Origin of the sequence: Maribacter cobaltidurans (assembly GCF_002269385.1) — a bacterium.
Lineage (GTDB): Bacteria > Bacteroidota > Bacteroidia > Flavobacteriales > Flavobacteriaceae > Maribacter > Maribacter cobaltidurans.
The window spans coordinates 3,770,072-3,827,742 of sequence record NZ_CP022957.1 but is presented as its reverse complement, the minus strand read 5'-3'; the positions used below and the strand labels follow the sequence as shown (position 1 = coordinate 3,827,742).

Sequence of the window (57,671 nt, the reverse complement as noted above, 5' to 3'; positions counted from 1 at the left end):
TCAGACAAAGATTAGATCATACTGTGGAGATACTTATGTAAAAACCGGAAATAGTTACTTTCCGCGGCTACCAAAGGAATGTAATATACAACTGGACCACAATTACGCCAAATCGGTTGTTGAAGCATTGCTTAAAGATGAAAGTTTAAAAAATGATTTGCGCTATTTAATTGGCAATGAATCAGGTAAAACAAATGATCTTATGGCCACCATGTTACGACTTGAGAACCTAAATCTGTTATTAGAACGCATAAACCATGATTAAATTCTTCCGTAAAATTCGTCAAAACCTTCTAGATGAAGGCAAAACATTAAAATATTTCAAATATGCTGTTGGCGAGATTGTGCTGGTTGTCATTGGTATCCTGATTGCCTTACAGATCAACAACTGGAATGAAAACAGGAAAGTTGATGGTGAAATCGTGAAAATTCTTACCGAAATACGTAGTAATCTCATTAACGATAGCCTTAGCATTGAGGAAACCTACAGCAAAAGGTTAGAAGATATCAATATACAATACACCGTAATCAATAAACTTGAAGCAGGTGATATTCCTTATGATTCCATTAATTATCACCTAGGACGTGTTATGTTGGCCAGGCGTATCGTGTTAGTGGATAATGGCTATCAATTGATAAAGAAATTAGGAATAGAACTCCTACAAGATCAAGAACTTCGTAACAAGTTGACAAGTTATTATACCACTGCCGTAAAAAAAATCAATGATGATACCAATGACGACGATTTTGAGTTCCGCACCGTGTTCCTCCCCTATGCCCGCAACCATTTTAGAGATTATACTTGGGGTATAGAGGCTATTCCCACAGATTATGAACAACTCAAATCGGATCTTTATTTTCTCACGTCCCTAAATGTAAATATTAAAAACGAGGAAGGTACCCTTCTTGCCTTAAAGGAAGGAAATCAGGCTATCCAGGAACTGCTACCCAGACTTGACAAAACCCTGTCCTCCTATCAAAAAGGGAACTAATACTATCGCATCATGATTAAAATCTTTAGAAAAATTCGGCAGAATCTCATCATGGAAAACAAAACCTCCAAATATTTTAGATATGCCATTGGCGAGATCGTACTCGTGGTCATCGGTATTTTGATTGCACTCCAAATAAATAACTGGAACGAGGAACGACTTGAGAATAACCGGGAAAAAATCACCGTGCAAAATCTAAACACTGAATTCCAAGAAAATTTAAGGGACTTGGATTCCATAAATACCATTTTGAAACGCACCATTTTGGCTACGGAAACCATTTTTGCAAAGTTCAAGGAAGAGGATTTTCAAGAAACCGACCCAATCGACAGCCTTTTGCATTATGTCATAGAAAGTCCTTCTTGGAAGCCCAGTGAATTTGTTTTGAACGACCTGCAAAACTCTGGCGGACTCTCAAAATTGAACAATCCAGAGCTTAAAATTCTTTTGTTCAATTGGTCCCGATTTTTTAAGGAATTACAGGAAACGATGGATCAAACCGAAAAAACGAATATCAATTTAATCGAATATATACGGGAACATGGTTCGCTTAGAAACATAGATACCAAATCCAAAACATTTCCATACAGGCCCTCCCAACTAAAAATGAACAATGCGTCGTTGCTTCAAAATATTCAATTTGAAAACTATATCGATGACAAACTCTATGTCCTTAAAGAGTCTGATATGGCCTATACACAAGCCAAAATATTAATACAGAAAATCTTGAAGGAAACAACTATAGAGTAAAACGCCCCGTGAAATAAACGAAAACCAACCAAACCAACTATGAAAAACTTTCCAAATGCCTTTGTCATCATCATCGGGGTCGTCCTATTTGCTTGGGTGCTCACCTTTATCATACCCCAAGGTAGCTACCAAAGAATTACGGATGAAGATACGGGAATCACAACAGTAGTCAGCAATTCATACCAAGAAACGGATGGAGATCATTTATCCGCCTTTGACATGATGCTAACCATTCCCAACGGAGTTGCGGAAAGAGCGGACACCATTGTCCTAATATTATTGTTAGGGGGTTGCTTTTTCGTTATTGAGAAAACCGGGGCGTTATCCGAAGGATTGCATAAGATTGTCAACGTTCTCAAAGGAAGGGAAGGTCTGTCATTATTCATCGTCTCTCTACTGTTTACGGCGGCGGGGGTAAGTATAGGCATGCAAGAGGAAGTGATTGCCATGATGCCCGTACTGCTCATTTTTGGAAAAAGTTTGGGCTTCAACACCTATACTACTATTTATATGAGCTACGGATCTACGGTGTTGGGCAGTTCCTTTAGTCCTTCAAACCCATTTGGTGTAATTATAGCACAACAGGAAGCCGGTGTCCCTTTGCTTTCGGGAAGCGGGTTCCGATTAGTAGTTCTCGGGATTGCCTTTTTGGTTTGGGTCATTTACCTGATCCGCTATGCTGCCAAAAACAGGATGGAAAAAGTTGAAGCGTCCACTCCCCACGAAAAAATGTCCCTTAATTCCAAGATCATTCTCACCCTATTAGGTTTAACGTTTATCATTGTCATGTATGGGCTTCTACAGTTGGATTGGGGCTTTATGGAAATGTCCGCCTCCTTTTTTGCCTTGGGAGTGGTCTCCGGTCTTTTGGGAAAATTGGGTGTGAACGGTACGGGAGAAGCCTATGTCAACGGATTTAAGGAAATGATTTTTGCAGCCATGATCATTGGCTTGGCAAACAGTATTTCCATGGTCTTAAAGGAGGGCATGATCATTGATTCCATTGTTTACGGACTTTTTGGTCCCCTACAATACCTATCAGCCTCTGTCTCCGGAGTGTTGATGATGGTCTCCCATGCTATTTTACATTTTCCCATACCCAGTTACTCCGGTCAGGCTATTTTGACCATGCCCATTTTAGTACCGCTTTCGGATTTAATCGGTATTTCCAGACAGACGTGTGTACTGGCCTACCAATATGGGGCCATCATGGGGGATTTGATCGTGCCCACGAACGGCGCATTGATGGCCATTTTGGCTGTTTGCGGTATTCCCTATAACAAATGGTTCCGATTTGCTTGGAAACCTTTGCTACTTATGCTGGCATTGGGAGCCCTAAGTATTGTAGTAGCCATTTATACGGGATATAATTAAAGGCTCTACTTAACCTAAGGCCTTATACGCCTTCAATATATTTTCAATCTTAGCCTCTTTTTCCTTATCAATATTTTGTCGTTCCGGTTTTTCTTGTAGCCATTTTAAGGTACGCTTTATTCCTTCGGAATACGGAATCGTCGCTTTAAAACCGGGTAAAAAGGTTTTAATTTTGCTATTATCGAACAGCACACTTTCAGCCTTGTCCGCCAACAGACTTCCCGTAAAGGAAGGTTCTATCTTACAAATAAAATCGGATGCAATGTGTACGATATTTGCCTCCTTGCCCAATGCCTCTGCCGTAATCTTATAGATCATATTCCAACTTAACACCTCATCGGAGGTAATATGAAAGGCATGACCGATGGCGGTGGTCAATCCTAAAAGTCCCACGAATCCTTTAGCAAAATCATCGGCATGGGTCACCGTCCATAAGGAAGTACCATCGCCATGAACGATAATTTCTTTCCCTTTTAGAATGCGGTCGATGACATTATATTTATCAAAACCCCCAATGGCCAACGGGGTTACCGTATCATAGGTATGGGAAGGCCGTACAATGGTGATAGGAAAACCCGTTTCCCGATAGGACTTCATTAACCGTTCTTCGCACAATATTTTATTATGGGAATAATCCCATAGATTATTACGGAGCGGAGTAGATTCGGTAATGACCGGATAGGTCAATGGGGTTTGGTAGCAAGAGGCCGAACTGATGAAAATATATTGCTTCGTTTTTCCCTGGAACAGTTCCAGATCACGCTCAATATCCTCGGGGGTGAAGGCAATCCAATTGACAACCACGTCCCATTCATGTTTCTTTAATTCGGACAATGTTTCCGGCTTATGGATGTCCCCGATGATGGAATGGGCACCTTCTATGTCTACTTTGGCCTTGCCTCTGTTCAGCAGGTATAAATCCATTCCTTTGACGACCGCCAACCGACTACTCGGAGTACTGATGTTTCCCGTTCCTCCTATAAATAATACTTTCATTTTTTCTTTAAGATTTATAACATTTAATGTTACATTAATTATTCTACATGAATGTTCACAATCAATTATCACTTCGTGTCACCTCTAGCCTTTCGACAGCGCTCAAGATAAACTAAAGTCGAGAGGTTTTTAATTTATTTTATTTAGTCTTAGGTCTCGCATCTCGACTGCGCTCGATATGACCGCTCGACCTGACACTTAATTTGCTTTTATGATAGATTGTGGCGATTCGATTTTCTTTATTTCAAATCATCGGAAAAATGCCCTTTATGCTTTCCTAATGAAAATTTCCTATCGTTAAAATCATTTGATGTTCCTTTCGGGATGGTTAAACTTTGCCATTCCTTTCCTTTGACCATTTTACCTATGTAAACAATTTGTCCGATATGGTAGGTATAATGGGCCAATTGCCGATTTATAGCTTCCAAAATGGAGTGTTCCTGATTTCTGATATAAACCTTTGTGTCAAAGTTCCTTTCATTTATGGAATCCAAGGCATCGAATAAACATTGCCATCCTTCATTCCACTTTTCCAGCAGCTCCTTTTTGGTTTTGATAACCGCTTCAAATTCCATATCCCTATTCCGCCAATCCTTTTCTCCGTCGGAATGCAAGAAATCCGTCCAGCGCGATTTCATATTGCCGGAAAGATGGTTAACGATGACCGCGATGGAATTCGATTCTTCGTTGAAGGCCCTAAAAAGGCTTGCCTCATCCAATTGGGAGAAGGTCTTTTCCCCTACCGACTTATAATATTCAAATTGCTTTTTTATGCTGTTCAAGTACCCCCTTTCCATCCGGTGTTCGCTCCTTATAAAATATCTATTTCAAAATCTCAAGATCAAGCCATTTAAATTAATTCGGAATAAATCAATTACGATGTAAATAATTAAATATCAAATAATTAAAACACTTCGCTAAACTAAATACTCGAAATATCCCGATAAAAAGTCAGGCCGTTCTTAAAAGGGTCATAAAAGGCGAATTCCTTCGTTCCCCAAGCCGTTTCCCGTAATAAGGTATGGGAGTGGAACACATCCTTTTCAGCATATTCATCGTACAGCCCTTCAATGTTTTGGGTCACGATCCGCAACATCGGGCGGTCGATATCAAAATCCCATTCCTTTCGGTCGTGCCATTGTAAATGGATCTCTACATCGTCCCGAATGACGCCTGCATATTTGGGATTTTTGGAATCGTCCGCAAAGGCAATCCGGAATCCCAATCGGTTTACATAAAAGTCCAGCGCATCCAAAACATCCCACACGGGAAGCACTGGATGTATCTGATGTAAATGAATTTTCTCCTTCATAGGGTCAAGTTATAAAATAAATGGTTGTTCGTTGTTCGTTTTTCGTTGTTGGCTTATTAAAGTGACCCAGTGACAAAGCGGGATTGTGAAATAGTGATTTGATTTATTTACGTATTCCCTACTACCATTTGTCCAGTGGTAAATGCTAATTTGATTATTGTTTATTGTCCAGAACAATCAAAGCCAAAAGCTAACAGCAAATAGCCAACAGCTAATTGCCAATAACTTAAAACTTATAACTATCAACTTAAAACTTTTAACCGTTAAATCCGTAAATTGATGCTTCAAACTAAACAAGCACCACTATATGAAGCATTGTATCAGCATCATCGCCTTTCTCCTCTGTGTAACCACGGTATCGGCACAGACCAAAACCAACCTGGAACTTACGGATATTTTCGAATACGAGTTTGTATCGGATCCCCAGATATCGCCGGATGGCAGTAAGGTGATCTACGTACGTAATTTTAAGGATATTATGACGGACAAAAACCTGTCCAACCTCTGGATCGTGAATTTTGATGGTTCAAAAAATAGACCTTTAACAACAGGGAACCATAACGACTACTACCCCCGATGGTCGCACGATGGCAAAAAAATCATCTTTAAATCGAATATGGCCGATGACAAGATGAAACTGTACCTCATGTGGTTGGATACCAAGGAAACGGCCCCGTTGACCAATACGCCGAAAGCACCCGGAGCGGTAAGCTGGTCGCACGATGACCGCTATGTGGCCTTCAATATGTTCGTGCCCGCCAAGGACGAATCGCTTATTAAAATGCCCGGAAAACCCGAAGGTGCCAAATGGAACACCCCGCCCACCTATATTGACAAGCTCAACTACCGTGGCGATGGGCAAGGGTACCTCAAGGGCGGCAACGACCAACTGTTCACGCTATCCATCAACGGGGGAACCCCAAAACAGTTGACCACCGCGGAATTTGATCATGGTGCCCCGGTATGGTCCAACGATGGCAAAAGTCTGTACTTCTCGGCAAATTTCCACCCCGATACAGATTTTGAACCGGCCAACAGTGAGGTCTATAAATTAGACCTTAGCGATAATAGCGTCCATGCGATCACGGATCGTTTTGGCCCCGATGGCTCGCCCCAATTGTCCCCCGATGGTACACAAATTGCCTACACGGGTAACGATGATACCTTTCAAGGTTATGAGTTGACCCAATTATATGTAATGGATACCGATGGCAACAATTCCCGATTGCTTTCGGGCGATTTTGACCGGGACATTGGCAATGTGCAATGGGCCAGTGACGGAAAGGGACTCTATTTTCAGTACGATGAGGAAGGGGATTCCAAAATAGGGCACATTACGTTGGATGGTAAAGTGACCACCATCACCGAAGGTCTTGGCGGACTCTCCCTGGGAAGACCCTACAATGCGGCCGACTTTACCGTGTCCAACAACGGCAAGTTCGCCTATACCTTGGGCGGTACGCAACATCCGTCCGATTTGGCCGTAGCCGATAAAAAGGGAACTAAGCGACTTACCTATTTAAACGACGACCTCTTTTCCTTCCGGAATTTGGGCGAGGTAGAAGAAATCTGGTGGAACTCCTCCTTCGATGACCGAAAAATACAAGGATGGATCGTAACCCCACCCAACTTCGACCCCAACAAAAAATATCCCTTTATCCTGGAAATCCACGGCGGACCGTTTTCTAGCTATGGTTCCGTTTACAGTGCCGAGATTCAGGCCTATGCCGCGGCAGGCTACGTGGTGTTGTATTCCAATCCTCGCGGTAGTACCAGTTACGGGGCGGAATTCGGGAACCTCATCCACCACGATTATCCCAACCACGATTACGAGGATCTGATGAGCGGTGTGGATGCCGTGATTGCCAAAGGCTATGTGGATACTAATAACCTGTTCGTGACCGGTGGTAGCGGTGGCGGTGTGTTGACCGCGTGGATCGTGGGCAAAACGGACCGCTTTAAGGCCGCCGTAGTGGCCAAGCCCGTTATCAACTGGACCAGCTTTGTACTCTATGCCGATGGGGCCGCCTTCTTCTCCAAATACTGGTTCGGGAAGAAACCTTGGGAAGACCCGGAAAACTATTTTAGACGCTCTCCCCTCTCCTATGTGGGCAATGTGACCACCCCAACGATGTTGTTGACCGGGGAGGAAGACTATAGAACCCCCATTGCGGAATCGGAGCAATTCTATACCGCATTAAAGCTGGAAGGGGTGGAAACCGCCATGGTGCGTATTCCCGGTTCCGGTCACGGTATCGCCAACCGGCCCAGTAATCTGGTCGCCAAGATCGCCTCGGTATTGGCCTGGTTTAACAAATACAAAACGGACTAACTCGGCATACAAGATGAAAAAAGGATTTTTTGCAATGTTGATGGTTTTTATGACCGCCCTAGGATATTCCCAAGCGTTTAAGGTCATGTCCTACAACATTAAATACGATAATGTAAACGATACCGTAAACAACTGGAATTTTAGAAAGGAGGCCATGGTACAATTGATCCTGCACTATGGCCCCCAATTTGTGGGCATGCAGGAAGTGGTACACAACCAATTGGAATATTTGGACGAGCACTTGCCGGACTTCGCCTATATTGGTGTGGGCCGGGACGATGGCAAACAAAAGGGCGAGTACTCCCCTATTCTCTATAATACAAATGCCTTTGAGCTGATCCAAGCCAATACCTTTTGGCTCTCTCCCACCCCGGAAAAAGTTTCCAAGGGTTGGGATGCGGCCTTGGAGCGTATCTGTACTTACGGACGTTTCAAGGACATCCAAAGCGGGAAGGAACTGTATGTGCTCAACACCCATTTTGACCATGTGGGAGAAACGGCCCGGGCCAACTCCGTACGCCTGATTTTACATAAGATACAGGAAATAAATACCGAAAACCTACCTGTAGTGGTCACTGGGGATTTTAACCTGGAGCCGGACTCCGAACCCATACAGTTGATGCAACGGGAGCTAACGGACGGGCAAACCGCCACCCAAACCCCTTTTTATGGCCCTACCGGCACTTTCAATGGCTTTGACCAGGATATGGTTTTAGACCGACGTATTGACTATATTTTTGTGGAAAATTTAATGGTAAGAAGCTATCTCCATATTGATGATCGTATGGAAAATAACAAACATATTTCGGATCATTTACCGGTGTTGGCGGAGTTGGAAATAGAATGAATGTGGATATAAAATTAAGGATTTTCAATACAATGTTTTAGGTGCCAGTATAGGTTAGAAATTAAATCCAACCCCTAAATTTATGTAACTATATTCAGGTTCAACAAAGTTAAATCCTCCTCCTGTATCCAAAGCAAAATTTCCAAAAACAAAGGTTACCCCAGTTTCCACACTTGCCTCATCCCAAAGAGGATTATAACCTGATCCAAGATAACCACGTAGTTTATTAGTAATAGATTTAACGACACCAGCATTTAGAAATGCATCACCATCCACTGTCTCAAAATCATATGTTGCACTTATATAAAATCCCCAAGATTTACAATAAGAATACTTAATACCATATGGGCTATATGGAATATGGGAATAATACATCACAGTATTTTTAAATCCTGTATCCGCCGTCGTTTTGATTGGATTATTGCTCGATTTTCCATTATCAATTAATTGAGCGGACAGAAGTGTTGGTATGGACACAAATAGCAATACAAAAACAATCTTTTTCATGATTTCGATGTTAAAAGATTATTAATTACTGTAAACCCATTTTTTGTCCTGTAGATCATGTGATGTAGGTTCTTACAAAGCTAACGTAACGTTGATTTATAAGATTGGTTGCGTTGGTTTGGTACTAAATTTAGCAAATAATTCACAGATAGAAAGTCCGCGAGCATTATCGTAAATAGGCTAGAACTAGCAATTAATTTTATACGGTGTAGCCACTGGCATTTTCTCCGAATATATCATCAAAGTTTAAATTCGGCTTTATGTCAAATGGTTTTTCTTTTAAAGAAACTATATCGTCCAATAGCATTATTGTCCTCAATAAACATCTTCTTGTTTCGGCTCGAAATACTTCGCTATGTACTCCTTTGTTAGCTAAACTATTCAGTTTATCCCATTGTTCAAATAGGGTTTTGGTTGTAGCGACAATCAAGTCAATATTTGTGCTGCTCTTTCTTGAAGTATCAGCGTATGCAAAAAGGCGATTCTTATATTTATCAGCTTTTAAAGAATGACCGTCCATTTTTTCATCCGTTGGAGGAAATATACAGTCAACGACATATTCAAAAATTCTTCGGCACGAAGCAGTTACTTGGGCGAGCTGTTCATTTGTTTCAGAATCTTCAAATGTTTTAAGTGCAGACCATAGTTTATTCCCAATATCTGGCGCAATATCAGAAAGTTTTGAGACTATTTCATCCGCAATAAAAGCTAAAAGTCCACCCGAATTTCTTTTCCATTCCGCAATTCTCCTTGCCTCCTCAAAATTCGAATAAGTATCAAATATTGTATAGCGTCCATTTAATGATTCCGGATTTACTTTCTTAAAACCAAAAGTTTCATAATCGTTAATTAATAAGTCTTCTGTGTCATCTTCTGGTTGATGAAATAAGTTAAATTCATCACCGTGAATTCTACCTAATGCTATTAATGATTGACTATAAAGAATCCAATGAATTTCGGATGAATCATCTACTTCGAGTGCTCCGAGATAAGCTAGGTTACTCTCTAATTCGTCATTGAGATATTCAGCAGTTTTTAAGTCGATACTTTCAAAGCAAATAACGTAAATATCCTTACCGAAAGAATGCTCAATATTTTCCTCAGAGTATCTTTTCCAAGTAACATTTTGAGGATTTGCCCACTGATAGAAAACATTCAAATATTTTTCTTCATTAAATGAATATGAAAATTGAGTTTCGCTGATTACTGTTTTATCTCTTGCTATCATCATCATTAGCAAGTCTCCAACAAAAACTTTGGAATTGGCAGATAAGTTTCTGTGATTTAAAATTAGACTAAAAATTTTTTCTTGTAAATCAAGTCCGTAGAAAGTAGCCAACGATTCGTGTTGTGCGTCAAAATGGAATGCTATTTTCATAAGGTCTTGGTTTGCTTGTGGCTAACAATTGTATAAACGTACCTAAGTACGTTTATTTCTATTTTAGGGGAAGTGCCTTAAAAATCCTACAAAAAATTGGTTTGGGCAAGGAAAAGGGGAAATATGTGCCTTCGCTTTCCAGAGATGTGGTTTCGACTACGCTCAACCACCTATTAGGGAAAGCTGCTCAGTGACCGCGCTTAGGCATCAATGCGGTGAGCTTCTAGGTACGTACTTGCCAAACTTAAATTTCACAAGTCTTGGAAAACTGCGCCATTAGTTACAGTTCCTATTGTGCTTTAGTTATTTTTTTAATTTTTCAAGTTCTTCTTCAATTCCATGAATCACGCTATCCACTGCCCTAACAGTTTCTATTTCTTCATCAATTATTTGACCTCTATTGTAGAGTGCTAACTGCAAGGCCTTCATAAGCTCATTATCATCCAAAAACTTATCGTAATTAGCTATTCTTAATTTGTAAATAGCTATAGAGTCAGAATGTACAAACCCATATTTTGTGGGTTGACTATAATCCGCAATCAAATATTTGAATAGAAAAGGCTGAATAAGCTTTGTCATATTAATTTCAGCTTGTCTCATCCCAAGTTCATCATCCAATCGCTTTAAATTCAATTGAAATAAATTGGTTATGGCAATACGTAAGCTGTCATTGGATAAGGTGTTTAATCCAATGTTCTTTAAATTTTCAAAAGCACTTGTTTTAGGAATAATTTGAAACTCAAGACTGGAATTTGTCAGTGCCTCATAAATTTTTTGAGAATTTGATTTCTTATCATAGATATCAGTTATAAGCTGCTGACTTGATTTAAATATTTCTCTATGTTTAGAAATTGTTTCGTTTATATCACTTCTGGTTTGTAGTAAATCGCTTTTTAGTTCTGTGTAAATCTGTGCTTCTAGTTTTCGTACTTTTCGATCTTCATTCCAATTATTAATCTGAAGGGCAATAAGAATACCAATAACTACAAGTATAATTTCTCCAATCGCGTATTTTAGATACTTTTCTGTTTTACCCTCGGAAAGTAGGTTTTGTCTAATTTGTCTGAAGAACTTAATCATATTTCAGGTCTCTTTTTCTTCCGCAAGCGGCTATCTCAACCAAATTTCCACCGGACATTTGATTTTGCTTTGCAAAATTTAGTTTCGATAATCTAAAGAATTTTATCATTGGTTAGTAGTTGGTCCCGATAGTTATCGGGAATGAAGCACAACGGTCTCATATAACCGTCAGTTACGGGTTAATATGTGTTAATTTTCGGTTTGGCACGGACCTTAGCAATTCCGAGTGGATTCGGACGTAGTCGAATCCGCCGTAATTGCGGTTATACATTGTTGAACTAAACCTAAAGGTAGCTTCAGGAGTTATCTAAATCTCCATTCACTACCTTTAAGATGTATAAAACTAATATTTAGCAAATTATGAAAAAAAAGTAGTACCCTGATCGAACGAGCCTGTGAACGTGTTCCAGAATTCCAGGAATTGTATCTCAAACTAAAACGTTCTGTTGAACTATCGGGCAAAAGCCAAAGCACCCTGACCAACTATGCCCGCTGTCTTTCACACATAGCCCTGCATTTTAAGTGCAGTCCACTCGATCTGGATGAAGAACAGGTGCTGGATTATCTACATGTTTTAAAGTCCCGGCACAAGACCCCGTCGAGCAGCTTCTTCAAGCATACCGTTTATGGTCTGAGGTATGCCTACCGGATATCAAATCGTAAAGAGATGCAGGTAATGCTCCCCGCTATTGAGCGTCCCAAAAAACTCCCTGTAGTTTTAAGTTGTAGGGAAGTAAAGCAACTCTTAAAAGCCCCAAAACTACTGAAGCACCGTCTGGTATTGGCGCTGCTTTATGGCTGCGGACTGCGCTGTTTTGAACTGTGCAACCTACAGTTAAAAGATCTGGATTTTGATCGTATGATGCTTCACGTCCGCCAAGGCAAAGGCAGGAAAGATCGGTATGTACCCTTGTCGAGGATGCAGATCCGCGGACTTAAAACATATCTTGCGGCAGAAAATCCTTGCACCTGGTGCTTCACTGGGAACAATACCGAAGGGCGTCCAGTCCCGCTTTCTACCCAAGGGGTTCGCTGGATTGTACGGGAAGCCCGTAAACATAGTGGTATTCAAAAGGAAGTGACCACCCACAGCCTGCGCCACAGTTATGCTACCCACCTTCTGGAAATGGGCTTGGATATTATGAGTGTAAAGGACCTTTTGGGGCACGCAGATATACAGACCACACTGACCTACCTTCACGTGGCACAACTGGGCAGGCAAAAGCCTTTCAGTCCACTGGATCGGCTCTACAAAGAGTAATGGCATCCGCTGCTCACGAAGTGGCCCAGGTATTAAATCGCAACAGGGAGTCTTTAGCAGACTGTTGTGCCACCAGCTGGCAACTAAGGACCCTGCACGCCCTGCGCAAATGTCGTACGGCTGCCCTGGGCGGTCACATTGACCACTGCACGAATCCATCCTGTAATACCTTGCACCTGAGCTACAACAGTTGCCGCAACCGGCATTGCCCAAAGTGTCAGGGGCACAAAAGGGAACAATGGATCAGGGCACGGGAAGAAGAGCTCTTGAACGTTCCTTACTTCCACGTGGTATTTACCCTGCCTTCAGAACTCAACCGCCTGTGCCTGTACGAACCCAAACTGCTGTATGGCCTGCTGTTCAAAACTTCATGGGAAGTCATAGCGGGGTTTGCTTCCAATCCTAAGTTTTTAGGTGCCGGTCCCGGGATGATCGCCATCCTGCATACCTGGGGACAGAACCTGTCCCTGCATCCGCACTTGCATTGTATCGTGCCCGGTGGTGGGGCAACCAAAAGTGGTAAGTGGAAACCTGCCCGGAACAAGGGGAAATACCTGTTCCCGGTCAAGGCCATGAGCAAGGTATTCCGTGCCCGCTTTGTTGCAGGGTTACGTAAAAAAATTAAAACAGAACAACCAGAGGCCCTTTACCAAAGCCTGTTCAAAAAAGAGTGGGTCGTCTATTGCAAGCGTCCGTTTTTAGGGCCACCTCAGGTAGTGGAATACCTTGGTCGCTATACCCATAAAATTGCGATCAGCAACCACCGAATCAAAAACCTGGATGACAGCGGCGTGGTGTTTTCGGTAAAAGATTACCGCCACGGGGGAAACAAATCCCTGATGTACCTGAGCGATACTGAATTCATCAGGCGCTTTGCCCTGCACATACTCCCTAAGGGGTTTGTGCGCATCCGCCATTATGGGATATTAAGTGCTTACCATAAACGCAAAAGTCTTGACCACTTGGGTAAAACCCTGGGGAAGGTACAGCTCCAAGAAAAACCGCCCCTGCAACACCGAATCTGCCCATCTTGTAAAAAGGGAGAACTGGTGACCCTGCATACGTTTACCGCACGGGGACCACCGGCACACTGGATCACAAAACTTAAAAAATACACTAAAGCACAGTAAGAAAATAAACGCCCTTTGAACGGGATAGGGAAGCCTATGTCCGAAACCAAGCAAAAGCGGCCAAAATACCCCAAAAACAGGAGGTTCAATAGAATTTAAGAAGTGATGGACATACTCGGGAGAAAAACAAGACCTCCAAATCACTATACGGTTCAAGTGCAGACCTTAAATAACCCATCCTAAAACAGACCAATACCCATAGAAGGCTGACCGACAGAGAACCGGTTCAGTCAACACGACGTTCATGCTGGGTCGTACCGACCACACGAACGCTAGTTATTAGCAAAAGTTTTTTATCGATTCTTCATAAATTCAGTAACTACGGAACTTTTTTCAGTTTCCATTTCACAAGTCCAACTGTCAATAAACCATCTTCCATTTTCGTAATGAAGTTGAATGCTATTCAGTCCTCTAATATTAGATTCCGTATTTGGGTCAGTTCGTATTTCAAATGCACTCCAAACTTGGGCAATATTTCCATATTTGTTTACTATTCTTTTTAGTTCCTTTTCGTAAAAATCCTCTTTCGGTGATAATCCGATTGGTATATATTCCGCCTCAAGAGTATGTGATTCCGCTTTTCCATTTTCGTTCAGTCTTGTGATTACAGCAGTTTCTGAATGAATAAATTTATCTCTTTCGAATTCCCAAGGGTCACTACTCGAACCTGAAACAACATCATAATATGCATTAATTATTGCATCTATTGATTGCACATCTTTCGCATATTTTTCTTCGTTCGTTTGTCCGAAAATTGAATTACAAGTAAAAATTATGCTTAGTGATATTAGAATTATTTTGTTCATTTCGGTTGGTTTTAAATTTTTGCTAACAAGTGTATAAACTTACCTAGGTACGTTTATTTCTATTTTAGGGGAAGTGCCTTAAAAGTCCTATAAAAATTTGGTTTGTACAATTAAAAGGGGGGAATATGTGCGTTCGACTCCCTTTCGACTTTAGATTACCTTGAGCTTAGCCGAAAGGCTCAGTGCAGGCTACTTCGTCAACGGAGTAAAAAGGTATGGGCTTTTGTTATTTTTAATTTAGTCGTGTTCCTTTATACGTTCCAATAATCGATTTAAAATCGACTTTCTAGTTTCTATGATACCAATTGCTCCATACGACCTCCCCATATCCCCGATCAAATAATTTTCAAAGCTTGACGTTTTTAAAATCCTATCATAATCATAGGTAATGTCTCGATTGTCCTTTATTGACGAGACCTTCTGATAGAACTTCTGTACATCCTCTTCACTAACTACCAATGTCCCCGTAGTCTCCGTAATATAACCTTCTGGTAATGTATACATTAAAGGTTCAAATTGATTTTCAACTATTCTTGTTATTGCGCTAAAAGAATTCTCTACTAAAACAAAGTCGGCATAGTACTGAGAGAGCTCTTTTACGATATCTTTTTCACGAAAATTATTGAAAATGCCCATCGATTTAGCCGATTCGAATGTCGTTGCGTAATTGGTAGCATTTGTTGAATAAAACAAAGGTTCTACATACATACCAAATTTTTCAATACCCATGGTCCGATTCGGATTTCTAACATACGTTAAAAGTGTATCTAAATATTGAATTCTCTTTTGGTGAAACCTATGGTAATAATTAAGCTTTTCATCATCCTTTTCCAAGTCGAGTAGGACATTGGCAAAGAAGTTGTTTTCCACGATTTTTGCCTTGCGATTGTCATTCCAAGAGTTAATTTGTAAAGCAATTAAAATACCGATAACCACCAGAATTATCTCTCCAATTGCATATTTAAGATACTTTGCTGTTTTACCCTCGGAAAGTAGGTTTTGTCTTATTTGTCTGAAGAACTTAATCATATTTCAGGTTTCTTTTTCTTCCGCAAGCGGCTATCTCAACCAAATGTCCACCGGACATTTGATTTTGCTTTGCAAAATTTAGTTTCGATAATCTAAAGAATTTTATCATTGGTTATTAGTTGGTTCCGATAGTTATTGGGAATGAAGCGGAACGGTCTCGTATAACCGTCAGTTACGGGTTAATATGCGTTAATTTTCGGTTTAGAACTGACGTAAGCAATTCCGAATGGATTCGGACGTAGTCGAATCTGCCGTAATTGCGGTTATACATTGTTGTGCTTTCGTTATTTTTTTAATCAATTTCTTTATCAATCAATTCGATTATTTGCTTAATTCTTATTATTAATGCTTCAGATTGAGCATTAGCAGAATGATTGTATATTATTGCAAATGAAGCCATACCTTCCAATTCTTTATTATCAATTATATTCATTTTAGAAACTGTGTTCTGTGAATTACCGCTTGGAATTTCTAACTTTTTTTTATTATCGTCTAATAACCAAATATGTTCAGTATTATTTACAAAGTTGTTAGCAATTTCTCTCGAAATACCTAATTCTCTGATAAACGGTTCTAGCTGTTGGTACATTTGATTAGTCCAAATTGATTCAAGTTCTTGAAGTGTAACTATGTCAGATGACCAATTTGATAATAACTGTTTTAAATTTTGATTTGTTATCAAACGAAGATTTTCAGAATTGGTCAAATCACTTTGTACTGGATTAAATGTTGGGTCAATATCTATTTCAGCTATTGACTTTACCAAACTAGCTCGAGAAATTTGGTTGGGATTATCTATAGCCTTATAAATATTTAGAGCAGATTTGACGATATTCTCTCTCATTAGCATTTTCTGTTCTAATTGGATTAGATTGGCTTGATAAACTTCTTTTAATTGAGTTAAAATGATTTGTTCCTTTTTGACATCTTTTTTTGTTTCATTGAAGTTGTTTACTTGCAATGCAATGAGAATCCCTATCACAACCAAAAATATTTCTCCAATGGCATAAATAAGATACCTGCTGAATTTGTTTTCAGAGAGTAGTTTCTGTCTAATTTTTCTAAAGAATTTTATCATTGGTTAGCGGTTTCGGATAATGAAGCACAACAATTGTATAAACTTACCTAGGTACGTATATCTCTATTTTAGAGGGAAGTACTTTAAAAGTCCTATAAAAAATTGGTTTGGGCAAGGAAAAGGGGAAATACGTGGGTTTGGCTTTGCCAAAGGTGGTTTCGACTCCCCTTAGACTCCACTTCGGTTCCGCTCAATGACCGCGCTAAAGCACTAATCAGGTGAGGTTGTTGGCTTTTTAATTTTCCATTTTTGACATATCCGCAAACATCAGTTCCCATTGATGCCCGTCTAAATCAGCAAATGTGTCATAATACATCCATCCGTGGTCAGCAGGTTCCTTATAACTAGTCCCACCATTATCTTTTGCTAGCTTAACAAGTTCAAGCACTTTGTCCTTGCTCTCAACTTGAATAGCAATCAATACTTGAGTGGTCGATTTATCTGCTATCGGTCTGTCCGTGAATGTCGAAAATTTGTCCTTTTTTAAGAGCATAGCGTAAATTGTCCCTTCGTTTAATTCCAACGCCAATGTGTTTTCATCGCAAAAGTCTTCATTAAACTTAAACCCAAGGTTTGTCCAAAAAGCTCTTGTTACTTCTATGTCAGTCACAGGTAAGTTGACATAAATGGTTTGTACTTTCATAATTGTTCGCGTTTTTTTATTGATTTCGTTTTTAGCTTCTGTACAACAAGTGTTTAAACTTACCTAAGGTACGTTTATTTCTATTTTAGGGGAAGTACTTTAAAAGTCCTATAAAATTTGGTTTGGACAAAGAAATTGAGAAATATGTGCCTTCGACTCCGCTCAGTGACCGCGCTCAGGCACCAAATCTTTTAACGCAGCTCAGGGCAGGCTGCTCAATCACCTACTTTTAATCATCTTTTTAAGCAACGAAATTTGACCAAGATGATAATAGCTATGCTCTATAACGCCTTCAATATTCCGCACATAGGTACCATATTTTTCATCCACAAATGTGGAGTTTAGTGTGTTTTCAGTAAGGCGGGAAACTTCATTGACAAATATCTCCGCATTCTTAATAAAATCACTTTTCAGGCTTTCCCAATCCCTTTCAGATTCAATTTTTGGGTGGTCAAAACTATAGGCGTCCCGTATCTCAAGATTCCCGCCCTTGAATACATTTATAATACCGGCTAGATAATAATTCACATGAAAGGTCAGCGCGGCAATCGAATTCAATCCAGCTATCTTTTGCATGGCCTGTTCCCAGGTTACATCCTCCAATAGCTCCTTGTAATTGGTATTTGCAATCCAGCGTCCGCTTAACAGTACTTCCGTTAGTCTACCCGCCAATTCTTTATTCCGTGCCATGCTATGATTAATATTTTTCCCAATAGGCTAGTATTCATATTTTATATAACCTGCTTTAACTACCCATATAGCGACTAAAATTCCTATAAATTATCTATTTCGGCAAGGAAAAGGGGGAAATATGTGCCTTAGACTCCTCTTCAACGGCGCTCACAGTGCAATATGATGCAACTTTAACTAAACCTACTGCTTGATTATTTAATCTACTTTGATCTTTGCTCCGTAGAAGGCGTTTATCAAGTAAAGGATATTAATAAGAGGACCGATCATCAAGGCTTGTTGCCAATCTATGATATCCACATAGGTAATAAAAAAGGTTAAAAATGTTATTCCTGAGAGCACGATTGCCGTCCATTTCAACCATTTTTTCAAATACGTATCGCTTATATACAATTTTAGTAAACCACCTAGAAATATGAGGTTACCAAAAACAAACACCACCGTCGCCATTTGATTTGCCATCTCCGACATTTCAAAAGTGGTGTTTTGATAGCCACCAAGCATAATGGGGTATGTGGTAAGTAGTATCAGCTGCCCCACCGAAATAATTGCCCAACTAACTTCTTTCAACTTAAAGGCAAAATACAAGGCACCGATAGCGATCATGGTCATAAATAGAAATTCTGCCTTCCAATGCATTCCATATATCTGCCAGTTATCATTGACGTATTCGTGCCTTTCCACTGGATCTAGCGGAGCTTTGCTAGACAAATAGATATAAATCCCTACCGTGATATTAATCATAACGGAACCAATAATCCAAAGTAGTTTTCCAAGTTTCATAAAGTATGTTTTTATTGAAGGTTGTTATTTTTTTAATTCGGCCTCCACTAGAGCTATAAGTTCCTGGTTTCGGCTTTGTGTATCCAATATCAACTCATTTTGAACACCGATCATCATTTTTGTCGCGAATAGGTCGGATAATAATTTTTTATCCGTGGCGATGTCCAATTCCTGTAAAGATGGCATCTTTGAGGAAATCCCAATAACAACAAGAATGATTTCTCCAACGGCATATTTTAAGTACTTTCCAGTTTTTCCTTCGGAAAGTAAATTCAGTCTAATTTTTCTAAAGAATTTTGCCATGGGTCAGTGGTTGGTCAAATAAGTCGTGTTACTAATAGCAACATGGTGTAAAACACGAATTTAAATACTGGGGAAGTACCTTAAAAATCGTACAAATATTTGATTTGGGCAAGGAAAATGGGAAATATATGGTCTTGGCTCAACTCCTCCTTTCAAGTCCATAATCGTAAGGTTTATCTACCAATCTTTTGATAGTTGCCATTTGTCCGCAATGCCACATAGTATGTTTTATGTTCCAATCAATGGCCTCAAACTTGGTTTTAGCCACGGGGTGCGGCACTTTGGTGGGTTCCACGGGTTGCCACAAGTCGGATTCCGACAACGAGTTGATGACCTCCAAGGATTTGTCTTGCATCCGTTGTAAATCGGACGTAAGCTCGGCTGGGGTCCAAGTTCCCTTCATTTCTTGGGCAAAGGTGTCGTAACCACATAATTTGGTATACGACCTTAGGTCCATTTTTTCCAAAAGTTCCGGTAAATGCCCTACCGTGGTCATTATGGAATGGTAGTAGATACTCACCACTAAATGACCTATTTGCCAACTAAAATTTGAACCTAAAGCTTCGGGGATGATTTCCCATTTCTCAGCGGGAACGGAGTCCATCAGCCTATGCGTCCAGTCATAGGCGGTTTCCGTTTGTTTATTGAGGATTTCTATTTCTGTCATGATTATACTATTCCGACTTTACATCCGTAGGGAAATAAATTATATCCACTCTTTTAAATATGCGTATGCACATTAAAAATCCTATAAAAAATTAATATCGGCAAATTGCATGTGTAATTTGTGGCTTCATATTATTGGAAAATTACTGTAAAACAGTATGGCAAAAGCTTCGCCACCAATCGGCCTCACCAAAATAATCCCATAGCAAGAGTACTATTAAGGAGGTAATGGCAACCAAAACATAGGGCGAATAAATTCTCTTTTCCTTTCTAAAATCGGCATAAATCAAAATACAGAGCACAAGAATAATCAGCCCACTGGCAAGATACACGCATTGGTTAAACGAAATGGGGGTTGGATAACCATATGCGACCAGCATGGGGAAATATAGAAGCCTTGCCAAAGCGGGAAGCATGACCCAAAAGGTGCTCGAAAATAAGTATCGGGCGTGCAGGTCTACATCTTTCTTTTTTAAAATCGCCATAACCACGGAATAGGAGAATCCAAACACAAAAACAAAATCGGCAAATACAAAGCTATATCGGAGGTTTTCCGAAATATTCTCCAACTTTAGATTGTTGGGAATAATCTGCAGGGCTGAAAAAACCACACCTCCTGCCAAAAATAATCCGATAGTTCCCAAAATACGGTGCAGGTTCATATTGGACCTTTGGTATAAGTAAGGCTGAACGATTAACAAAACATACCAGGCCGTAGCGGATAGTCCGTGCAGGTGCTGTTGAAAACTGGCCTCTTTGAAGGTGCTCCAATAGGAAAAGTAAAAACCTAAAAAGGCAATTAAAAAGGGAATGGTTAACCAAAGATGTGCCTTTTGAAACTTTTTCATTACAACTTCTTTTGCAACAGCAAGATAGAAGTTAGTCTGGCCTATTTTTTATTGATAAAAGACCGATGTATATTGGTAGAAGACACTTTTTATTTGGTTGCCGATGGCAATTCCCCAAAATATTTTTTATAGGTAGCGGAGAAGTTGGAAGGATGTGAATATCCCAGTTCCCGACTTATTTCCGAGGCAGTGCGATGATTGGTCAATAGTTCTTCCCGGGCATATTCCATACGTATTTTGGTCTTATACTGTTGTGGGGCACTTCCAAAAAGTTGTTTGAACAAGGTCTTGAATTTTGTATTGCTCATATTCGCAATGGCCGCAAGTTCATTTATAGAGGGGTAGGATTCGGCCAATGGGTCCCTAAGATATATGGAAGCAGCAAATAAATTTTTCACATCATCCGTATGTAACTCATTATGTGTTCTGGATTGGGCATGCAAACTAAGTTTTCTAATAAAAAGATGCATAAAATGTAGCACATGGGAATGACAGGCCATTTTATCATCAATACTGCCCAAAGCCTTGTACAGTGCTGTTTCCAGGGTAGTATCTAAGTCCTCGTAAATGATGTTCTTGGATAAATCTATAATAGATTTCCAATCATCAAAATACGTATCGAGGAAGGAACGATGAAAATGGACCGAAGCAAGCTCCATTTCTATATTGGGAGGTAGGAGCGTTTCAATTTCCAAACCAGCACCATAGAGCAATATACCGATGGGGAGGTGTTTTTGAAAGGCAATGTTCTCGTCATTGGCCTTTTTGTTCTGTTGTGTATTGGATAAATTGATATGAATAAGTAACCATTCAGAACCCTGGGGATTAACGGATTTCATTTGTATGGGAGTTTTGAAAAAGGACTTTTTAAAATGATAAAATTCCATTTGGCCGGGAAACTCCAGAAACCGCATGCCCCTACCCCCACCGATGGAAGGGTGAAGCATGTACTCCCCTTCCCGAAACTCCAGCTTAAAATAATGTTCAAACTGGCTTTTTAAATTCTGGGTGATATTTAGTTCTACGAGCAAGAAGTTTAAATATTAAGTGTTTTTACCATATTTACCTCCAATATACCATAAATCCTAATCATTAAATTACACTATATAATTGCTATGTTTAAATTTTCCATGTAGTAGGGTCCTGCCTCTATAAGTCATTGTAACACCAAAAAACTACAAAGGTTTTAAAAGGCTTCTATGGATATAGGCCCGTTGGCCGTTTTGCAAACGAACATGCCCCCAATTTTGGGTGTGCCCCAATATGTTTAAAGTATCGTTTCGCTGCACTGAACCAATTTTTAACCCTTTGGAGGTAGGCGATTGTCGAAGATTTGCCACCGATCCGGACACTACCGCTCGTGCATCCTTGGGCTGGGTAATGGAATTAATGGAAATGGAATCCGTCCGTTTTATGAAAGGTAGCGGATTCACGGCGCCTCTTCCACTGGCATACACACCAAAATGAAGATGTGGAGCGGTTGTCCGCGCGTTACCGGAATTTCCTACCAGCCCCAAAGTGTCCCCCCTTTTAACCCGACTTCCTCCTTGTACCAATATGCTATCCAAGTGCGCATAATAAACCGATTTGCCAAACAAACTTTCCCGAAGCCAAACCTGCTTTCCTCCCAATCCACGGTTTCCAGTAAAGGTAATCCTACCTTCTTTTACGGCCACCACGGGAGTTCCTCTAGGCGCAAAGATGTCCACGCCTTCATGGCTTCTCGCCCCGCCATCGCGCTCCGCACCCCAAAAACTGCGAATGGCGCTATAATCTTTGCCAGCCACCGGAAAGCCAAAGGATGGTGAAGTATATAGTATTAAATCTATACTTCCAGTAAACCCTATGGTAGGTTGTACCACAAGAAGATATTTGCCAGTAGTCCCGACTTGATATTCAAGGTTCTTGGTTGCTGGGTCATTGCTTTTGATAACATCGCTCGTAGTCAAGCTATCCGAATGGATTTTTAAAAGATCCAGAAAAACGGGTTGCGAAATGGTATCCGTTTCCGCTTGCACATACAACAAACTTCCTTCCTCCAGAAGGAAGCGGTACCCCACCGTACGATTTTGCCAAGAATCCCTAATTCCCCTTTCCGCATACGGTAATTCAATGGTTAAACTGTCAAGTAAGGCTTGTTCAAAGGCACGTTGCCAGTTCTTGAAACCTTGGGAATCTTCCTCGAAATTGCGCCTATACAATTCCCTGGCAGTAGGATCTGTAACCACATCGGTAATTCTCCGTACCTGTTTACAGGTCACCAATGCGATTCCTATCAAAAGGAAGAGAAAAATACGGCCAAATTTCATGCTATAAATGGATTTAAAACAAAAATCGAACCCTTTTTAGGGTCCGATTTATGAAAATATATACGGATCTTTATTTCTTCAGAAAAGAAATCAAGATATCGTTCAATTCCTTAGAATGCGTAACGTTGAGACCATGGGGTGCTCCTTTGATTACCTCATAGGTACTGTCTGAAATTCCCTTGGCCGCCTGTTCCGCAGAGGTCTCAATGGGTACGGTTTCATCCGCATCGCCATGAACCACCAAGGTAGGAACGTTTACATTTTTGAGTTCGGGTCTAAAGTCGGTGTGCATCCATGCCAAGGCTGTTTGTATGGTAGCTCGTGGTGATGCGTGGGAAGCAATGATGAAATCATATTCCAACTGTCCTTCGCTTACCTTGTTCTTATTATCATCGTAATTGTAAAAGCCTTTATGGAAGTTCTTTAAGAAGCCTACACGGTCCTTTTGCAGACCTTCCTTAATATTGTCCAATACGTTTTCGGGTACCCCCGCCGGATTATCATCCTTTTTCTTGACCAACGGAATTATAGAACTGATCAAGGCCGCTTTCGCTATTTTCTTGCTTCCATAATCCGTTAAATATCGGACCACTTCGCCGCCTCCCATGGAGAATCCGACAATTACAACATTATCCAATTCCAAGCCTTCAATAAGGGTATCCAAATCGCTCGCCAATGCGGAATAGTCATAATCTCCCCAAGGGGCCGAGGAAATTCCAAAACCTCTACGGTCATAGGAAATACAACGGTATCCTTCTTCAACGATTTTCCAAACCTGGTGCTCCCAGGATTTTCGACTCAGGGGCCATCCGTGAATTAGAATCACCGGTTGTCCTTCTCCATAGTCCTCATAGAATATATCAACAGCTTCTTTTGCTTTTTTATTTGTTATAAATGGCATCTTAATTTTTTTTTAGTTCCCTTGAATATACCTTTCCATTCTAAAACACCTTGACGCTTTTAATTTGATTGTTACCTGAATCCATGTTTTGCTAACTTTACATTATGTATACTCCCAACCATTATAAAAATGAGGACATTTCCCAGGTGCGGGATTTCATAGAAAACAACGGTTTTGGAATCTTGATCAATCAGGTCGATGGAAAACACTGGGCCACCCATATTCCTATGGAATTGGTTACCGATACACATGGAACCGATTTTTTGGTTAGCCATATTTCCAAAGCCAATCCGCAATGGAAAAGTTTTAATGACAGTGATGAAGTGCTTTGCATTTTTAATGGACCACATAGTTATGTTTCCTCCTCCTGGTATACCGATGAGGAAGTACCCACCTGGAATTATATTGCCGTACATGTATATGGACTCATTACGATTTTAACCGAAGAAGAAGTTCTGGCCTCCATGCACAAGCTAGTGGACAAATACGAAAGTGATTCCAAACATCCCATTTCATTGCACGATATGTCCGATAAAACCATGGCGCAGATTAGGGGCGTTGTGGGATTTAAGATAAGGATAACGGATATCCAGGCTACTTATAAGCTTTCCCAGGGAAGGGAAAAGGACCATGCCAAGATTATATCTGAGCTTAAAGAACGTGATGCGGGTGCAAAGGCCATAGCCACTAAGATGGAAGAAAAATAAAGGAGAATGAAAAAGAGGGTCAAACATCTTTTGTTTCTTTACCTAGTGTTATGGGTAGTAACCTTGGTATACTTCCTTATCCGATTTTCCAGACGTAATGGTAGCTTTTCAGAATATGTTTCCTTTTTCCTAGATCTGGCCTCACGAAAGTTTATCCTTATTGGCTTTCATATTCTTTTTATACTTTTTGGCCTACTCTATTTTGTAATCGTCCATTTTATAAAGGTGGGGCAAAAAAAGGGAAGCGCTACGGCATGGCGGCAGTTCTCACTATGTTTTATAATGCCTTTGGTATTTCTAATCGTTGGATTTAAGACCGTGGTCTATATTAACGCCTACGAGGGACACAATTTTCAGTGGGACCATACTGCCATAAACAAAACGGGCAGGGCAAACCATTTTTATGAAACGGACGGCAAGCAACGAGGCGCAAGTGTTTTTGGTTGGTCCGAGGATAATACCGAGGCTATTGACCAATTGATACGGGCGAACGTGGAGTGGGTGGCGATCATTCCATTTTTACATCAGGAAAATGAAACCGTCTCACAAATGGAAATCCCCGATGCTTCGGAAACCTATAGCAGAAGGGATTCAAGTTTTATAAAGGCCATCAACGATCTGCACAAAAACGGCTTGCATGTACATCTTAAGCCCCATTTATGGATGAGCGAAGGTTGGCGTGCCAACATTAAATTAAAGAACAAAACCGAATGGGACCAATGGTTTGAATCATACCGATCAAATATGCTAAGGTACGCCAGAATTGCACAGGAAACCAATACGGAGCTTTTTTGCATTGGGACGGAATTGAGGACTTCCATAAAAAATCAGCCTGAAAAATGGGAGCAGCTGATCAAAGAGATTCGCGCCATTTACGACGGTGAATTAACGTATGCCGCCAATTGGCACGATGAATACGAACATATAGATTTCTGGGACCAGTTGGACTATATTGGTATCCAAGCCTATTTTCCGCTGACCAAGGAAAAACTACCAAACTTGGAAAGCATAGAGAAAGGTTGGGACAAGCACCTAAAGGTTTTGGAAGCGGTACACAAAAAATACAATAAGCCCATTCTTTTTACGGAAGTGGGCTATAAAAGCACCCCGGATGCCACCATAAAACCGTGGGAATGGGGTTCGTATTTTAGCACGCTGACCGAAAAGAAGTCGGATATGACGCAGCAGTTGGCCTATGAAGCCATGTTCAGAAAAAATTGGAATCAACCTTGGTTTGCCGGACTTTATATCTGGCAATGGCAAAACAGGAGTACTGCTGAGGAGGCCCAAACCGATATTGATTTTTCACCCCGCTACAAGCCCGCCGAAAACGTCATCGCGAAGTGGTTTGGCACACCTCCCAATAATTGAAAGTGATTTTATAATCTAAAAAGCACAGCATTGCAGCGGCAATTTGATTGCTTCCAAAAAAATATCAACTGTCCTTGAGCGATTTCATATCGATTACAAATCGGTATTTAACATCGGACTTCTGAAGTCGGTCATACGCGTCATTGATATCCTGGATGTTGATCATTTCTATATCGCAAACCACATTGTGCTTCCCACAAAATTCGAGCATTTCCTGGGTTTCCTTAATACCCCCTATCAAAGATCCGGCAATACTTTTTCTGCCCATTATCAATCCGCCACCATGAAGTGGGTCCAAAGGTTCCGCCGCTCCTACGATAACCATATTTGCATCACGTTTTAGCAAGTTGACATAAGGGTTCATATCATGTCCTACCGGAATGGTATTCAATAAGAAATCAAAACTGCCTATAGGTTTATTTATTTCATAACCGTTATTGGAAATTAGCACCCAATCAGCTTTTTGTGGAAAACTTCAAGCTTCCCACAAAATATCTCACTCATCCCGATAATTGAAATATTTTTTGAAAATTTGGTTTTTCTTTAAGAAAATTCCAATCTTTAAACGGGTAGAAAGGTTTTGATTATGGTTCACCTTTTAAGTTTTTTTAAATACTTACTTAGGCCATTTAAGGCAGATGGATTCTTGCCCAATCTTTTTCTGCTATTGCCTAGAATTATAACAGGTGCCCTATTGGCTTTTGTATATGCCCCTGACAAGTTTGGAACTCCTTGGACACCGGAATATATGCAATTATCCCTATTTGAGGTATCCAGTACATTTGTTGATTATATAGCATTTCACGGATATCCTTTTGATGTTTTGCCCAAGTTTTTTGCTTGGTCCATTGGCTTTATGGAAGCCTTTGGAGGTCTTTTGTTAATTGTAGGTTTAAACACGCGCATGACCTCATTTTTTGTTTTCCTAACCATGTTTATGGGTATATTTTTTAGGATTTGGGACGGCTCATGGGATGTCCTTCCCGTTTTCTTTTTCTTCTGCATAGGGCTCTTTTTTATGGGCTTTGGAGGTGGAAAATATAGCTTGGACCATTATATATCCAAGCGATACTTCTAGTTAAAGATTATCCAATTGGTTGCTTTTTTTATCCTGGCTGATGGTCCAAAAGAATCCCACAAAGAAGAATGTATCCGCGTTGGGTCGTATGGTCCTTCGCTCATAAGTCCCCATGTCATTTGGCGTATTGGCGTATTGATATCCATTCACATTATTAAATCCGGCTACATTACTTATGGAAAAGTATAAGATTTTTTGTTGTGATAATAGATAGGCCCAGTTTACACTAAGATTATTATAAGCCTTTGCCTTTTGGCTCTGGAACTCCATTTTATTAGGGTCGTTGTACATTCTCCCAGACCCATAATTGTAAGAAATGCCTACCTGAGAGCGCAAATCCTCTATCCAGTACTTTGTGACCAAGGACAAACTATGCTTAGGAGCAAAATTAGGAGTTGCCTTTTCCTTAAAATTCCTGTAGTTCCTTTGTGTATCCAAAAAGGAATAGGATACCCAATAATCAAGGTTGCCAATGCTTTTATTATCTCTCCAAAAGATATCCAAACCAGAAGCATATCCCCCACCGCTATTGTTGAAAATTGAATTGAACTGTGGCATTTCGGTATCGAACTTTACCAATTGGTCATAATTCTTGTAGTATGCCTCTGCCCTAAAAGTTTTCCCATTATCCAAAAACTGATAATTTAATATATAGTGAGAGGTCTTTTCGGTTTCCAAGTTTTGGTCAAATTTTAAGTATTCAGTCCACGGATTCTGGTAAAAATCTCCATAGGCCAACGAAAATTGCCCTTTCTCACTACTCTTATAGGCCAAGGCCATTCTTGGTGAAAAGGTAATCTGATCAAGAAGATTGCTTTTCTCTAAACGGCCACCGAGTTTCATCGCAAATTGATTGCTTAAGTAAATATCCGTTTCGGCAAATCCGCTAAAAAGATGATCCTTAAAACCATAGGAAAAAACATCGGCATTGGAATCCGTATACTGTTCGTCAAATTGCTGATTGAAATATTCCGCTCCAAACATTAATTGAAATCTATTGCTGAATTTTTTGCCCAACTTGGTCTTTAAGTGTGCGGCCACTTCTTTGGAATCAATGGAATTTTCTAGGATATCCACATTGTTTTTATCTATAGAAATACTAGCTCCGGAAGTAAGGGTCCACTCATTTTCAAAATAGTTTTTATATGAACTGTTCAAATAGAAATTGTTGTTTTTTAAACCATAGGGTACGTATTCCTCAAAATTGATATCCTGTTGTTCCACCTCTACATTGGAATGGTTGAAACCGGTATAAAATTTAAACATACTACTTTCGCCCTGACTGCGAAATACCGCTTCTCCTGCAACGGATTCGTAAGGTTTGTTCCAACGCATATCCTGGTCGGATAGTACCAAGAATTGATATGGGCCCAAATTCGTATAACTTGTGTTTATGGAAAGGGACTTCTTCCCCCAAATTTCGGTATGACCAAGACCCGCACCTACAGACATTATGGAAATATCCGTTTTTTCCTGATCAGGAATATCCGTAGTATTCAAAAGCAGCACACTGGATAACGCTTGTCCGTATTCGGCTGAATATCCCCCCGTGCTAAAGGTAATTCCCTTAAAAAGAAATGGGGAGAACCTGCCTCGGGTGGGCATATTGTTCGTAGTAGCGTTAAAAGGTTGAAACACACGTAATCCATCTATAAAAACCTGGGTCTCTCCCGCAGCACCTCCCCTAACGAACAATCGCCCATCTTCATTTACGGTGCTTGTCCCTGGTAACGTCCTTAAAGCAGCGACAAAATCACCTGCTGTGCCTGCGGTGGTAACAATATCCAAAGGTTTTAGAACAGATGCCTTGGAGTTATCGCCCGCCTTAAAACTTCCTGCCGTCAAGGTGACACCGGTCAACTCATTAAGTGCTTCATACAGTGTGATTTCAAGGTTATTTAAATAAGTTACATCCCCGGCTTGTGAAAACGGTTCAAAGGAAAGCATGGAAACCAATAAGTTTTGTGTGCCCGTCTCAGTGGTCTCAAAGCTAAAATATCCTTGGGCATCCGTGGAGGCCCCATCATAGGTGCCTTCCAAATAGACATTTGCGCCTTCTATTGGTTTTTTTGCGGCATCCGTTACGATTCCCGAAACAACGGTTTGGGCAAATGTTCCCGTGGCGATTAAAAGAATGATAAATAGATTAATTTTTTTCATGTTGTTTTCCTTGATTGATTACACCACAAAACTCTTTGAATGACACACGGTATAAAATTCCTTGTAACCGAATTGTAGAATTTATAACCTGAATTGATACGATTTTTGAACATTACATTTCACTCCATACATTCCACAGTTCGGTATTTTCATTTTTAAAAAAAGACAGTGTTCATTGAAATTTGAAGCAACAAATAACTTTAAAACCTTACACATGAAAAGATTAGGAATTATTTTAGGATTAGTATTTACTAGCATGATCATGCAAGCGCAAGATCAAGAAGGAGTCACCGTTACTGTAACCATTGAAAATGTATTATCTGATGAGGGACAAATTATTGGTTCACTGCATACAGCGGACACCTTTATGAAGGCACCAGGTGTCCAAAATAAAAGCAAGGATGCATCTATAGGGAAAGTAACCCTTACCTTCCCCAATGTTAAGCCGGGTACTTTTGCATTGATGTTGATGCATGATAAAAACGGTAACCAGCGTATGGATTTTGAACCTTCTGGGATGCCCAAAGAAAGCTATGCCACTTCCGGGGATATGGCCTTTGGACCTCCAAGTTTTGACGGATCAAAGTTTGAAGTTGCGGATAAGGACCTTGAATTTAGGGTACGTTTCTAAAAGAAGCATCAATAACAAAAGATAACGGCTCCCTTTTTAGGGAGCCGTTATCTTTTTGATTCTAATTTTCTACTTTTATTTCTCAACCAAGATTCTTTTTTATATGTCAAAAATGATAAAAGCAGTCAATTTTGAGGAATATAGTTCCCATTTTCCAGCGGAGATTCAGAAGAAATTACATCTACTAAAAAAGTTGGTAAAAGAAACAGCCCCAGAAGCCGTGGAGGGTATAAGTTATGGGATGCCGGCCTACAAATTAAAGGGGAAGCCATTGGTATATTTTGCGGCACAAAAGAATCATTTCGGGTTCTATGCCACTCCTTCTGTGCATGCCGCGTTTGAGGCGGAATTAGCGGGTTACAAAAGAGGGAAAGGTTCCGTACAGTTTCCCTTTAATGAGGAACTACCATTGGAGGTCATAAAAAAAATGGTCAGTTTCAAAGTGAAGGAACTAAGTAACTGACCATTTTTTTATCTGTAAGTTTTTAGATTTCCTCTGCCAACCAAGCTTTCATCATCCAGACCGTTTTTTCCTGTTCCGTGATAAAATCGCTCATCATTGAATTGGTACCTTCATCATTGGCTTCGTCCGAGGCATTCAAGATTCCCCTTTCAATAGTCAAAAGTTCCTTCAGTGAATCCACGATAAGACGAATGGCATCATCGTCTTTAGTGATATTTTTACCCACGGGAACCGATGCGCTTTCTATATAATCCTCAAAAGTATGTAAAGGCACGCCTCCCAGTGTAAGAATACGTTCGGCAATCATATCTACTTTTAAATTGGCGTCCGTGTAAAGTTCTTCAAACTTTAGGTGCAGGTCAAAAAATCGTTTCCCCTTGATATTCCAATGTATTCCCCTTAAGTTTTGATAATACCTTTGAAAATTGGCCAAAAGTAAATTTAGCTCCTTACTAATAATTTGTGATTTATCGGTTTCTAAACCTATGCTATTTAGTTTCATCTCTTTGTATTTATATGTTCCTAAGTAAATTATAAATTTCATTATAAAGATATCAAATAAACCTGACGTCGATTATAAGATTTATTGATAGTTTTGATAACTTTATAGTTAAAATCATTCACATGACCATTACACAGTTGCGCTATGTTCTTGCTGTAGCAGAATATAAGAATTTTACACTTGCAGCCGAGAAAAGTTTCGTTACCCAACCAACTTTAAGTATGCAGGTTCAAAAACTTGAGGATGAATTGGATATCCAAATATTTGATCGAGGAAAAAAACCTATTTCCGTTACCGATGTAGGCGAAAAAATTGTAGCCCAAGCCAAAAATATTGTCAACGAAGCTAATAGGATAAAGGACATCGTAGATCAGGAAAAAGGATTTATAGGTGGAGACTTTACCTTGGGCATAATACCTACGATTATGCCTACACTCTTACCCATGTTTCTTAAAACTTTCATCACCAAATACCCTAAGGTCAACCTCATCATAAAGGAGCAAAATACAGAGAACCTTATTGAAAATTTAAAGGACGGACATTTGGATGCAGCTATCGCGGCTACACCTTTGGAAGAAGATGATATCATTGAACGTCCACTTTATTACGAACCCTTTGTAGGCTACGTACCCAAAAATCATAGATTGGGAACTTATGATACTCTTGAAGTGGAAGACTTGGATGTCACCGATATTCTTTTGTTGCAGGATGGGCACTGTTTTCGGGAAGGCGTTTTGAATCTCTGTAAGGCTCCTAAAAAATTAGGTGGTGATCATTTCCAATTACAGAGCGGTAGTTTTGAGACTTTGATCAATCTGTCCAATGAAGGACTTGGAATGACCCTTCTCCCATTTTTGAATACTTTGGAATTGGAAGACGAAAAAAAGGAAAACTTAAAATATTTTAAAGAACCATCCCCAGCCAGGGAGGTAAGTCTTATTTATCATAAAAGTGAACTAAAAATACAGATTACGGAGGCTCTTAGGGATGTTATCTCCTCCGTTGTAAGAGGTGCGATTGCATTTCAGGATGTAAAGATTATCAGTCCCTTAGGGAAGTAAGGTGTCACTTTCCTTTTAAACAATAAATCATACCAACAATTGGAATTGGTAAATTAAAAAAGCCACTTTGCAGTGGCTTTTAACTTATGATTTTAAGTACATTAAACTTTGTTGAAGTTCCGGTTTGTCCACTATAAAAGTTTCTAACCAAGCTTTTAATTCCTCTACCTCTTCAGGTAGTAATCGTACAAGTGCCTTTTTGAGTTCCTTGTAGAATAATTTTGCATCAAAACTAACCTTTTGTAGTACAGTTTTACTGTACTCCAACATTGTTCTTTTCATGTAAACACGTTTTTAAATTAGTTGTTGTGTAAATTTAAACCCTAAATAGGATATAATATTGTAGCCAAAAAGTTAAAATCAATTAAATAATGTTAAACCGATTCTTAAGTCTACAGGCCTTAATATAACAAAATCAATTATAATATCATAACGTTTTGATTTACAAGTAAGAACAATTTATTTACATGAAAAAAACAATCATCCCTCTCTTGTTGATATTTCTATTGTTTAGCTGTGCCAGTTTAAAAAGAAAGACAATAAAAAAAATAGATGTTACCCTTAATTCGTCTTTCTACAGAAATCAATTCACTGGATTTTTGGTGATTGATCCAATTTCCAGAGATACCCTATATAATTATCATAGTGATAAGTATTTTACACCGGCGAGTAACACTAAAATCTTCACTTTATATACTGCTCTAAAAACCCTTCCAGACCATATTCCCACCCTTAGATACACTGAACAAAATGACACATTGTACTTTGAGGGCACGGGAGATCCTTCCTTTTTACACCATTATTTAAAGGATAGTACAGGATTCAATTTTTTGAAAAACAGAGATAATCTCGCCTTTTACAATGGGAATTTTATGGATACCGAATGGGGTCCGGGATGGTCATGGGACGATTTCCAATGGTATTATTCCCCTGAACGAAATGCCTTCCCAGTTTATGGGAATACTGTCATGATTTATGATACTCCGGAATGGAACATATCCCCAAGTTACTTTATGGATAGTGTAAATACCATTCGAAATGAGTGGAACAGGGAACGGAACAAAAACCTATTCTATTTTGATAAAGGAACAAAAGACACCTTGGAAATTCCTTTTAAATCAAATAGAAATACCATAAAGAACATTTTGGAAACTTCACTCAACAAACCGATAACACTGGCAAAAAAGATGCCTGAGGGTCCCAAAAAAACACTTTACGGAATTCATGCAGATTCCCTTTACGTTCGACTAATGCATGAAAGCGATAATTTCATCGCGGAACAGTTATTGATCCTGGCCTCCGGAGAACTAACGGATACCCTGAATACTTCGAATGCCCAAAGGTATATATTGGAAAATGATTTGAAAAACCTACCCCAAGAACCAAGATGGGTAGATGGCTCGGGACTCTCAAGATACAATCTGTTCACGCCGCAATCCATGGTATACGTATTAAACCAGCTTTATAAAGAAGTGCCTCAAGAACGGCTTTTTAGTATTTTTCCTGCAGGAGGTGTTTCGGGAACAGTTGAATCTTGGTACGGTGGAATAGAGGAACCCTATATCTTTGCGAAATCGGGAAGTCTAAGTAACAATTATTGTCTAAGCGGATATTTAAGGACCAGAAAAGGAAAGTTGCTAATCTTCAGTTTTATGAACAATCACTTTAGGCATTCCTCATCGGAAGTAAAGGAACGAATGCAGACTATTTTTGAAGCGATACGGGAGGGATATTAGGTGTTGGTTGTTGGTTGTTGGTTGTTGGTTGTTGGTTGTTGGTTGTTGGTTGTTGGTTGTTGGTAATAAAATTAACTATTAAATCCTATCAACTTATTAATTTGCGCATATTGCAGCAGCATGACGGTCTTGGCATCACGGATTTCACCTGTAGCCATCATTTGTAACGCCTTTTCAAAGCGCATTTCCAAAACTTCGATATTTTCGGTTTCATCGTCCGCACCCCCTCCTGCATCAACCTTCATGGCGTCTTGATACTCCCCAATGAACAAATAGAGCTTCTGGGTTACGGACCCCGGACACATATAGGTGACCAATACCTGTTCTACTTCGGTAAGTTGATACCCAGTTTCTTCCAATATTTCCTTTAAAATACATTCCTTGGGCGTGAGTCCGTCCAATACACCCGCACAGACCTCCACCATCATTCCATCCGTATTGTCATTTACATACGTGGGCATCCTAAATTGACGGGTAAGCACCACGGTTCCTTTCTGGGTATTGTACAAAAGTACGGCCGCCCCATCGCCACAATCATAGGATTCCCGTTTTTGGACCTCCCAGCTACCATCAAACTTTTGATATTCAAAAGTGTATTTGTTCAGGGTATACCAATTATCGGAAAGAATTTCGTGTTTTATATTTTTTATTCTGCTGTTTTCCATGTGCTAAATTTAACGAACATAATCCGCATAAATTGCTATCTTTCTCAACTAGACCAAACCTGTTTTTTAGGCTATGAAGACCCATTTTGGCCATTGGCTGCTTTTTTTCTTGTTAACCTTCTCCTCCTCGGCCCAAGACTTGGGCGAACAATATATTTCAGCTTGGAAGGCATTTTACCCTTCCGAAGCATTGGAAGCGGGTATGCTGCCTTCTGTATTTCATTATGAAGACCTATCAGAAAATACGATTGCCCAATGGCTGGAATTCAACGAACAAATCCTGACTTCACTTACCCAACCCAATGCCCCAATTGACCCTGTTGACGGAAGATTACTAAGGGTTCAGGCCCAGTCTGAAGTTGATACGTGGAAGAACCTAAGCAAGCATACCAATTCTCTCGATCTGTACGCAGAACTTATTTCGGATGCAATCCCTACGGTTATAAAAGCCGATTATCTTCTGGACCATGAGAAAGATGACCTAATTTGCAATCGGTTTGTATCCATGGAAAAATTGGCATCGGCTGCTCAAAAAAATCTAAAAAACGTTTCAAAAGACGATTTGGAACAAGGCCTTGAGAATTTATCAAAATCCCTTACCTATCTGACTCAGCATGACTTCAAAAATAGAGGTCCGAATTTAATTTCAAGGGAATGCCCAGCGATGGATTCCGCTATACAAAGTATGGAATCCTTAAAGGCATTTGCGCTGGAAAAATTTGAGGACAACACGTTACCTGAGACATCCATTCTAGGAAAACAAGAATATGACCGAAGGTTAAAATTGTATACGGACAGCAATCTAACTTCAACCGAGTTGGCAGAAATGGCCTTGAACGAAATTGGGACGGTTCGTGATTTAATGGCTCAAGTATCAAAACAATACCTTCTAGAAAAGTATCCAACTAAAAACCTTCCAAAAAATGACCGGGAAATAATTGATTTGGCCTTGGCCGATATGGAAAAGGACGCCCCCTTGAACAGTGCCGACTACCTTCAATTTTGGCAACAACTAGCCGATAGTGCCGTCGCTTTCATTCAAAAAAACAATATCGCCACCTTACCCAAAAATCAGACCTTACGCATTCAAACGGCCCCTGAGAGTGCTGGTCCCGCAGCACGTATCGGCTGGGTGGCGAGTGCGCCGCCATTCGACCCCAATCCCATGACTACGCTCAACTTACCTTCAATTCCGGATACGCTTCCAAAACAGGAACAAGTTGATTTTTGGGCTTCTTTCAACAAGCCCTTTAACCGCATGATCGTTATCCATGAACTTTTCCCAGGGCATTACATGCAATTGAAAATCAGTCGGGAAACACCGCATAGACTAAGGTTGCTTTTCCCATATGGCATTTTCATTGAGGGTTGGGCCACGTTTACTGAAAAAGTGCTGTTGGATGCCGGGTGGGAAGCTGAAAATAAACTGACCCTTTTAGCACACTTGCGCAAACGCTTGGAAAATGCAAATCGGGCTTACACGTCCGTACAAGTACATTGTAACGACTGGAACCAGGATCAAGTTTTAGAATTCTCGACCGAAACTTCCTTATTGGCACCACAATTCGCCAAAAGTCTTTGGGGACGTATCATAAACAGCCCCTTGCAGCTTACCTCCTACTATTTGGGAGGTGCCCAATTCACGCAATTATTAAAAACCGAAAAGGAACGCTTAGGCGACAAGTTCGATTTGAAATATTTTATGGATACCATTATGAAGGCCGGACCAATACCTATTGAAGAATTTTATGACATTTTTAAAAATACAAGCCCCAATTAATCCATGAAACGAATAGAATTACAACCCGGATATACCATTTCAAGAGTGATCAAAGGGGGATGGCACTTGGCGGGAGGTCATGGGAATATTTCTGAAGAACAAGCCTTGGTCGATATGCGTCATTTCGTAAAAGCGGGTATAACCACGTTCGATTGTGCCGATATTTATACAGGGGTAGAAGAACTCATCGGCAAGTTCAGAAAAAAATATGAAGATGAATTCCGTTCGGGAGAATTGTCCCCGATTCAAGTACACACCAAATATGTTCCCGACTACAATGCCCTGGCAACGCTCAAGAAAGAGGATACGATCCGGATAATTGATCGTTCGCTCAAACGCCTTGGTGTAGAACAATTGGATTTGGTACAATTCGCTTGGTGGGATTATCAATTCCCGAAATATTTGGAAACTGCTGTCCACCTTTCGGAATTGCAAAAAAGCGGAAAAATACGATTTCTAGGGGTTACTAATTTTGATACGAAGCACATTCAGGAAATGCTGGATGCCGGTGTAACCATATCATCCAATCAAGTGCAATATTCCGTATTGGATCAGCGTGTTGAAAAGAATATGACCGCCCTGGCCAAAGAACACAACATTCCCTATCTCTGCTACGGCACTGTGGCAGGTGGGTTCCTGAGTGACCGTTATCTGAACGCACCCGACCCTGTACCCCCTTATGAAAACCGTTCCCTGACCAAATACAGATTGATCATTGATGAATTTGGAGGTTATGAACTTTTTCAAGAGGCACTTCAGGTGCTTAGAACGATTGCCGACCAATATCAGGTAGGAATCACCGAAGTTGCTTGTAACTATATTTTACAAAAACAAATGGTAGGTGGTATCATCGTTGGTGCAAGAAACCGTAATCATCTAGAGAGTCTACAGAAACTGGACAGTTCTACCTTAAACCAGAATGACCTTGTCAAAATAGAATCAATTGTTTCCCGAAGCAAAGGCCCCAAGGGCCCCTTTTATGAATTGGAACGCGATAAGACCGGAAAACATGGCTCCATCATGAAATATAACCTTAACGAAGACTAAGTTTGAAACTTGACGAAACACAGGAAGCCCTTCCAAAAATTGAATTCTATGGTGGCACCTTAGGGACCTTGTTGCCCTTTTTTGTTTTCGTTTCCGGAGTTATTGGCATTGCCCTCTCCGGTGCTCCGGACGAGCGTGGATTCTGGCCCATTTTAATATTGGCCTTGGGTTTAGGTCTTTTGCTTTGTAAGGACCGAACCGCATTTTCCGAAGTAGTCATTTCTGGAATGTCCCAAAAAATAGTGATGATCATGATCACCGCTTGGATTTTGGCATCTATCATAGGAGTCCTTATGACACTTACGGGTTTTGTGGAAGCATTGATTTGGCTTACCGATCAAGTAAAACTTTCGGGCTCAGGTTTTGTCATCGCTACGTTCATCATTTGTTGTATCGTTTCTTTGTCCACGGGTTCAAGTTTCGCTACCATATTGATTTGTAGTCCACTACTCTACCCTACTGGCGGTGTTTTAGGGGCACATCTACCTTCCTTGGCAGGGGCCATTATAGGCGGAGCCACCTTTGGGGATTTTATCGCTCCTATTTCAGACACGACCATTGCCAGCGCCCTAAGTCAAGATGCCAAAATCGGTACTACCATAAAAAGCCGATTGAAATATGTTTTTCCGGCAGCATTGTTTGCTTTGGTCTCCTATGGCGTGATGGCCTACAACAATGTAGGTTCAAGCATTGCTGATATAGGTGGGTTGGGCAATCCGAAAGGACTCCCTATGTTATTGGTGCCCGCATTCATAATCTATCTTTTCCTGAAAGGAAAACATCTTTTGCACGGACTCTTATTTGGATTACTTTTCGGAACAGTTTTGAGTCTAGTATTTGGACTTTTACCATTCGATAAGGTCATTGTCTTGGATATCGAAAATTTCACCACCAAAAGTTTTATTATCGATGGTATCAACAGGGCCGTTGGACTCAGTTTTTTTACCATACTCTTAATGGCCCTGGTAGCAACGTTAAAGGCCAGTGGACTTATGAACCGTTTGGTGGATTTTGCCGCTGCCAAAGCAAAAACCGAAAAGCATGCCGAAGGTTGGATCGTTACGGTCATGAGTATGGCCGTGTTATTGACTACCCATAGTATTGTCGCTATTATAATAGTCGCCGACTTTACAAAAAAAACAGGCGAACGATTAGGGGTACCTAAAATTAGACGCGCCAATCTCTTAAGCTTGATCGCCTGTATATTCCCATTTTTGATACCCTATTTTATTCCGGTAATATTAATGGCCAATATGACCAAAACCGGCCAAGAATATGATATCCCGCAAGTGAGTCCGCTAGAAGTAGGTTTGTTCAATTTTATGTCTTGGGGCTTATTGCTCATGGCAGTTATAACCCTAATTTTTGGCTGGGGAAAATTTAATGAAAGAAAAGATTAAAAATGAAAACAGAAAGTGAATTGAGAGATGATCAATTTGAACTCTACGATTTAACTGTGGTCGTTGAGAACATTGGCGGTAACTGCACCTGTAATATGAAAGTTGGCGATAAATTTCACCTAAAAGGTGGAAAACTGTCCATGCCGGATAAGGCCGATTTTTGTTTGTATGCCCTACAATCCACCATACCTCTCTTACCCACAAAACAGCGAAAAAACCATCCGGCAGACTGGATGGAAACCGATGCACGTGTCGTCTGCCCAGATCCTGAATGCAAACTTATCGGTCTAGTGTATGAGCAGTAGCGGATTTTATGTACTACTATTCGAATTGTAAATGTATTAAATTTTGTGCACTTAACTTTGGATTTAGCACTTAAACCGCTATTGCTTATACACCATGTTGGTAGCCGTTTTCATTCGCCCACACTTTATTATCCGTTAAAAATTCCACGTCAAATTCAATAAAAAATATCTTGGTAGTAAATTACTTCTAAATATTGTTGTAGAAATGTCAGACGTTTGAACTTGTTCAAAATTATTTTCATTTGTAATGTTTCTCATTGTGAAACTCGCTCCCCATTTTTTACTTTTCGGTCTATGTCTTAATGTTGCATCCAGAAAGAAAAATTGTTCATCTGATTGTTCTGTATTTGGTAAGTAATAATCTGATGAAACTATAAAAAACCATTTTTTAGTAGGTTTAATAATCACTTTAAAAGTGTTCTGCCAAGATTTATTAATAAAAGCTGATTGATTTTCGCTTTTAGAATTGGAATATTGATAGGTAAATGTATTTTCAAAATTCACGGGTATTTCAAAAGCGGTTTTCCAAAAGAATGAATTGCTAAAAAATTGGTTTTGATTTTGTCTTAAATCTGAGTTATTTACAATATTTCTAAAGTTTGACAGCGTGTAATTACTCGTTAATTTAAGCGTGGATTCTATAAATGGAATATATTTTGAAATTTGCATATTCATATTCCAATTACTGTTGTCTTGTGGCAAAAAGAAATATTCTATTTGAGTTGTGTTTTCTGTGATGTTTTGATTGGTAAAAAAGTTGCCTGTTGACTTTTGATAACTAACATTAGCGTTAAGTTGAAATTGATTATACAAATCATTATTAAAATACAACAAACTATATCTTTGACTGTTTTGTAATTCTAAAGTTGGCAAATTACTAATGGTAGTTCGGTTATTAATCAATACTTGATTTAAGAAAAAAAACTGTTCTGCATTCGTATTTTGTTTATAGCCTAAATTACCAGACAGAAAGGAAACTGAATTTAATTTGTATTTTAAATTTAAAGCAGGTTCAAAGACAAAATCATTTTGAGTTTGTTCATTATTTACTATGTTTTGTTCTAAATTTTGATTTAGAATTCTAACGGAATAAGACGGCGAAATTTGCCACTTACCTCGATTGAAATTGTATACGCCTGTATTGAAAATGTTATTTTGAGTATAATCAAAATTATTTTCTGAAATGTTTTCTTCTGAATTAAACAACCTTGATAAAAATGGCGACTCATTAAAATTAGCTCCTAAAACAAAAGTGTATTTATCTCTTTTCCCTGAACCGAGATAAGTTGCTTTTCCCTCTAAAAATGTTCGTTTAAATTCACTTTCTTGGGTGTCTATCAAAGCATTTTCATCAAAAAGCGATGGTGTTATGCTAAAAGTTTGTGGTAAATCATTAAACGAATGAAAAAGTGAAAGTTGTAATGCCTTTTTATCTGATAGCTTTTTTGTCCAAAGTATATCTTGTTTGAAGTAAAAATCCTCTGTGTTTAAAAAGGTAGAAAACTCATCAGTTTGGTTTTGAATTACCGTTGATGGTGTTTCTATATTTTCTTGTCTTAATCTTAAATTATATTCCAGTAAAGAGGTTTTAGAGGTATTGTATTTGATTTCCAAATCACCACGATATTGTTGGGGTTTTTTGGTAATGAAAGTCTTGTCGGTTGTTGTAAAAATATCGTTATTTATTTGGAAATCATTTTGAAACAGTTGATTTGTGGTTATTCTATCTTGCAAATAATACAAATTGGTTTTGATACTCAACTTTGGATTAAGTTTAAAAATAGCATTGTAGTTTCCAAAGAACTGAGTGTTGATGTTTGCTCTTCTATCTTCTAATAAATTTGAAAAACGTGTTTCAGGTATTATTTTTTCTGCAAAAAAATTTTTTTCCTTTTCTTGTTCTAAGCTATAATTAAAGCCAAAATAATCAAATGGCGTTTGATTTACACCAACATTATTATAAGATAAGGTTGCAAAGGATTTATAGGTTTTAGTTATGCCTAAAATATTTGAAGAAACATTTAAAGCTTGGTCTCCATCATCAAACCAACCACTTCCAAAATCTAAATTACCCGAAATATCTAGTTTCCCTTTTTTTAGTTTTAAATTTAAGGAAACTTTACCTCCTTGTTCTATGCCTTTTAAAAACGGATTTTCGGCATAGTTATCTATGGCTTCTACTTGCTCTACCATATCTGCATTGATATTCTTTGTACCCAAAGTATAGTTGAACCCAAATAAATTATCCCCATCTAATGTAACGGTTTCAATAGATTTACCTTTGTATTTTATCTCACCCGATTGCTCATTGACTTCTACTCCAGGTAATTTTTTTATGACTTCTTGAATTTTTCTTTCACTACCGTCTGAATATGCAGAAACATTGTAAGAGATAGTATCTTTAGCAATTCTAAAAGGTTTTTTTTTAGCTATTACGATTATATCATCTAGTTTTATAGGTGGTTTCTCTTTCAATACCACGCGTAAGGAATATATACTATCAGGGTCATTTTTTTTAATAATTTTTGAATTATTAAAATATCCATAACTCTTAAAATTAACAACTATATTCTCATAATTGCTATTTAACTTTATTTTTCCTTTGCCATTTTCTAGTTCAAAAAATTCTCTGATTCTTAAACTGTCAAATTCACTAACCGTAACTATCACAGGGCTTATGTTCACTCCATAACTATCAATAACTGAGATATCCAATGTTTGAGAATAAACGGCTTTTGGATTAAAAATCAGTAAAGAAAAAGAGAAAAATTCTATAAAATACAAAGTTAATCTCACTCTACAAATAAATTTCATACAAACTAGAATTCAAGCAATACACCATCAGTTTGCACCTTTTCTGAAAAAATTTCTAAATGGTTATCAACACTAAAATGTAGTGTAAACCCGCTATCACCGTCTGCTTCAACTTCAGATTTTAAACCTTTTATATATCTGTCCAAAAACGAATTAAAATCTTTCACAAATTCATCCCATGTTTGAAACTTCTTTTTTTTGTTCTTCTTTAAATAATTAGTAAATTCTTCCTCGGTTTCTTTTTTTTGTTTTTTTATGCTGTAACATTCCATTTTATAAATTTCTTTATCGCTTTTGGCGACTACTTTAAGAATCATACCAGGTAAACCGCCAAACTTCCATGGTCCATTACTAATGGCTATATCATCGGTGTAGAAAACTTCATATTCTCTGCCATGAAAAGTTGTTTTAGCTTTTTTACAGTCATAGCCTAATACTTTTTCAGTTTCATTATCCATTAACGTCCACGCCATCTTATGCAAAGAGTCGTTTACAAAAAAATGAGCTCCTAACACATCATATTCACTGAATACTTCTTTCGATTTTAGGTTTTTAAATAAGACTTTCCTTTTATAATCCTCATCGGGTATGTATGTAGGATTAAATTCTGATTGTTTTGGGTCGCTCACTTCTTTCCACATTGTAACATTTTCACCTAGCACTAAATCGTAATCTGAGGTTAAAAAGTTTTTTTGAACTTGAAAATGGAATACTAAATTTTCATCTTGGGCATATGTAATGCACGAAAATAAAAGCGTTGCTACTAATATTATTTGTTTCATAATACATGAATGATTAAATTAAACTTAAAAAATAATTGATAAACATCACCTTACTGTTTCTAGCAAGATGATGTTTATATTTTGAATAAGGTTACTATTGTGCTCTTGTTAACCTTCTCGCTTGTCTGCAAGCTCTGCCTGCATTACCGTCTGCACGACATACAGTTGCACTACCACCATTTCTAGTAACAGTACAACACGCCCAGTCATCCTCTGCTTTTTCTGATGTTTTAGCAGTTTTTAACTCAACTATCTCAATAGGCGAGTTCTCGTTTAGTTTAGTTACCTCGCCAGTTGAAGCAAAAGCAAATGTTCCTACTAGCATGAAGGCTAGTGCAAAAAATACATTTTTCATATTATTTGTATTTAATGGTTATCCAACTTTTTAAGTTGGGGTGGGAATTATTCCCGTTTGTAGTAATCATTCAATTCCTGTATCTTGTTTACTCATACTGTTCAAATCTCTTTAAGTGAGTGACTTTTGTTGTTTTAATTTACAACTTTTCTTTTTTATGAACATCTAATTTTAACGCAATATTTTCGTCAAATGGCTACCAACATGCGAATAGATCGTGATAGCCTGAGGGTTCTAAACCACGATGACGTTAGCCCTGTTAAATGGGAAAAATAAAAATGTAAACCGATAGTTTAAGGAAAAAGATAAAAGCATTTCAGGATTTCAATATTCAGAAATCCCAAGCACCAAGTTCCAAAAACCAAAATGGTAGCTTGTAAAGAGATTCATTTTTGGTAAATTCCAAATTCTTAGTTAAGGCCGAAAAAAAACACCCCACTTTAAGGGCATAACCCTAATAAGTGAGATGGATTTTTTTAGAAGAAACAAGTATTGATACCTGTAGTTGAACAGGCTATATTTCTACAAATTACTAAACAACCGGTACGAGTTTCCTTTTACAGACTCCAACGATTACCTACTTCGGAAAGTGGCTTACAAGGTTCGTAAGTTCCAGGAATGGGGTCATAGCTCAATACATTTTCTCCCATTTCCTCGGATGTAAAATAAGCCCAAATAGCCATGGATTTCATCGATCTGTAAAATCCTACTGGTTGTTGGTCCCCTACCGTAGTTCCCCAAACACCGGGATTGAATTTTGGAGAGCTCGCTTCTGCCTCTTTCAGTACGGCCGTTTTGTCGGCATCACTTAGTTCCGGAAAAACAGCTCCATATTTTTCCTTACAGGAAGCATTAAACTCGGCAATCGCATTGCGCATATTTTGTTGTCCTTCGGCATCATACGTTTGGGCAACAACCTTGTCTATGAACATATCGGCCTTTACATCCAATCCACCAGGGGTATCGGTAGTTGGTAAAATAGTATCTATTAAAGCGGAAATGGTCTTGGCTTCGTCCTCGGTAAAGAACTCAGGTTGCCAATCCAGCCTTGTTTCATTTTTACAGGATTGTAAAAGGGAAAAAAGGGATGGCATCGCAATCGTTGCCCCTGCCAATAGGCCAGCTTTCTTAAGTGCTTTTCTTCTATCCATGATTTTAGATATTAAATTTTTTCAATTCGGATACGGCATGGTCCGCCGCTCTGGCAGTTAACGCCATGTAGGTCAATGATGGATTCACACAAGACGAGGAAGTCATACACGCGCCATCCGTTACAAAGACGTTTTTGGCCGCATGTACCTGATTAAATCCATTAAGCACGGACGTTTTTGGGTCCCTACCCATTCTTGCAGTTCCCATTTCATGTACTCCATATCCTGGTGGGTGTTCTTTATCAAAGCCCATCACATCTTTGAGTCCGGCTGTTTCTAACATTTCAACCGCGTCCTCTTGAATCTGCTTGTTCAAGGCCTTTTCATTTTCCTTAAACTCCGCATCTATGGTCAAGGTAGGTTGTCCCCATTTATCCAACACATCTTTATTAAGACTGATTTTGTTGTCATGGTAAGGTAAACATTCCGCAAAACCGGTGATAAAGAACTCCCAATCGCCCGGCTTCAAGATACTGTCCTTAAAGTCGGCCCCAAAGGATTCTATATTTGCCGGATTACCTCCACGGTAACCACTACCTTGGAAACCGAATCCACGTACAAACTTATCCGATTTGGATTTTTCATCAATATTTACATATCTAGGGATATAAATGCCATTCGGCCTTCTTCCCTTGTAGTATTTATCCTCAAAACCATCAACCTTACCTATAGCACCTACTCGATAGGTATGATCCATTAAGTTATGGCCCAATTCTCCGCTATCATTACCCAAACCGTTCTCAAAACGTTTTGAGGTAGATTTCATAAGTATATGTGCCGTACTTAGTGCCGAGGCATTCACGAAAATAATCTTGGAAGAATAGTCGATAACCTCATTCGTTTCCGCGTCAATAATACGAACTCCCGTGGCCTTCCCTTTGGCGTCATCATAAATAACCTCTTGCACAATGGAATATGGCCTAATGGTCAAATTTCCCGTGGCATTCGCCGCTGGCAAGGTTACCGCATTACTACTAAAGTAGGCTCCGTAAGGACACCCCCTACTACATCGATTACGGTTTTGGCACTGTCCCCTTCCATTATGAGGTTGGGTCAAATGGGCAACCCTACCAATAATCATGTTTCTACCTTCAAAATTCTTCTCGATTCGTTCCTTAACATGTTTTTCCACACAGTTCAGTTCCATGGGAGGAAGGAAGTGACTATCGGGCAATTGTGGTAATCCTAAGGCTTCCCCACTAATTCCTGCAAATTTCTCCACGTAAGTGTACCAAGGTTCAATATCCTTGTATCGTATAGGCCAGTCTACACCATGACCATCTTTTGCATTAGCCTCAAAGTCCAAATCGCTCCAACGATAGGTCTGTTTACCCCAAAGAAGGGATTTACCTCCCATTTGGTGACCCCTCAACCATAAAAACGGCTTCTCTTCCGTGTACGGATTGGCTTCATCATCCGCCCAAAAATGTTCGGTATCCTTGCCCACCCATCCTGAGCGGATGTTCTTGTAATGCTTCTTTTTTTCTTCGGGAGTGAGACCTCCGCGGTATTCCATGTCCCAAGGATCCCAATTCATAGTAGGGTAATCCACTACATGCTCCACTATGGGGCCTCGTTCAAGAACCAGGGTTTTAAGCCCTTTTTCACAAAGTTCCTTTGCTGCCCATCCACCACTGATTCCAGACCCGACGACAATGGCGTCATAGGTCAGGTCCTTTTTTGCATCTATATTAAAATTGGCCATAAAAAATTATAAAATTAACTCAATAAAGATAGGGTTATTCGAGGATATGACAAGAGAATGCCCATCCATCAAACAAAAATTAGTAGTATTTTTAACGAAACTTAAGATACCCTTATGAAAAAAATTGTCCTCTTATTTGTCCTTTCCCTTTTTAGCTTTCTAGGGTGCAAAAACCAATCCGAAAAGATAACAGAACAACAAGAGCTGCCAAAAATCGCCATTGCAGGTATCGGTATTGAATCCAGTACATTTTCCCCGGCACAAACCGAGGAAGCCGCTTTTCATGCTAGAATCGGAGATTCCATTTTCGGGCGTTATTCTTTTTTTGATGCAGATAGCGATATTCGCCAACAGGCCGATTGGGTACCAACGCTTCTTGGCAAATCTATTCCAGGGGGTATTGTTACTAGGGAAGCTTATGAGTCCATGGTAAACAAAACCTTGACCATGTTAAAAGAAAATGGACCTTACGACGGTATTTGGTTCGATATCCATGGGGCCATGAGCGTTGTCGGTCTGGAGGATGCTGAGGGTGATTTAATTACACGTATCCGAGAGGTGGTTGGCCCTGACGTTTTAATTTCAACCTCTATGGATCTTCATGGCAACGTTTCGGAAACCTTGGCCAAACAGAGTGACCTAATTACCTGTTACCGTATGGCCCCGCATGAAGATGCTTTGGAATCTAAAGAGCGTTCCATACGTCTCCTTTTGGAACGCTTGGAAAATGGTAAAGGAAAACCAGCCTATAAAGCATGGGTACCCGTTCCAATTTTGCTGCCAGGGGAAAAAACAAGCACCCGCATCGAACCCGGTAAAAGTCTATATGCCAAAGTTCCTGAAGTAGCTGATCAGGACGGTGTCATAGACGCCGCTATTTGGATAGGATATGCTTGGGCAGATGAACCTAGGAATCATGCCGTAGTGATGGTAACGGGAGATGATAAGGAAAAGGTGACCCAAGGAGCCGAAAAATTGGCAAATGCCTTTTGGGAGGTACGTAATGATTTTGAATTTGTAGCCCCTGTCGGTACGCTGGAAGAAAGTTTGGCGTTGGCGCTTAAGAGTGATAAAAAACCTTTCATGATCAGTGACATGGGAGATAATCCCACGGCCGGTGGCGCAGGCGACGTAACATGGACCTTGCAACAGATTTTAAATCGGCCCGAGTTTAAATCCGAAAATGGTCCTTCCCTTATCTATGCCTCTATTCCTGGGCCAGAATTGGTGGAAAAAGCTCTGGAAGTAGGCGTTGGCGGAAAAATAAGTGCAACCGCCGGAGCGGACGTGGATGACCGATTTGCCCCACCTCTGGAAATCACCGGAACAATCGAAGCAATAAAAGAGGGAGACCGAGATGCGGAAGTGGAGGTTGTCGTTAAGGTAGGAAGCGTACATGTAATTGTTACTAAAAAAAGAAAACCCTATCACCATAAAAGTGATTTCACAAATTTGGGCCTAAACCCCATGAAAACGGACATTATCGTAGTAAAAATAGGTTATCTGGTTCCTGAACTATATGATATGCGGGGTGATTGGATTATGGCCTTGACACCCGGAGGTGTGGATCAGGATTTGGAGCGTTTGGGTTATAAAAATATCAAGCGTCCCATGTATCCCTTGGATGCGGATATGGAAACGCCGGATTTAAATGCAAGATTAATTCCGGCCTCCAACGAATAGCATTTAAACGGTAATGGCCTTGTTGAGATAGGTTCGAAAGGGAAGCATTTCCTTATAGACACCGAAAACCTTTTCGTTAAAATTATCTTGAAATAGCAAGGTATTATCAAATTTTGCCATCACGGCAAAGGTTTTGTGTTTGAGTAAATCGATATGGGGATGGTCCTCAGAAAAACCCTTAGGAGGCCTGGTGAGTTTTACGTCTTCTACCAAACCTCCAAAGGCTTTTTTAAAAGAAGGCTTTTCCAAAATGTCGACCAATTCTTCTCCATTATAGTCGACGGCATCCCTAATGCTGGCCAATCTTTTGGGATCTGGTCGCCAGAGACCGCCGGCGAACATGGATTCTTCCATCCCAATTTCGATATAAAAATCGCCCGTATTGGGCCTTTTATCCAAACCGGCGCCAAAATGGTCCTTATAAATAGGTCGGTTTGGATGATATAGTAAATTATTATTGATACGGTTGATTCCCTTTTTACCTGGCGTATCATAATAATCATCATACTGCCGTAGAAGATTATCGTTCAGTTCATCAAGCCATCCAACGAATTCATTCCGAACTTGGTGATACCACTTTCTATTGGAATCCATCCATTCCTTATTGTTGTTTTTGTTGAGTTCTTGGAGAAAAGTAATTAAGTTTTTGAAATCCACTTGTTTCGTTGATGGTTTAAGGTTGTTGGTTTATGGCTTTGCGCTTTTGCCTTTTGGCTTTGACTTAAATTAACACCTCAGACCTAAGCATTCCAAACGCTTAACCTTAATAGTTGAAATTGACTCTTGAGCCTGTGTCTGAACTTGTATTTGATTTTAAAATCGATTGTCACCGTCCAGCAAATCGCCTAGGCCACCTAGAATACTTCCCTCTCCCTTATCCTTTCCGCCTCCCTTAGGTGCGGCTGCCCAAACACGACCTGCCAAGCGACTAAATGGTAAAGATTGAATATATACGGTCCCAGGGCCTCTTAACTTCGCAAAGAAAAGTCCCTCACCACCGAAAACCGTATTTCGTATTCCCCCGATAAACTCAATATCATAATCCACATCCTTGGTAAACCCAACGATACACCCGGTATCCACTTTTAGAACTTCACCGGGTCCCAATGTCTTTTTTGCAAGGGTACCTCCGGCATGGACAAAGGTCATTCCGTCACCTTCCAATTTCTGCATAATAAAGCCTTCACCACCGAAAAATCCACGACCCAACCGTTTTGAAAATTCGATGCCCACTGAAACCCCTTGTGCTGCGCATAGAAAAGCATCTTTTTGACAGATAAACCTTCCACCCAATTCGGACAAATCAATAGGGACAATTTTACCGGGATACGGAGACGCAAAACTTACTTTCTTCTTTCCTTGACCAATGTTTAAAAAGGCAGTCATAAAAAGGCTTTCCCCGGTTAGCATTCGCTTACCCGCTGAAAATATTTTGCCCAATACGCTATTGTCCTGATTGCTACCATCACCAAAAATGGTATTCATTTTAATATCGGTATCCATCATCATAAAGCTTCCGGCCTCGGCCACAACGGCCTCTTGGGGATCTAACTCTATCTCTACATATTGCATTTCTTCTCCAAAAATCTCGTAGTCTATTTCGTGTGCGTTCATTTTTATGTTTTGTTTTTTGTTGACAGTTATTAGTTGTTAGTTTAAGGATTTTGTTACAAACTCTTTGAATTACGATTAAGGAAAATTAATTAAATTGAATTTCTATTAAAATAAAATGTTTGTAGACTATCTATTACTTTTCATTTCCCTGTTTTTTATTTGGAGAGAGCTTTTTCCGAAAACTGACGAATTTAATCCGAAAATAAAAAGGTTGCTCTATGGTTCTATAGCAGGTTTTTTTTTCATCCTCTCAGTTATAAATCTTTATGACAGTAATAAAGAAAATGAAGAACTAATAAATACAGCCAGAACAATTTTGACTAAGACATCAAATTTAAATGAAGGATTAAATCAAAATTTTGATGTGATTTCCGAAACAAAAAGTCGTTTAATAGTTATTGATAGTGAATTAATAAATGTTCAGTATAATTTAAATAATCAACTGAATATTTTAGACTCTACAATCGGGAAGACAAGTAAACTTTATCAAATTCAAGCATCAGTTTTCGCTTCAAACAGACCCAAATTAATGATAACTGATATTTTTTTTAGAGCAATTGAAGAAGATACATCTTTGTTAAACATTCAATTTAAAATTGAAAATGTAGGAGGACGTATAGCTAAAATCAGACAAATTAGTAATGTAGCAATTGGACTGAAAAAATTTACAAATCAATTAATACATTTTAAAAATATTCATTCCGATGGAAGAGGTTATAACTTTGAAATAGAGCCTCAGGGAAGTATGAATTATTTATTTAAAATTAATTTATCCAAAAAGTATTTAGTTGAGAATTTTTCAAACTTTACATCAGCGAGTTTTGTCAAATACGAAGATTTATCAACAAAAGAGCAACATTTAGATACTTTTTATTTTGATGCTAAATACATAAATAATGGTGAACTAAATTTTTTGATTCCAACAGAACCTCATATTGAAGAAGTAAAAAATTATATTAAGGAATATCAGATTTGGGAATGATTCAGATTTAATTTAGGCCCACTGCTACTTTAATTTCCTCATCCATTCATTTTTTTTTGTAATCTCAGGGTGACAATTTACAATAAAATTGACTTAACTCTTCAGTTTAACCGTCCACTCAAACTCAAAAGTACTTACCACTACCCCATCAGTATTGACACCTATGGATTTCATCCAAACGGTTTGCCCTTCACCCGTGGAAATGGTTTTCTCCAATGCCTCCTTTATTAAATGTCCGTCTTCACAGGTAAAAGTGATTCTACCAGTCGCCTTTTTTGTAAAGTTGGCTTTGTTATTGGCCACGAGCATGGATATTTTTTTTCCCGTAGCATTAATTTGATCGATCATCATGGCCCCAGTAGATAGTTCTGCCGCCATACCCTGAACGGCCCAAAACATGGAATTAAACGGATTTTGGTTAAACCATTTATGTTTTACGGTTACAATTGCCTTCTCTTTGTCCAAATACCGCAAACGTACGCCACACCACCATGCAGAGGGTAACTTAAAGAATGTAAACGTATTGAATTTACTAATACTTACAGCCATTTTTTTTTCTTTAAACACTAAATGTATTGATAAAAATCAGATTGCTAAAATGTTAATAAAAAGTTAAATTATAGTACTATGTGTTGCATAGTACCTTCTTTTAGATATATATTTGCATTGTAAGTTATTATGCTATCAACGTATATCGTTTAAACACAGTAGCTGATATTTCATCAATCAAAGAACAAACCATGACAGAGTCACTATCCAAACACGAAAGAAATTTATCCGCATTGATTCATGCGAGTACCTTTTCCAAATTCTTTATTCCCTTCGGCAATTTTATTGTGCCATTGATTCTATGGACTGCCAATAAGAAAGAGTATGAATTTGTAGATCATAATGGGAAACAGGCGCTTAATTTTCAAATTAGCCTACTCCTCTACTCCATTGTCCTAGGTATTATCAGTATTCCATTTTTCATAGGTTTTTTTCCTAATATTTTCGATTTCGATCTTTTTGATTTTGGACGTTGGAACCACTGGAACAATATTAATTTTCATATAGACAGTGACGATTTTAGGTTTGGCACTTGGTTGGTACCTGTTGGAATTACCGGTCTATTGCAAGGCGCATTATTTGTAGTGAACATTGTCTATACCATATTGGCGACCATCAGAACCAATGAGGGACAAACTTTTCAGTATCCCATAACTATTAAATTCATCAAGTAATGACACTATTAAAAGTTATCATATATGTAGTAGTTGCCTTCTTTACGAGCTTGGCATGTGGACAAGTTTCAAAGGATTCTGAATTGTATAAGACCATTTTAGACCTGGACAAAACCTATTTCACCGCTTATAACGAATGTGATATGGATACCCAAGAAGCATTCTATGATGAGGACTTGGAGTTTTATCATGACAAGGGCGGCTTGGCAACGGATAAAGCGGCCATTTTGGAAAGTATTAAAGCCAATATTTGTGGTAAAGTTACCAGGAGCTTGGTGGAAGATAGTGTAGAAGTTCACGCCATAACCGGTTTTGGGGCGGTACAGATAGGCCTGCATAGCTTTTTTAATAAGGAGGAACCCAATGCAGAATCCATACCATCAAAATTTATTGCCATTTGGAAAAAGACAGACGACCGTTGGCTCATGCATAGAGTTATAAGTTTACATTAAAATAATTGGGGTATTCATCACACCCTTCGGAGTTTACAATCAATCAAAAACTATGTTTATTCATCAATCAAAAAACGAACCGTTAACCATGCAGTCCACAAGGAAGCAGAAGGAGCAATCCCCACAAGAAAGGTGGTCGCATAAAAGAAAAAAGACATTATGAATGTAGAAAATACAAAAGCGCAGATGCGTAAAGGAGTTTTGGAGTACTGCATCCTGTCCATCTTAAACGGAGAGGACAAGTATGCCTCTGAAATCCTGGATACGCTAAAAGATGCCAAAATGCTGGTGGTAGAGGGAACCATTTACCCCTTACTTACCCGTTTGAAGAACGCAGGGTTGCTTAACTATCGTTGGGAAGAATCCACTTCCGGACCACCAAGAAAATACTATACCCTAACAGAGACCGGTAAACTTTTCCTAAAGGAATTGGATACCACCTGGGATGAATTGAGAAAAGCCACCAATCTGGTAACCAACACAAAAAACAGCTAACAATGAACAAGACAGTAAATATAAATTTAGCGAATACGCTCTTCCATATCGATGAAGATGCGTACAACAAAATGCGAAGGTATTTGGAAAGTGTAAAACGTTCCTTTGCCAATACGCCAGGGAGCGACGAAATTTTGGCCGATATAGAAGCTAGGATTGCCGAACTCTTCTATGAGAAATTAGAGAACGAGAGACAAGTCATAACCCAAAAGCAGGTAGACGAGGTAATCGCCATCATGGGTCAGCCCGAAGATTATATGGTAGATGAGGATATTTTCGAAGATGAGCCAAAGGCCAAAACCAAGGAGCCTACGCAAAGAGTGAAAAAATTATACCGTGATACGGAACAAAAATATGTTGCCGGTGTTTCATCCGGTCTGGCACACTATCTTGGAATAGATCCTCTTTGGATCCGTATCCTATGGGTCTTTTTGACCATAGGTTCAGGTGGTGGATTTATTCTATTATATGGTCTGCTTTGGATATTAATCCCCGAGGCTACTACTACGGCCCAAAAACTGGACATGCGTGGGGAAGCGGTAAACATTAGTAATATTGAGCGTAAAGTCAAAGAGGGTTTTGAGGACGTTGCGGATCGTGTAAAAAGTGTTGACTACGAAAAGGTAGGCAATACCGTCAAAAAAGGAGGAAAAACATTTTTTGATACGCTTGGGGATATTATCATGTTCCTTTTCAAAATCTTTGGCAAATTCATTGGGATATTATTGGTCATCATAGGTGCCTCTACCCTAATTGGTTTATTCGTAGGGTTGATCTCCGTAGGTATCCTGGATATGGTCAACGTACCGGGAATAGATTTCTACAATGTGGTCAACTCCAGCAATATGCCCATCTGGTTGGTTTCCCTATTGGCCTTTTTCGCTATAGGAATTCCTTTCTTTTTCCTTCTCTATTTAGGTTTGAAGATTTTGGTAAGGAACCTTAAATCAATAGGAAACATTGCCAAATTCAGTCTTTTGGGACTTTGGTTATTATCCATCATATTATTGGTCGTATTTGGAATTAGGGAGGCTGCCGCACATGCATACTCTGGCAGTTCAACATCAGAAAGGGAAATATATTTTGAAAACCCCATGGACACTTTGAACATAAGCCTGGCCACCTTCGACTATAACCGGGATCGTAAAATGCATATGGGCAATATGATTATTACCCATGACAATGAGGGCGAAAAGATTTTGGTATCCGAAAATGTTAGGTTCAGAATCAGAAAATCGACAGATACCATTTTTAGAATTGAAGTCCGTAGGGAAGCGAATGGACCTTCCTTTGCCAGGGCCAAGGAAACTGCCGAGGCCATTGAATATGACTATACCATTAATGGCAATAATATTATGCTGAACAATTATTTACAAATTCCAGGAAACAGTAAGTTCAACAATCAAGAAGTTCGGGTGAATCTTTTTGTTCCAGTGGGTACCGTACTCACCTATGATCATGGCGATGGGCGTAGTTGGGTTATGAGAGCCGATACGGATAGGGACATCGATAATTTGGATGGATATACTTGGGAAATGGAAAGTGACAATGAACTAAAGTGCTTGGATTGCCCTGCTGATATGGAATTTGATGAGGATTCCAATAATCGGGTCAAGATCAATGAAAATGGTATTGACATCAATATCAACGATACGGACGGCGAATCCTTTAAAATGCAGATCGATGAAAACGGGGTGCGCATCAATGCAAAGGACAACGACGAGGAAAAGGTGGATATCAATATCGATGCAAATGACAGCACCATAGAAATCAAAGCCCAGGACGGCGATACCACTATGCGAAAGACCATATCCCAAAACTGATCGGCCTATTACAATTCAGATAGGAAATATTACAATTCGGTAGTATAATTTTAAACGAGAGAAGCAATTTTATCAATTTTACATCATTCAATAAACAACAATCAAAAAACGAACATCATGACAACAATAGTTAGAGTAACCATCGCATTTGTACTTGCCATATTCCTTACCTCCTGTGGATTCGATATTAATTTCGGGGATTTTGGTTCAGGAAAGGCCGGCAACGGTATCGTTGTGGAGGAGACTAGGGAAGTAACCGAAGATTTTAATGTAGTACATGCTTCGGAAGGAATACAGGTCTATGTGACCCAGGCATCGGATTTCAGCATTTCAGTGGAAGGAGATGAAAACATCATAGATTTGATCGGTACAGACATCCGAAATGGTAAACTGAAAATACATGCCATCGAAAACATTGGCAGAGCCACTAAAAAGGTTTTTGTTTCCTTACCGGAAATCACTTCCTTGGAAAGCTCCAGTGGCGCACAACTAACCTCACAGAATGGTATTACCGGAGATGACATCAATATAGATTCCAGCAGTGGTTCCATCCTAAACATTGAGGTTAAAGCCAATCATTTGGAAATAGATGCAAGCAGTGGCGCCAATATCGAAATTTCAGGAAATGCTAAAGAAGTATATGTGGATGGAAGTAGTGGCGCCAATATAAGGGCAAAAGACTTAATTTCGGAAGAATGTCGCGCCGAGGCCAGTAGCGGATCTAATATTAGCGTAAATGTATCCGATCTTCTTACCGCGGATGCCAGTAGCGGGGGAAACATATCCTACAAAGGAGACCCAACCGTAAAAAAGAACAAATCGGTTTCTGGAAGCGTCCATAAATACTAATTGGAAAATTGAATCATTCAACCAACAAACCCACTGAAATTTCAGTGGGTTTTGATTTTGGATTATAGGGCATATCCCTATCTTAGTAACATGCAAATACAGCTACAAAAACATACTTTGGTGTTAAAGCACACCTTCAGTATTTCTAGGGAATCGCATGATTTTCAAAATACGCTTATCGTAACACTAAGCCTTAACGGACATTCGGGATTTGGTGAGGCAACCAGTAATCCCTATTACCGAATTTCCGTAGAAAGCATGATGGAGGAAATTGAAGGGATACAAGAAGACATAGAATCCTATGACTTTCAAAATCCGGAGACGTTTCATGAATTCCTTAAAACTAAGAACCTGTCCAATTTTGCACTTTGTGCCTTGGATTTAGCAGCAAACGATCTTTACGGAAAATTGAAAGGAAAACCATTATACGAACTTTGGGGCACCCAAAAAGATCATTATCCCATTACAAACTATACTATAGGTATAGCACCTATTGAGGAAATGGTATCGAAAATGATGGACATGCCCTGGCCTATTTACAAGATTAAATTAGGTACCGAAGACGATGTAGCCATAGTAAGGGAACTTAGAAAACATACCAACGCCATTTTTAGAATCGATGCCAATTGCGCCTGGACCGCTGAAGAAACAATACAGAATGTCCCGCTATTAAAAGAATTGGGCGTAGAGTTCTTGGAGCAACCCTTAAAGGCAGATGATTGGGAAGGTATGGAAAAGGTAGTGCATCAAAGCGTACTACCTATTATTGCTGACGAAAGTTGTATTGTTGAAGCCGATGTGGAAAAATGTGCCTTACATTTTAATGGAATCAACATTAAGCTTACCAAGTGCGGTGGCCTCACTCCTGCCCTTCGTATGATACAGAAGGGTAAAGACCTAGGCCTAAAAGTTATGGTTGGCTGTATGACGGAGTCTACCGTAGGGATTTCGGCTATAGCCCAATTATTGCCACAACTGGATTATGTGGATATGGATGGAGCCCTACTTTTGAAGTCGGACATTGCAAAAGGCGTAGAAATTAGGGAAGGTGGCCAAGTAATATTTCCAGGATTAGCCGGTAGTGGCGTAACGATGATGTAAACTATATGGCATTTTTAATCGATTCATTTCCAGGAAGGGAAATTTTAGTAGCGGGTAAAAAACATCTTTATTTTGGAGGAACTTCGTATTTGGGGCTTCAGGACCATCCGGAGTTTCAGGAGCTCTTTATAAAAAATATAAGAAAATACGGCACCAACTATAGTGCATCAAGAAAATCCAATGTTCAGTTCTCCATCTTCGATTTGGCCGAAGACCATCTTTCGGATTTGGTAGGAAGCGAAGCTTGCATCACCCAATCCTCAGGTTATTTAGCCGGACAGTTCTTATCTGATTTCATTCACAAAAAATCCTGTAAACCCTTTTATGCACCCAACACACACTCGGCCTTATTTCGAAACCAGGTAAAGAACTATGTGACCTTTGCTAGCTTAAATATTGCCTTGCGAAATTATTTGAACGAACCCAACGCAAAAACTCCTGTATTGTTCATGGATACCATTGATTTTTCAGGAGGCGGTTACTCGGATTTTGAAAGTTTGAAAATTCTTCCCCTTAATGAGATTATATTGGTGGCGGACGATTCCCATGGCATTGGAATTATTGGAAACAACGGAAGTGGTGCGTTTCAATCCTTACAGGCATTGAACCCAAAAAAATTATTCGTTTGCTGTTCTCTGGGAAAAGGATTTGGTGTTCAAGCGGGGGCTATTTTTGGAGACAAGGAAGACCTGTCACAAATGGAAAGTACTTCATTTTATGGTGGTTCCAGTCCTGCAAGTCCAGCGGCCATGGCTACTTTTTTGGAGGCGGCACCCATATATTCCGAAAGAAGAAATATCCTCAAGACCAATTTAGACTATTTTTTAGCAAATATGGTATCACTTGGGCACTTTAGATATATGAGAGGCCATCCCACATTTACATTCTTAAATAAGGAGCTGGTACAGTTTCTAGAAAAGAAACAAATCATTGTCACCAATTTTAACTACCCCAAGGAAAGTTCAGAAACTATGAGTCGTATTGTCTTATCGGCCTCACATCGAAAAGCCGATATAGATTCCTTGACAAATGCCCTAAACCAATATAATGGGTAAGCCAAACAATATTGTGTATTGATAATTTCATAATAATTTAATATAAATTTTGTTAAATTATCATTATTATTTGTATCTTTTATGGTATTATCAACCATTAAATAATAGGGCCATGAAAAAATTAATTGGGTCTGTTTTATTGATGTTCTTATTGGTGTCCCTTACCAGTATTACCACTTTAAAACTACAAAGCCCGAATTCCTTAGAAGGAACCTGGGAACTGATCAACCGATATAATTATGATGAACAAGGTGTGTCGGATACATTACAGAACGTAAATGGTTATCGCCAGGTTAAGATTTATAGTAAGGGTAAGGTCATGTGGACACGTTATTCACCTGATGATCCAGTGGAATGGTTTGGATACGGTTCCTATACGAATACACAAAATGAACTGGAAGAACGCCTAGAATATGGTTCTGCCGAAATGATGAAAATACAGGATACCGTTCAGGTATTCAAGTTTGAACTTATCCTAGACGACGATAACTTTAGCCAAATTACCTTGGATGACAATGGAAATAGGGTATATTCAGAAAATTATATGCGAATCGATTAAAAATTCTGCACATAGGTAGAACAAAAAAAGCGCCCAAAAAGGCGCTTTTTAATTTCAAAGAACTTGAAACCTTTAAATGTTGTAATTATCCGCTATAGTCTCTTCTA

60 protein-coding genes and 1 pseudogene (2 of these 61 running past the window's edge) are annotated in these 57,671 nt (G+C 39.3%); 29 read left to right on the top strand and 32 right to left on the bottom strand.

Features of this window, described 5'->3' with window-relative positions; translation table 11 throughout:
* The 4 genes in view from CJ263_RS17135 to CJ263_RS17120 are tightly spaced (at most 39 nt apart) and all read left to right on the top strand, a layout consistent with a single transcriptional unit that may run on beyond the window.
* Positions 1-265 carry the final stretch of a hypothetical protein gene (locus tag CJ263_RS17135; RefSeq protein ID WP_094998387.1) on the top strand. 539 nt of this gene lie to the left of the window's left edge, so the window shows 265 of its 804 coding nt (coding positions 540-804); the start codon falls outside the window, past its left edge; its stop codon occupies positions 263-265.
* A complete protein-coding gene (locus CJ263_RS17130) occupies positions 258-992 on the top strand; it encodes a DUF6090 family protein (protein ID WP_094998386.1) in 735 nt (244 codons plus the stop codon). The genes CJ263_RS17135 and CJ263_RS17130 overlap by 8 nt, the downstream gene beginning before the upstream one ends.
* Before the next feature lie 12 nt (positions 993-1,004).
* Positions 1,005-1,742 carry a DUF6090 family protein gene (locus tag CJ263_RS17125; RefSeq protein ID WP_094998385.1) on the top strand — a complete coding sequence of 246 codons (738 nt, stop codon included), beginning with the start codon at positions 1,005-1,007 and terminating at the stop codon, positions 1,740-1,742.
* 39 nt (positions 1,743-1,781) lie between these two features.
* Positions 1,782-3,116 carry a YfcC family protein gene (locus CJ263_RS17120; RefSeq protein ID WP_094998384.1) on the top strand — a complete coding sequence of 445 codons (1,335 nt, stop codon included), beginning with the start codon at positions 1,782-1,784 and terminating at the stop codon, positions 3,114-3,116.
* A gap of 9 nt (positions 3,117-3,125) precedes the next feature.
* Here CJ263_RS17120 and CJ263_RS17115 read toward each other — a convergent pair whose 3' ends face one another.
* From CJ263_RS17115 to CJ263_RS17105, 3 genes are all read right to left on the bottom strand, one after another.
* Positions 3,126-4,112: an SDR family oxidoreductase gene (locus CJ263_RS17115; protein ID WP_094998383.1), complete on the bottom strand. Its 987-nt coding sequence runs from the start codon at positions 4,110-4,112 to the stop codon at positions 3,126-3,128.
* A 239-nt stretch (positions 4,113-4,351) separates the two neighbouring features.
* A complete protein-coding gene (locus CJ263_RS17110) occupies positions 4,352-4,909 on the bottom strand; it encodes a DUF1572 family protein (RefSeq protein ID WP_094998382.1) in 558 nt (185 codons plus the stop codon).
* Positions 4,910-5,034: 125 nt separating this feature from the next.
* The gene (locus CJ263_RS17105; RefSeq protein WP_094998381.1) at positions 5,035-5,424 is read right to left on the bottom strand and encodes a glyoxalase superfamily protein; all 390 of its coding nucleotides are present in this window, start codon (positions 5,422-5,424) and stop codon (positions 5,035-5,037) included.
* Between the two features lie 307 nt (positions 5,425-5,731).
* Between CJ263_RS17105 and CJ263_RS17100 the strand changes: the two genes are divergently transcribed.
* Together CJ263_RS17100 and CJ263_RS17095 are read left to right on the top strand one after the other, a co-directional pair.
* Positions 5,732-7,756: a S9 family peptidase gene (locus tag CJ263_RS17100; protein ID WP_094998380.1), complete on the top strand. Its 2,025-nt coding sequence runs from the start codon at positions 5,732-5,734 to the stop codon at positions 7,754-7,756.
* Between the two features lie 13 nt (positions 7,757-7,769).
* Positions 7,770-8,603, top strand: a complete 834-nt coding sequence (locus CJ263_RS17095) for an endonuclease/exonuclease/phosphatase family protein (RefSeq protein WP_229702430.1) — start codon at positions 7,770-7,772, stop codon at positions 8,601-8,603.
* Between the two features lie 54 nt (positions 8,604-8,657).
* Here CJ263_RS17095 and CJ263_RS17090 read toward each other — a convergent pair whose 3' ends face one another.
* The 3 genes from CJ263_RS17090 to CJ263_RS17075 form a co-directional block, all read right to left on the bottom strand.
* Positions 8,658-9,110, bottom strand: coding sequence for a hypothetical protein (locus tag CJ263_RS17090; RefSeq protein ID WP_094998379.1), 453 nt, complete (start codon positions 9,108-9,110; stop codon positions 8,658-8,660).
* 199 nt (positions 9,111-9,309) lie between these two features.
* A complete protein-coding gene (locus CJ263_RS17085; RefSeq protein ID WP_094998378.1) occupies positions 9,310-10,488 on the bottom strand; it encodes a hypothetical protein in 1,179 nt (392 codons plus the stop codon).
* Positions 10,489-10,791: 303 nt separating this feature from the next.
* Entirely contained in the window at positions 10,792-11,568 is a 777-nt protein-coding gene (locus CJ263_RS17075; protein WP_094998376.1) for a DUF6090 family protein, read from the bottom strand.
* A 421-nt stretch (positions 11,569-11,989) separates the two neighbouring features.
* On the opposite strand from CJ263_RS17075, the gene CJ263_RS17070 reads away from it, so the two are divergent.
* Together CJ263_RS17070 and CJ263_RS17065 are read left to right on the top strand one after the other, a co-directional pair.
* On the top strand, positions 11,990-12,829 hold the full coding sequence (locus CJ263_RS17070) for a tyrosine-type recombinase/integrase (protein ID WP_308423278.1): 840 nt from the start codon (positions 11,990-11,992) through the stop codon (positions 12,827-12,829).
* Positions 12,829-13,959, top strand: a complete 1,131-nt coding sequence (locus CJ263_RS17065) for an IS91 family transposase (RefSeq protein ID WP_094996498.1) — start codon at positions 12,829-12,831, stop codon at positions 13,957-13,959. The genes CJ263_RS17070 and CJ263_RS17065 overlap by 1 nt, the downstream gene beginning before the upstream one ends.
* Positions 13,960-14,252: 293 nt before the next feature.
* Here the strand turns inward: CJ263_RS17065 and CJ263_RS17060 are convergent, their stop codons facing one another.
* From CJ263_RS17060 to CJ263_RS17005, 12 genes are all read right to left on the bottom strand, one after another.
* Entirely contained in the window at positions 14,253-14,765 is a 513-nt protein-coding gene (locus CJ263_RS17060; protein WP_094998375.1) for a hypothetical protein, read from the bottom strand.
* A gap of 237 nt (positions 14,766-15,002) precedes the next feature.
* A complete protein-coding gene (locus CJ263_RS17055; RefSeq protein WP_094998374.1) occupies positions 15,003-15,794 on the bottom strand; it encodes a DUF6090 family protein in 792 nt (263 codons plus the stop codon).
* Between the two features lie 292 nt (positions 15,795-16,086).
* Positions 16,087-16,872, bottom strand: a complete 786-nt coding sequence (locus CJ263_RS17050; protein ID WP_094998373.1) for a DUF6090 family protein — start codon at positions 16,870-16,872, stop codon at positions 16,087-16,089.
* A 235-nt stretch (positions 16,873-17,107) separates the two neighbouring features.
* A complete protein-coding gene (locus CJ263_RS17045) occupies positions 17,108-17,515 on the bottom strand; it encodes a VOC family protein (RefSeq protein ID WP_094998372.1) in 408 nt (135 codons plus the stop codon).
* Between the two features lie 219 nt (positions 17,516-17,734).
* On the bottom strand, positions 17,735-18,205 hold the full coding sequence (locus CJ263_RS17040) for a DinB family protein (protein ID WP_094998371.1): 471 nt from the start codon (positions 18,203-18,205) through the stop codon (positions 17,735-17,737).
* Between the two features lie 198 nt (positions 18,206-18,403).
* Positions 18,404-18,988 (bottom strand): hypothetical protein, encoded by a 585-nt coding sequence (locus tag CJ263_RS17035; RefSeq protein ID WP_094998370.1) that lies wholly within the window; start codon positions 18,986-18,988, stop codon positions 18,404-18,406.
* Positions 18,989-19,012: 24 nt separating this feature from the next.
* Positions 19,013-19,291, bottom strand: a complete 279-nt coding sequence (locus CJ263_RS17030) for a hypothetical protein (protein WP_094998369.1) — start codon at positions 19,289-19,291, stop codon at positions 19,013-19,015.
* A gap of 139 nt (positions 19,292-19,430) precedes the next feature.
* Positions 19,431-19,958 carry a DinB family protein gene (locus CJ263_RS17025; RefSeq protein WP_094998368.1) on the bottom strand — a complete coding sequence of 176 codons (528 nt, stop codon included), beginning with the start codon at positions 19,956-19,958 and terminating at the stop codon, positions 19,431-19,433.
* A gap of 142 nt (positions 19,959-20,100) precedes the next feature.
* Positions 20,101-20,805 (bottom strand): hypothetical protein, encoded by a 705-nt coding sequence (locus CJ263_RS17020; RefSeq protein ID WP_094998367.1) that lies wholly within the window; start codon positions 20,803-20,805, stop codon positions 20,101-20,103.
* A gap of 89 nt (positions 20,806-20,894) precedes the next feature.
* A complete protein-coding gene (locus CJ263_RS17015) occupies positions 20,895-21,836 on the bottom strand; it encodes a helix-turn-helix transcriptional regulator (protein ID WP_094998366.1) in 942 nt (313 codons plus the stop codon).
* 144 nt (positions 21,837-21,980) lie between these two features.
* Complete coding sequence (locus CJ263_RS17010) at positions 21,981-23,114, bottom strand: M23 family metallopeptidase (RefSeq protein WP_094998365.1); 1,134 nt, start codon at positions 23,112-23,114, stop codon at positions 21,981-21,983.
* Between the two features lie 70 nt (positions 23,115-23,184).
* Positions 23,185-24,015, bottom strand: a complete 831-nt coding sequence (locus CJ263_RS17005) for an alpha/beta fold hydrolase (RefSeq protein WP_094998364.1) — start codon at positions 24,013-24,015, stop codon at positions 23,185-23,187.
* Positions 24,016-24,119: 104 nt separating this feature from the next.
* On the opposite strand from CJ263_RS17005, the gene CJ263_RS17000 reads away from it, so the two are divergent.
* Complete coding sequence (locus CJ263_RS17000) at positions 24,120-24,722, top strand: FMN-binding negative transcriptional regulator (RefSeq protein ID WP_094998363.1); 603 nt, start codon at positions 24,120-24,122, stop codon at positions 24,720-24,722.
* A gap of 6 nt (positions 24,723-24,728) precedes the next feature.
* Positions 24,729-26,093 (top strand): glycoside hydrolase family 113, encoded by a 1,365-nt coding sequence (locus CJ263_RS16995; RefSeq protein ID WP_158657188.1) that lies wholly within the window; start codon positions 24,729-24,731, stop codon positions 26,091-26,093.
* A gap of 64 nt (positions 26,094-26,157) precedes the next feature.
* Here the strand turns inward: CJ263_RS16995 and CJ263_RS16990 are convergent.
* Positions 26,158-26,553, bottom strand: a pseudogene (locus CJ263_RS16990) (zinc-binding dehydrogenase); the annotation flags it as partial.
* A 126-nt stretch (positions 26,554-26,679) separates the two neighbouring features.
* Here CJ263_RS16990 and CJ263_RS16985 point away from each other — a divergent pair.
* Positions 26,680-27,171 (top strand): DoxX family protein, encoded by a 492-nt coding sequence (locus CJ263_RS16985; protein WP_094998361.1) that lies wholly within the window; start codon positions 26,680-26,682, stop codon positions 27,169-27,171.
* On the opposite strand, the gene CJ263_RS16980 is transcribed toward CJ263_RS16985, so the two are convergent.
* Positions 27,172-29,331 carry a TonB-dependent receptor gene (locus tag CJ263_RS16980; RefSeq protein ID WP_094998360.1) on the bottom strand — a complete coding sequence of 720 codons (2,160 nt, stop codon included), beginning with the start codon at positions 29,329-29,331 and terminating at the stop codon, positions 27,172-27,174. It lies immediately after the preceding gene.
* A gap of 214 nt (positions 29,332-29,545) precedes the next feature.
* On the opposite strand from CJ263_RS16980, the gene CJ263_RS16975 reads away from it, so the two are divergent.
* Both CJ263_RS16975 and CJ263_RS16970 read left to right on the top strand, forming a co-directional pair.
* Positions 29,546-29,962 carry a DUF2141 domain-containing protein gene (locus CJ263_RS16975; protein ID WP_094998359.1) on the top strand — a complete coding sequence of 139 codons (417 nt, stop codon included), beginning with the start codon at positions 29,546-29,548 and terminating at the stop codon, positions 29,960-29,962.
* A gap of 112 nt (positions 29,963-30,074) precedes the next feature.
* Entirely contained in the window at positions 30,075-30,425 is a 351-nt protein-coding gene (locus CJ263_RS16970; protein ID WP_229702462.1) for an iron chaperone, read from the top strand.
* Positions 30,426-30,447: 22 nt separating this feature from the next.
* Here CJ263_RS16970 and CJ263_RS16965 read toward each other — a convergent pair whose 3' ends face one another.
* Positions 30,448-30,927 carry a Dps family protein gene (locus tag CJ263_RS16965; protein WP_094999286.1) on the bottom strand — a complete coding sequence of 160 codons (480 nt, stop codon included), beginning with the start codon at positions 30,925-30,927 and terminating at the stop codon, positions 30,448-30,450.
* A 122-nt stretch (positions 30,928-31,049) separates the two neighbouring features.
* Here CJ263_RS16965 and CJ263_RS16960 point away from each other — a divergent pair, with 122 nt between their 5' ends.
* A complete protein-coding gene (locus CJ263_RS16960; protein WP_094998357.1) occupies positions 31,050-31,988 on the top strand; it encodes a hydrogen peroxide-inducible genes activator in 939 nt (312 codons plus the stop codon).
* Positions 31,989-32,072: 84 nt separating this feature from the next.
* Here the strand turns inward: CJ263_RS16960 and CJ263_RS16955 are convergent, their stop codons facing one another.
* The gene (locus tag CJ263_RS16955; protein ID WP_094998356.1) at positions 32,073-32,270 is read right to left on the bottom strand and encodes a hypothetical protein; all 198 of its coding nucleotides are present in this window, start codon (positions 32,268-32,270) and stop codon (positions 32,073-32,075) included.
* A gap of 185 nt (positions 32,271-32,455) precedes the next feature.
* Between CJ263_RS16955 and CJ263_RS16950 the strand changes: the two genes are divergently transcribed.
* Positions 32,456-33,724 (top strand): D-alanyl-D-alanine carboxypeptidase, encoded by a 1,269-nt coding sequence (locus CJ263_RS16950; protein ID WP_094998355.1) that lies wholly within the window; start codon positions 32,456-32,458, stop codon positions 33,722-33,724.
* Positions 33,725-33,795: 71 nt separating this feature from the next.
* Here CJ263_RS16950 and CJ263_RS16945 read toward each other — a convergent pair whose 3' ends face one another.
* Entirely contained in the window at positions 33,796-34,389 is a 594-nt protein-coding gene (locus CJ263_RS16945) for an NUDIX domain-containing protein (RefSeq protein WP_094998354.1), read from the bottom strand.
* A gap of 73 nt (positions 34,390-34,462) precedes the next feature.
* Here CJ263_RS16945 and CJ263_RS16940 point away from each other — a divergent pair, with 73 nt between their 5' ends.
* From CJ263_RS16940 to CJ263_RS16925, 4 genes are read left to right on the top strand one after another with little or no spacing between them, the layout of a single operon-like run.
* Positions 34,463-36,169, top strand: coding sequence for a DUF885 family protein (locus tag CJ263_RS16940; RefSeq protein WP_094998353.1), 1,707 nt, complete (start codon positions 34,463-34,465; stop codon positions 36,167-36,169).
* Positions 36,170-36,172: 3 nt separating this feature from the next.
* Positions 36,173-37,216 (top strand): aldo/keto reductase, encoded by a 1,044-nt coding sequence (locus CJ263_RS16935; RefSeq protein WP_094998352.1) that lies wholly within the window; start codon positions 36,173-36,175, stop codon positions 37,214-37,216.
* A gap of 2 nt (positions 37,217-37,218) precedes the next feature.
* Positions 37,219-38,616, top strand: a complete 1,398-nt coding sequence (locus CJ263_RS16930) for a Na+/H+ antiporter NhaC family protein (protein ID WP_094998351.1) — start codon at positions 37,219-37,221, stop codon at positions 38,614-38,616.
* Positions 38,617-38,618: 2 nt separating this feature from the next.
* The gene (locus tag CJ263_RS16925) at positions 38,619-38,921 is read left to right on the top strand and encodes a TIGR04076 family protein (RefSeq protein ID WP_094998350.1); all 303 of its coding nucleotides are present in this window, start codon (positions 38,619-38,621) and stop codon (positions 38,919-38,921) included.
* Between the two features lie 135 nt (positions 38,922-39,056).
* Here the strand turns inward: CJ263_RS16925 and CJ263_RS16920 are convergent, their stop codons facing one another.
* The 5 genes from CJ263_RS16920 to CJ263_RS16900 form a co-directional block, all read right to left on the bottom strand.
* A complete protein-coding gene (locus tag CJ263_RS16920) occupies positions 39,057-41,735 on the bottom strand; it encodes a TonB-dependent receptor (RefSeq protein WP_158657187.1) in 2,679 nt (892 codons plus the stop codon).
* 5 nt (positions 41,736-41,740) lie between these two features.
* The gene (locus CJ263_RS16915; RefSeq protein WP_094998348.1) at positions 41,741-42,517 is read right to left on the bottom strand and encodes a GLPGLI family protein; all 777 of its coding nucleotides are present in this window, start codon (positions 42,515-42,517) and stop codon (positions 41,741-41,743) included.
* 94 nt (positions 42,518-42,611) lie between these two features.
* Entirely contained in the window at positions 42,612-42,872 is a 261-nt protein-coding gene (locus CJ263_RS16910; RefSeq protein ID WP_094998347.1) for a hypothetical protein, read from the bottom strand.
* A gap of 557 nt (positions 42,873-43,429) precedes the next feature.
* A complete protein-coding gene (locus CJ263_RS16905; RefSeq protein ID WP_094998346.1) occupies positions 43,430-44,023 on the bottom strand; it encodes a gluconate 2-dehydrogenase subunit 3 family protein in 594 nt (197 codons plus the stop codon).
* Between the two features lie 4 nt (positions 44,024-44,027).
* Positions 44,028-45,728, bottom strand: a complete 1,701-nt coding sequence (locus CJ263_RS16900; RefSeq protein WP_094998345.1) for a GMC oxidoreductase — start codon at positions 45,726-45,728, stop codon at positions 44,028-44,030.
* Between the two features lie 114 nt (positions 45,729-45,842).
* Here CJ263_RS16900 and CJ263_RS16895 point away from each other — a divergent pair, with 114 nt between their 5' ends.
* Positions 45,843-47,411 carry a M81 family metallopeptidase gene (locus tag CJ263_RS16895; protein ID WP_094998344.1) on the top strand — a complete coding sequence of 523 codons (1,569 nt, stop codon included), beginning with the start codon at positions 45,843-45,845 and terminating at the stop codon, positions 47,409-47,411.
* A 3-nt stretch (positions 47,412-47,414) separates the two neighbouring features.
* On the opposite strand, the gene CJ263_RS16890 is transcribed toward CJ263_RS16895, so the two are convergent.
* Entirely contained in the window at positions 47,415-48,068 is a 654-nt protein-coding gene (locus tag CJ263_RS16890) for a DUF2461 domain-containing protein (RefSeq protein ID WP_094998343.1), read from the bottom strand.
* A gap of 156 nt (positions 48,069-48,224) precedes the next feature.
* A complete protein-coding gene (locus CJ263_RS16885) occupies positions 48,225-49,025 on the bottom strand; it encodes a TIGR00266 family protein (protein WP_094998342.1) in 801 nt (266 codons plus the stop codon).
* Positions 49,026-49,140: 115 nt separating this feature from the next.
* Here CJ263_RS16885 and CJ263_RS16880 point away from each other — a divergent pair, with 115 nt between their 5' ends.
* Positions 49,141-50,007 (top strand): hypothetical protein, encoded by an 867-nt coding sequence (locus CJ263_RS16880; protein WP_094998341.1) that lies wholly within the window; start codon positions 49,141-49,143, stop codon positions 50,005-50,007.
* A gap of 93 nt (positions 50,008-50,100) precedes the next feature.
* On the opposite strand, the gene CJ263_RS16875 is transcribed toward CJ263_RS16880, so the two are convergent.
* Positions 50,101-50,556, bottom strand: a complete 456-nt coding sequence (locus tag CJ263_RS16875; protein ID WP_094999285.1) for a DUF4442 domain-containing protein — start codon at positions 50,554-50,556, stop codon at positions 50,101-50,103.
* Positions 50,557-50,747: 191 nt separating this feature from the next.
* On the opposite strand from CJ263_RS16875, the gene CJ263_RS16870 reads away from it, so the two are divergent.
* The 8 genes from CJ263_RS16870 to CJ263_RS16835 all read left to right on the top strand — a co-directional run bounded on the left by CJ263_RS16870 (position 50,748) and on the right by CJ263_RS16835 (position 57,564).
* The gene (locus CJ263_RS16870; RefSeq protein ID WP_094998340.1) at positions 50,748-51,230 is read left to right on the top strand and encodes a DUF4870 domain-containing protein; all 483 of its coding nucleotides are present in this window, start codon (positions 50,748-50,750) and stop codon (positions 51,228-51,230) included.
* On the top strand, positions 51,230-51,682 hold the full coding sequence (locus tag CJ263_RS16865; protein WP_094998339.1) for a nuclear transport factor 2 family protein: 453 nt from the start codon (positions 51,230-51,232) through the stop codon (positions 51,680-51,682). The genes CJ263_RS16870 and CJ263_RS16865 overlap by 1 nt, the downstream gene beginning before the upstream one ends.
* A gap of 159 nt (positions 51,683-51,841) precedes the next feature.
* The gene (locus CJ263_RS16860; protein ID WP_094998338.1) at positions 51,842-52,177 is read left to right on the top strand and encodes a PadR family transcriptional regulator; all 336 of its coding nucleotides are present in this window, start codon (positions 51,842-51,844) and stop codon (positions 52,175-52,177) included.
* A gap of 2 nt (positions 52,178-52,179) precedes the next feature.
* Positions 52,180-54,000, top strand: a complete 1,821-nt coding sequence (locus tag CJ263_RS16855; protein WP_094998337.1) for a PspC domain-containing protein — start codon at positions 52,180-52,182, stop codon at positions 53,998-54,000.
* Positions 54,001-54,117: 117 nt separating this feature from the next.
* Positions 54,118-54,849: a head GIN domain-containing protein gene (locus tag CJ263_RS16850; RefSeq protein WP_094998336.1), complete on the top strand. Its 732-nt coding sequence runs from the start codon at positions 54,118-54,120 to the stop codon at positions 54,847-54,849.
* Between the two features lie 90 nt (positions 54,850-54,939).
* The gene (locus tag CJ263_RS16845) at positions 54,940-55,950 is read left to right on the top strand and encodes a dipeptide epimerase (protein WP_094998335.1); all 1,011 of its coding nucleotides are present in this window, start codon (positions 54,940-54,942) and stop codon (positions 55,948-55,950) included.
* Positions 55,951-55,955: 5 nt separating this feature from the next.
* Positions 55,956-57,005 (top strand): aminotransferase class I/II-fold pyridoxal phosphate-dependent enzyme, encoded by a 1,050-nt coding sequence (locus CJ263_RS16840; protein ID WP_094998334.1) that lies wholly within the window; start codon positions 55,956-55,958, stop codon positions 57,003-57,005.
* A 112-nt stretch (positions 57,006-57,117) separates the two neighbouring features.
* Positions 57,118-57,564, top strand: a complete 447-nt coding sequence (locus CJ263_RS16835; protein WP_094998333.1) for a hypothetical protein — start codon at positions 57,118-57,120, stop codon at positions 57,562-57,564.
* Between the two features lie 72 nt (positions 57,565-57,636).
* On the opposite strand, the gene trxB is transcribed toward CJ263_RS16835, so the two are convergent.
* Positions 57,637-57,671 carry the 3' end of a thioredoxin-disulfide reductase gene (trxB, locus tag CJ263_RS16830; RefSeq protein ID WP_094998332.1) on the bottom strand. The gene runs 949 nt beyond the window's last position, so only the last 35 of its 984 coding nucleotides appear in the window; the start codon falls outside the window, past its right edge; it ends in the stop codon at positions 57,637-57,639.

Coding starts and splice junctions, on each gene's coding strand:
- CJ263_RS17130 (WP_094998386.1), top strand. CDS start 258: ATGATTAAATTCTTCCGTAAAATTCGTCAAAACCTTCTAGATGAAGGC.
- CJ263_RS17125 (WP_094998385.1), top strand. CDS start 1,005: ATGATTAAAATCTTTAGAAAAATTCGGCAGAATCTCATCATGGAAAAC.
- CJ263_RS17120 (WP_094998384.1), top strand. CDS start 1,782: ATGAAAAACTTTCCAAATGCCTTTGTCATCATCATCGGGGTCGTCCTA.
- CJ263_RS17115 (WP_094998383.1), bottom strand. CDS start 4,112: ATGAAAGTATTATTTATAGGAGGAACGGGAAACATCAGTACTCCGAGT.
- CJ263_RS17110 (WP_094998382.1), bottom strand. CDS start 4,909: ATGGAAAGGGGGTACTTGAACAGCATAAAAAAGCAATTTGAATATTAT.
- CJ263_RS17105 (WP_094998381.1), bottom strand. CDS start 5,424: ATGAAGGAGAAAATTCATTTACATCAGATACATCCAGTGCTTCCCGTG.
- CJ263_RS17100 (WP_094998380.1), top strand. CDS start 5,732: ATGAAGCATTGTATCAGCATCATCGCCTTTCTCCTCTGTGTAACCACG.
- CJ263_RS17095 (WP_229702430.1), top strand. CDS start 7,770: ATGAAAAAAGGATTTTTTGCAATGTTGATGGTTTTTATGACCGCCCTA.
- CJ263_RS17090 (WP_094998379.1), bottom strand. CDS start 9,110: ATGAAAAAGATTGTTTTTGTATTGCTATTTGTGTCCATACCAACACTT.
- CJ263_RS17085 (WP_094998378.1), bottom strand. CDS start 10,488: ATGAAAATAGCATTCCATTTTGACGCACAACACGAATCGTTGGCTACT.
- CJ263_RS17075 (WP_094998376.1), bottom strand. CDS start 11,568: ATGATTAAGTTCTTCAGACAAATTAGACAAAACCTACTTTCCGAGGGT.
- CJ263_RS17065 (WP_094996498.1), top strand. CDS start 12,829: ATGGCATCCGCTGCTCACGAAGTGGCCCAGGTATTAAATCGCAACAGG.
- CJ263_RS17060 (WP_094998375.1), bottom strand. CDS start 14,765: ATGAACAAAATAATTCTAATATCACTAAGCATAATTTTTACTTGTAAT.
- CJ263_RS17055 (WP_094998374.1), bottom strand. CDS start 15,794: ATGATTAAGTTCTTCAGACAAATAAGACAAAACCTACTTTCCGAGGGT.
- CJ263_RS17050 (WP_094998373.1), bottom strand. CDS start 16,872: ATGATAAAATTCTTTAGAAAAATTAGACAGAAACTACTCTCTGAAAAC.
- CJ263_RS17045 (WP_094998372.1), bottom strand. CDS start 17,515: ATGAAAGTACAAACCATTTATGTCAACTTACCTGTGACTGACATAGAA.
- CJ263_RS17040 (WP_094998371.1), bottom strand. CDS start 18,205: ATGGCACGGAATAAAGAATTGGCGGGTAGACTAACGGAAGTACTGTTA.
- CJ263_RS17035 (WP_094998370.1), bottom strand. CDS start 18,988: ATGAAACTTGGAAAACTACTTTGGATTATTGGTTCCGTTATGATTAAT.
- CJ263_RS17030 (WP_094998369.1), bottom strand. CDS start 19,291: ATGGCAAAATTCTTTAGAAAAATTAGACTGAATTTACTTTCCGAAGGA.
- CJ263_RS17025 (WP_094998368.1), bottom strand. CDS start 19,958: ATGACAGAAATAGAAATCCTCAATAAACAAACGGAAACCGCCTATGAC.
- CJ263_RS17020 (WP_094998367.1), bottom strand. CDS start 20,805: ATGAAAAAGTTTCAAAAGGCACATCTTTGGTTAACCATTCCCTTTTTA.
- CJ263_RS17010 (WP_094998365.1), bottom strand. CDS start 23,114: ATGAAATTTGGCCGTATTTTTCTCTTCCTTTTGATAGGAATCGCATTG.
- CJ263_RS17005 (WP_094998364.1), bottom strand. CDS start 24,015: ATGCCATTTATAACAAATAAAAAAGCAAAAGAAGCTGTTGATATATTC.
- CJ263_RS17000 (WP_094998363.1), top strand. CDS start 24,120: ATGTATACTCCCAACCATTATAAAAATGAGGACATTTCCCAGGTGCGG.
- CJ263_RS16995 (WP_158657188.1), top strand. CDS start 24,729: ATGAAAAAGAGGGTCAAACATCTTTTGTTTCTTTACCTAGTGTTATGG.
- CJ263_RS16985 (WP_094998361.1), top strand. CDS start 26,680: ATGGTTCACCTTTTAAGTTTTTTTAAATACTTACTTAGGCCATTTAAG.
- CJ263_RS16980 (WP_094998360.1), bottom strand. CDS start 29,331: ATGAAAAAAATTAATCTATTTATCATTCTTTTAATCGCCACGGGAACA.
- CJ263_RS16975 (WP_094998359.1), top strand. CDS start 29,546: ATGAAAAGATTAGGAATTATTTTAGGATTAGTATTTACTAGCATGATC.
- CJ263_RS16970 (WP_229702462.1), top strand. CDS start 30,075: ATGATAAAAGCAGTCAATTTTGAGGAATATAGTTCCCATTTTCCAGCG.
- CJ263_RS16965 (WP_094999286.1), bottom strand. CDS start 30,927: ATGAAACTAAATAGCATAGGTTTAGAAACCGATAAATCACAAATTATT.
- CJ263_RS16960 (WP_094998357.1), top strand. CDS start 31,050: ATGACCATTACACAGTTGCGCTATGTTCTTGCTGTAGCAGAATATAAG.
- CJ263_RS16955 (WP_094998356.1), bottom strand. CDS start 32,270: ATGAAAAGAACAATGTTGGAGTACAGTAAAACTGTACTACAAAAGGTT.
- CJ263_RS16950 (WP_094998355.1), top strand. CDS start 32,456: ATGAAAAAAACAATCATCCCTCTCTTGTTGATATTTCTATTGTTTAGC.
- CJ263_RS16945 (WP_094998354.1), bottom strand. CDS start 34,389: ATGGAAAACAGCAGAATAAAAAATATAAAACACGAAATTCTTTCCGAT.
- CJ263_RS16940 (WP_094998353.1), top strand. CDS start 34,463: ATGAAGACCCATTTTGGCCATTGGCTGCTTTTTTTCTTGTTAACCTTC.
- CJ263_RS16935 (WP_094998352.1), top strand. CDS start 36,173: ATGAAACGAATAGAATTACAACCCGGATATACCATTTCAAGAGTGATC.
- CJ263_RS16925 (WP_094998350.1), top strand. CDS start 38,619: ATGAAAACAGAAAGTGAATTGAGAGATGATCAATTTGAACTCTACGAT.
- CJ263_RS16920 (WP_158657187.1), bottom strand. CDS start 41,735: ATGAAATTTATTTGTAGAGTGAGATTAACTTTGTATTTTATAGAATTT.
- CJ263_RS16915 (WP_094998348.1), bottom strand. CDS start 42,517: ATGAAACAAATAATATTAGTAGCAACGCTTTTATTTTCGTGCATTACA.
- CJ263_RS16910 (WP_094998347.1), bottom strand. CDS start 42,872: ATGAAAAATGTATTTTTTGCACTAGCCTTCATGCTAGTAGGAACATTT.
- CJ263_RS16905 (WP_094998346.1), bottom strand. CDS start 44,023: ATGGATAGAAGAAAAGCACTTAAGAAAGCTGGCCTATTGGCAGGGGCA.
- CJ263_RS16900 (WP_094998345.1), bottom strand. CDS start 45,728: ATGGCCAATTTTAATATAGATGCAAAAAAGGACCTGACCTATGACGCC.
- CJ263_RS16895 (WP_094998344.1), top strand. CDS start 45,843: ATGAAAAAAATTGTCCTCTTATTTGTCCTTTCCCTTTTTAGCTTTCTA.
- CJ263_RS16885 (WP_094998342.1), bottom strand. CDS start 49,025: ATGAACGCACACGAAATAGACTACGAGATTTTTGGAGAAGAAATGCAA.
- CJ263_RS16880 (WP_094998341.1), top strand. CDS start 49,141: ATGTTTGTAGACTATCTATTACTTTTCATTTCCCTGTTTTTTATTTGG.
- CJ263_RS16875 (WP_094999285.1), bottom strand. CDS start 50,556: ATGGCTGTAAGTATTAGTAAATTCAATACGTTTACATTCTTTAAGTTA.
- CJ263_RS16870 (WP_094998340.1), top strand. CDS start 50,748: ATGACAGAGTCACTATCCAAACACGAAAGAAATTTATCCGCATTGATT.
- CJ263_RS16865 (WP_094998339.1), top strand. CDS start 51,230: ATGACACTATTAAAAGTTATCATATATGTAGTAGTTGCCTTCTTTACG.
- CJ263_RS16860 (WP_094998338.1), top strand. CDS start 51,842: ATGAATGTAGAAAATACAAAAGCGCAGATGCGTAAAGGAGTTTTGGAG.
- CJ263_RS16855 (WP_094998337.1), top strand. CDS start 52,180: ATGAACAAGACAGTAAATATAAATTTAGCGAATACGCTCTTCCATATC.
- CJ263_RS16850 (WP_094998336.1), top strand. CDS start 54,118: ATGACAACAATAGTTAGAGTAACCATCGCATTTGTACTTGCCATATTC.
- CJ263_RS16845 (WP_094998335.1), top strand. CDS start 54,940: ATGCAAATACAGCTACAAAAACATACTTTGGTGTTAAAGCACACCTTC.
- CJ263_RS16840 (WP_094998334.1), top strand. CDS start 55,956: ATGGCATTTTTAATCGATTCATTTCCAGGAAGGGAAATTTTAGTAGCG.
- CJ263_RS16835 (WP_094998333.1), top strand. CDS start 57,118: ATGAAAAAATTAATTGGGTCTGTTTTATTGATGTTCTTATTGGTGTCC.